The organism is Olleya sp. Ti.3.14 (assembly GCF_038154885.1).
Classification (GTDB): domain Bacteria; phylum Bacteroidota; class Bacteroidia; order Flavobacteriales; family Flavobacteriaceae; genus Olleya.
Genome location: NZ_JBAKAO010000004.1, coordinates 57,672 through 115,342, shown reverse-complemented (window position 1 = coordinate 115,342; position 57,671 = coordinate 57,672). Strand labels below are relative to the sequence as shown.

At 32.4% G+C, this 57,671-nt stretch carries 52 protein-coding genes (2 of these 52 cut by a window edge); 27 read left to right on the top strand and 25 right to left on the bottom strand.

What is annotated here, in order from left to right:
- The 10 genes from atpH to V6251_RS07815 all read left to right on the top strand — a co-directional run.
- Positions 1-391: the 3' portion of an ATP synthase F1 subunit delta gene (gene atpH, locus V6251_RS07860; RefSeq protein WP_341587737.1), read on the top strand. The gene continues 146 nt to the left of window position 1, outside the view; 391 of the gene's 537 nt are visible here — the last part of the coding sequence; its start codon lies beyond the left edge, outside the window; it ends in the stop codon at positions 389-391.
- 42 nt (positions 392-433) lie between these two features.
- Positions 434-2,014, top strand: coding sequence for a F0F1 ATP synthase subunit alpha (gene atpA / locus V6251_RS07855; protein ID WP_145004797.1), 1,581 nt, complete (start codon positions 434-436; stop codon positions 2,012-2,014).
- A gap of 104 nt (positions 2,015-2,118) precedes the next feature.
- Entirely contained in the window at positions 2,119-2,979 is an 861-nt protein-coding gene (atpG, locus tag V6251_RS07850) for an ATP synthase F1 subunit gamma (RefSeq protein WP_341587735.1), read from the top strand.
- A 116-nt stretch (positions 2,980-3,095) separates the two neighbouring features.
- Positions 3,096-3,569, top strand: coding sequence for a hypothetical protein (locus V6251_RS07845; RefSeq protein WP_341587734.1), 474 nt, complete (start codon positions 3,096-3,098; stop codon positions 3,567-3,569).
- 64 nt (positions 3,570-3,633) lie between these two features.
- Positions 3,634-5,061 carry an oligosaccharide flippase family protein gene (locus V6251_RS07840; protein WP_341587732.1) on the top strand — a complete coding sequence of 476 codons (1,428 nt, stop codon included), beginning with the start codon at positions 3,634-3,636 and terminating at the stop codon, positions 5,059-5,061.
- A 41-nt stretch (positions 5,062-5,102) separates the two neighbouring features.
- The gene (dut, locus tag V6251_RS07835) at positions 5,103-5,537 is read left to right on the top strand and encodes a dUTP diphosphatase (RefSeq protein ID WP_145004786.1); all 435 of its coding nucleotides are present in this window, start codon (positions 5,103-5,105) and stop codon (positions 5,535-5,537) included.
- Positions 5,538-5,622: 85 nt separating this feature from the next.
- On the top strand, positions 5,623-6,642 hold the full coding sequence (locus V6251_RS07830; protein ID WP_292948724.1) for a sugar phosphate nucleotidyltransferase: 1,020 nt from the start codon (positions 5,623-5,625) through the stop codon (positions 6,640-6,642).
- Positions 6,643-6,671: 29 nt separating this feature from the next.
- On the top strand, positions 6,672-8,036 hold the full coding sequence (locus tag V6251_RS07825) for a tetratricopeptide repeat protein (RefSeq protein ID WP_341587730.1): 1,365 nt from the start codon (positions 6,672-6,674) through the stop codon (positions 8,034-8,036).
- Entirely contained in the window at positions 8,036-8,809 is a 774-nt protein-coding gene (locus tag V6251_RS07820; RefSeq protein WP_341587729.1) for a DUF4292 domain-containing protein, read from the top strand. Before V6251_RS07825 ends, V6251_RS07820 begins: the two co-directional genes overlap by 1 nt.
- Positions 8,810-8,812: 3 nt before the next feature.
- Positions 8,813-10,045: a murein hydrolase activator EnvC family protein gene (locus tag V6251_RS07815; RefSeq protein ID WP_341587728.1), complete on the top strand. Its 1,233-nt coding sequence runs from the start codon at positions 8,813-8,815 to the stop codon at positions 10,043-10,045.
- A 40-nt stretch (positions 10,046-10,085) separates the two neighbouring features.
- On the opposite strand, the gene V6251_RS07810 is transcribed toward V6251_RS07815, so the two are convergent.
- The gene (locus V6251_RS07810) at positions 10,086-10,595 is read right to left on the bottom strand and encodes an acyl-CoA thioesterase (protein WP_028282450.1); all 510 of its coding nucleotides are present in this window, start codon (positions 10,593-10,595) and stop codon (positions 10,086-10,088) included.
- A gap of 134 nt (positions 10,596-10,729) precedes the next feature.
- Entirely contained in the window at positions 10,730-11,665 is a 936-nt protein-coding gene (locus V6251_RS07805; protein WP_341587726.1) for an HU domain-containing protein, read from the bottom strand.
- A gap of 106 nt (positions 11,666-11,771) precedes the next feature.
- Here V6251_RS07805 and dprA point away from each other — a divergent pair, with 106 nt between their 5' ends.
- On the top strand, positions 11,772-12,875 hold the full coding sequence (gene dprA, locus V6251_RS07800; protein ID WP_341587725.1) for a DNA-processing protein DprA: 1,104 nt from the start codon (positions 11,772-11,774) through the stop codon (positions 12,873-12,875).
- Positions 12,876-12,883: 8 nt separating this feature from the next.
- Here dprA and trpS read toward each other — a convergent pair whose 3' ends face one another.
- Complete coding sequence (gene trpS / locus V6251_RS07795; RefSeq protein ID WP_341587724.1) at positions 12,884-13,852, bottom strand: tryptophan--tRNA ligase; 969 nt, start codon at positions 13,850-13,852, stop codon at positions 12,884-12,886.
- A 79-nt stretch (positions 13,853-13,931) separates the two neighbouring features.
- Here trpS and V6251_RS07790 point away from each other — a divergent pair, with 79 nt between their 5' ends.
- Positions 13,932-14,669: a lysophospholipid acyltransferase family protein gene (locus V6251_RS07790; RefSeq protein ID WP_341587723.1), complete on the top strand. Its 738-nt coding sequence runs from the start codon at positions 13,932-13,934 to the stop codon at positions 14,667-14,669.
- An 80-nt stretch (positions 14,670-14,749) separates the two neighbouring features.
- Here the strand turns inward: V6251_RS07790 and V6251_RS07785 are convergent, their stop codons facing one another.
- The 4 genes from V6251_RS07785 to recA all read right to left on the bottom strand — a co-directional run bounded on the left by V6251_RS07785 (position 14,750) and on the right by recA (position 18,375).
- Complete coding sequence (locus V6251_RS07785; protein WP_341587721.1) at positions 14,750-16,294, bottom strand: hypothetical protein; 1,545 nt, start codon at positions 16,292-16,294, stop codon at positions 14,750-14,752.
- Positions 16,294-16,836 carry an RNA polymerase sigma factor gene (locus V6251_RS07780; protein ID WP_292948741.1) on the bottom strand — a complete coding sequence of 181 codons (543 nt, stop codon included), beginning with the start codon at positions 16,834-16,836 and terminating at the stop codon, positions 16,294-16,296. Before V6251_RS07780 ends, V6251_RS07785 begins: the two co-directional genes overlap by 1 nt.
- Positions 16,837-16,865: 29 nt before the next feature.
- Entirely contained in the window at positions 16,866-17,270 is a 405-nt protein-coding gene (locus tag V6251_RS07775) for a hypothetical protein (RefSeq protein ID WP_292948743.1), read from the bottom strand.
- A gap of 100 nt (positions 17,271-17,370) precedes the next feature.
- Complete coding sequence (recA, locus tag V6251_RS07770) at positions 17,371-18,375, bottom strand: recombinase RecA (RefSeq protein WP_145004751.1); 1,005 nt, start codon at positions 18,373-18,375, stop codon at positions 17,371-17,373.
- A 431-nt stretch (positions 18,376-18,806) separates the two neighbouring features.
- Between recA and trhO the strand changes: the two genes are divergently transcribed.
- The 7 genes from trhO (at position 18,807) to V6251_RS07735 (ending at position 26,357) form a co-directional block, all read left to right on the top strand.
- Entirely contained in the window at positions 18,807-19,871 is a 1,065-nt protein-coding gene (gene trhO, locus V6251_RS07765) for an oxygen-dependent tRNA uridine(34) hydroxylase TrhO (protein ID WP_341587719.1), read from the top strand.
- 189 nt (positions 19,872-20,060) lie between these two features.
- Entirely contained in the window at positions 20,061-21,428 is a 1,368-nt protein-coding gene (locus tag V6251_RS07760) for a PSP1 domain-containing protein (RefSeq protein WP_341587718.1), read from the top strand.
- Positions 21,415-21,897, top strand: a complete 483-nt coding sequence (locus tag V6251_RS07755; RefSeq protein WP_292948748.1) for a gliding motility lipoprotein GldH — start codon at positions 21,415-21,417, stop codon at positions 21,895-21,897. The genes V6251_RS07760 and V6251_RS07755 overlap by 14 nt, the downstream gene beginning before the upstream one ends.
- 15 nt (positions 21,898-21,912) lie before the next feature.
- Positions 21,913-24,273, top strand: coding sequence for a penicillin-binding protein 1A (locus V6251_RS07750; protein WP_341587715.1), 2,361 nt, complete (start codon positions 21,913-21,915; stop codon positions 24,271-24,273).
- Between the two features lie 88 nt (positions 24,274-24,361).
- Positions 24,362-25,063: a CoA transferase subunit A gene (locus tag V6251_RS07745; RefSeq protein ID WP_341587714.1), complete on the top strand. Its 702-nt coding sequence runs from the start codon at positions 24,362-24,364 to the stop codon at positions 25,061-25,063.
- Between the two features lie 11 nt (positions 25,064-25,074).
- On the top strand, positions 25,075-25,728 hold the full coding sequence (locus V6251_RS07740; protein ID WP_341587712.1) for a CoA transferase subunit B: 654 nt from the start codon (positions 25,075-25,077) through the stop codon (positions 25,726-25,728).
- Positions 25,729-25,730: 2 nt separating this feature from the next.
- The gene (locus tag V6251_RS07735; protein ID WP_341587710.1) at positions 25,731-26,357 is read left to right on the top strand and encodes a hypothetical protein; all 627 of its coding nucleotides are present in this window, start codon (positions 25,731-25,733) and stop codon (positions 26,355-26,357) included.
- Between the two features lie 283 nt (positions 26,358-26,640).
- Here the strand turns inward: V6251_RS07735 and V6251_RS07730 are convergent, their stop codons facing one another.
- The gene (locus V6251_RS07730) at positions 26,641-28,329 is read right to left on the bottom strand and encodes an ABC transporter ATP-binding protein (protein ID WP_341587709.1); all 1,689 of its coding nucleotides are present in this window, start codon (positions 28,327-28,329) and stop codon (positions 26,641-26,643) included.
- A 182-nt stretch (positions 28,330-28,511) separates the two neighbouring features.
- On the opposite strand from V6251_RS07730, the gene V6251_RS07725 reads away from it, so the two are divergent.
- Entirely contained in the window at positions 28,512-31,166 is a 2,655-nt protein-coding gene (locus V6251_RS07725; RefSeq protein WP_341587708.1) for a GEVED domain-containing protein, read from the top strand.
- Positions 31,167-31,258: 92 nt separating this feature from the next.
- Here V6251_RS07725 and V6251_RS07720 read toward each other — a convergent pair whose 3' ends face one another.
- The 15 genes from V6251_RS07720 to hemA form a co-directional block, all read right to left on the bottom strand.
- Complete coding sequence (locus V6251_RS07720) at positions 31,259-31,972, bottom strand: 3'-5' exonuclease (RefSeq protein ID WP_341587706.1); 714 nt, start codon at positions 31,970-31,972, stop codon at positions 31,259-31,261.
- Between the two features lie 6 nt (positions 31,973-31,978).
- Positions 31,979-34,189, bottom strand: coding sequence for a S41 family peptidase (locus tag V6251_RS07715; protein WP_341587705.1), 2,211 nt, complete (start codon positions 34,187-34,189; stop codon positions 31,979-31,981).
- A 73-nt stretch (positions 34,190-34,262) separates the two neighbouring features.
- Positions 34,263-35,420: a serine hydrolase domain-containing protein gene (locus V6251_RS07710; protein WP_341587704.1), complete on the bottom strand. Its 1,158-nt coding sequence runs from the start codon at positions 35,418-35,420 to the stop codon at positions 34,263-34,265.
- Positions 35,421-35,472: 52 nt separating this feature from the next.
- Complete coding sequence (locus tag V6251_RS07705; protein WP_341587703.1) at positions 35,473-35,991, bottom strand: DUF4442 domain-containing protein; 519 nt, start codon at positions 35,989-35,991, stop codon at positions 35,473-35,475.
- Positions 35,991-36,464 (bottom strand): methylated-DNA--[protein]-cysteine S-methyltransferase, encoded by a 474-nt coding sequence (locus tag V6251_RS07700; protein ID WP_341587701.1) that lies wholly within the window; start codon positions 36,462-36,464, stop codon positions 35,991-35,993. Before V6251_RS07700 ends, V6251_RS07705 begins: the two co-directional genes overlap by 1 nt.
- Before the next feature lie 2 nt (positions 36,465-36,466).
- Complete coding sequence (locus V6251_RS07695; RefSeq protein ID WP_341587700.1) at positions 36,467-37,540, bottom strand: hemolysin family protein; 1,074 nt, start codon at positions 37,538-37,540, stop codon at positions 36,467-36,469.
- Positions 37,541-37,570: 30 nt separating this feature from the next.
- Positions 37,571-38,560, bottom strand: a complete 990-nt coding sequence (gene hemB, locus V6251_RS07690) for a porphobilinogen synthase (RefSeq protein WP_341587699.1) — start codon at positions 38,558-38,560, stop codon at positions 37,571-37,573.
- Positions 38,561-38,567: 7 nt separating this feature from the next.
- Positions 38,568-38,957: a YchJ family protein gene (locus tag V6251_RS07685; protein WP_341587698.1), complete on the bottom strand. Its 390-nt coding sequence runs from the start codon at positions 38,955-38,957 to the stop codon at positions 38,568-38,570.
- Position 38,958: 1 nt separating this feature from the next.
- Positions 38,959-39,861 carry an oxygen-dependent coproporphyrinogen oxidase gene (gene hemF, locus V6251_RS07680; protein WP_341587696.1) on the bottom strand — a complete coding sequence of 301 codons (903 nt, stop codon included), beginning with the start codon at positions 39,859-39,861 and terminating at the stop codon, positions 38,959-38,961.
- Positions 39,851-40,390 (bottom strand): GNAT family N-acetyltransferase, encoded by a 540-nt coding sequence (locus tag V6251_RS07675; protein ID WP_341587695.1) that lies wholly within the window; start codon positions 40,388-40,390, stop codon positions 39,851-39,853. The genes hemF and V6251_RS07675 overlap by 11 nt, the downstream gene beginning before the upstream one ends.
- The gene (locus tag V6251_RS07670) at positions 40,390-41,142 is read right to left on the bottom strand and encodes an EI24 domain-containing protein (RefSeq protein ID WP_341587693.1); all 753 of its coding nucleotides are present in this window, start codon (positions 41,140-41,142) and stop codon (positions 40,390-40,392) included. The genes V6251_RS07675 and V6251_RS07670 overlap by 1 nt, the downstream gene beginning before the upstream one ends.
- Positions 41,143-41,144: 2 nt before the next feature.
- Positions 41,145-42,497, bottom strand: coding sequence for a TrkH family potassium uptake protein (locus V6251_RS07665; protein ID WP_341587691.1), 1,353 nt, complete (start codon positions 42,495-42,497; stop codon positions 41,145-41,147).
- 2 nt (positions 42,498-42,499) lie between these two features.
- Complete coding sequence (hemE, locus tag V6251_RS07660) at positions 42,500-43,528, bottom strand: uroporphyrinogen decarboxylase (RefSeq protein WP_339807587.1); 1,029 nt, start codon at positions 43,526-43,528, stop codon at positions 42,500-42,502.
- 79 nt (positions 43,529-43,607) lie between these two features.
- Complete coding sequence (gene hemC / locus V6251_RS07655; protein ID WP_341587689.1) at positions 43,608-45,185, bottom strand: hydroxymethylbilane synthase; 1,578 nt, start codon at positions 45,183-45,185, stop codon at positions 43,608-43,610.
- The gene (gene hemA, locus V6251_RS07650; protein WP_145004678.1) at positions 45,178-46,440 is read right to left on the bottom strand and encodes a glutamyl-tRNA reductase; all 1,263 of its coding nucleotides are present in this window, start codon (positions 46,438-46,440) and stop codon (positions 45,178-45,180) included. Before hemA ends, hemC begins: the two co-directional genes overlap by 8 nt.
- Positions 46,441-46,635: 195 nt before the next feature.
- Between hemA and V6251_RS07645 the strand changes: the two genes are divergently transcribed.
- Entirely contained in the window at positions 46,636-47,529 is an 894-nt protein-coding gene (locus V6251_RS07645; protein ID WP_145004675.1) for a helix-turn-helix transcriptional regulator, read from the top strand.
- A gap of 36 nt (positions 47,530-47,565) precedes the next feature.
- Here the strand turns inward: V6251_RS07645 and V6251_RS07640 are convergent, their stop codons facing one another.
- On the bottom strand, positions 47,566-51,048 hold the full coding sequence (locus tag V6251_RS07640; RefSeq protein WP_341587688.1) for a TraB/GumN family protein: 3,483 nt from the start codon (positions 51,046-51,048) through the stop codon (positions 47,566-47,568).
- Between the two features lie 152 nt (positions 51,049-51,200).
- Here V6251_RS07640 and hemH point away from each other — a divergent pair, with 152 nt between their 5' ends.
- From hemH to V6251_RS07615, 5 genes are read left to right on the top strand one after another with little or no spacing between them, the layout of a single operon-like run.
- Positions 51,201-52,232: a ferrochelatase gene (gene hemH, locus V6251_RS07635; protein ID WP_341587687.1), complete on the top strand. Its 1,032-nt coding sequence runs from the start codon at positions 51,201-51,203 to the stop codon at positions 52,230-52,232.
- The gene (locus V6251_RS07630) at positions 52,232-53,572 is read left to right on the top strand and encodes an MATE family efflux transporter (protein WP_341587685.1); all 1,341 of its coding nucleotides are present in this window, start codon (positions 52,232-52,234) and stop codon (positions 53,570-53,572) included. The genes hemH and V6251_RS07630 overlap by 1 nt, the downstream gene beginning before the upstream one ends.
- Before the next feature lie 38 nt (positions 53,573-53,610).
- Entirely contained in the window at positions 53,611-54,159 is a 549-nt protein-coding gene (locus V6251_RS07625) for a CopD family protein (RefSeq protein ID WP_099568519.1), read from the top strand.
- Between the two features lie 54 nt (positions 54,160-54,213).
- Entirely contained in the window at positions 54,214-55,668 is a 1,455-nt protein-coding gene (locus tag V6251_RS07620) for a sensor histidine kinase (protein ID WP_341587684.1), read from the top strand.
- Between the two features lie 11 nt (positions 55,669-55,679).
- The gene (locus tag V6251_RS07615) at positions 55,680-56,462 is read left to right on the top strand and encodes an enoyl-CoA hydratase/isomerase family protein (RefSeq protein WP_292948798.1); all 783 of its coding nucleotides are present in this window, start codon (positions 55,680-55,682) and stop codon (positions 56,460-56,462) included.
- Between the two features lie 73 nt (positions 56,463-56,535).
- Here the strand turns inward: V6251_RS07615 and V6251_RS07610 are convergent, their stop codons facing one another.
- Entirely contained in the window at positions 56,536-57,120 is a 585-nt protein-coding gene (locus tag V6251_RS07610; RefSeq protein WP_341587683.1) for a hypothetical protein, read from the bottom strand.
- Positions 57,121-57,334: 214 nt separating this feature from the next.
- Between V6251_RS07610 and V6251_RS07605 the strand changes: the two genes are divergently transcribed.
- A protein-coding gene (locus tag V6251_RS07605; protein WP_339807596.1) for an AraC family transcriptional regulator crosses the window boundary here: on the top strand, positions 57,335-57,671 show its 5' end (the start). It continues 536 nt past the right edge of the window; only the first 337 of its 873 coding nucleotides appear in the window; it begins with the start codon at positions 57,335-57,337; its stop codon lies beyond the right edge, outside the window.

Below are 57,671 nucleotides of genomic sequence, written 5' to 3'. Positions count from 1 at the left end.
CAGTCCTGTAATTAGTTCTAGCATTAAAAAATCTGCATTATTAGAAATTTTTAAAGGTATTAATCCAGCAACGGTAAACCTTATAGATACTCTAATTACAAACAAACGTACAGATTTATTACCAGAAGTAGCTTCAAAGTTTATAACTTTATTCGAGCAGCAAAAAGGTAGTCAAATTGCTACAGTTACAACAGCAGTTCCTTTAACAGAAGCTTTAGAAGCTAAAGTTTTAGCTAAAGTTAAAGAACTTACAGGTAAAGATGCAGCAATAAAAAATATAGTAGATGAAAGCATTTTAGGTGGTTTCATTTTACGTGTTGGAGATACGCAGTATAATGCTAGTATCGCTAACCAATTGAGCAAGTTAAAAAGAGAATTTACAATAAACTAAGACTTACCCTGAGTTTGTCGAAGGGTCTAAATATCAATAAAGATGGCAGAAGTAAAACCAGCTGAAGTATCAGCAATCTTAAAACAACAACTTTCAGGCTTTGAAGCTAGCGCTTCATTAGACGAAGTTGGAACAGTATTAACAGTAGGTGATGGTATTGTACGTGCTTACGGATTAGCTAACGCACAATATGGTGAGTTAGTAGAATTCGATGGTGGTTTAGAAGGTATCGTACTTAACCTTGAAGAAGATAATGTAGGTATTGTACTTTTAGGAACTTCAGTAGGAGTTAGAGAAGGATCTACAGTAAAACGTACTAACCGTATTGCTTCTATTAAAGTAGGAGAAGGTATTGTTGGACGTGTCGTAGATACACTTGGTAATCCAATTGATGGTAAAGGACCAATCACTGGAACAACTTATGAGATGCCTTTGGAGCGTAAAGCACCAGGAGTTATCTACAGAGAGCCAGTAACTGAGCCATTACAAACAGGTATTAAAGCAATTGATGCTATGATCCCAGTTGGTAGAGGTCAACGTGAGTTAGTAATTGGTGACAGACAAACAGGTAAAACTGCAGTTTGTATTGATGCTATCTTAAATCAAAAAGAATTTTTTGATGCAGGTGAGCCTGTATATTGTATATATGTTGCAGTAGGACAAAAAGCTTCAACAGTAGCACTTATTGCTAAAACTTTAGAAGAAAAAGGAGCTTTAGCTTATACTACAATAGTAGCTGCAAATGCATCAGATCCTGCTGCAATGCAAGTTTATGCACCTTTTACAGGAGCTTCTATTGGAGAATATTTTAGAGATACTGGTAGACCAGCTTTAATTGTATTTGATGATTTATCAAAACAAGCTGTTGCTTACCGTGAGGTATCTTTATTATTACGTCGTCCACCAGGACGTGAGGCGTATCCTGGAGATGTATTTTACTTACACTCAAGATTATTAGAGCGTTCTGCAAAAGTTATTAATAATGACGCGATTGCTAAAGAGATGAATGATTTACCAGAATCATTAAAACCAATCGTAAAAGGTGGTGGATCTTTAACTGCATTACCAATTATTGAAACACAAGCAGGTGACGTATCAGCATATATCCCAACTAACGTAATTTCTATTACAGATGGACAAATCTTCTTAGATGGAGATTTATTTAACTCTGGTGTACGTCCAGCAATTAACGTAGGTATTTCTGTATCTCGTGTTGGTGGTAACGCACAAATAAAATCAATGAAAAAAGTATCTGGAACATTAAAACTAGATCAAGCTCAGTATCGTGAATTAGAAGCGTTTGCTAAGTTTGGTTCAGATTTAGATGCAGTAACTTTAAACGTAATTGAAAAAGGTAAACGTAACGTAGAGATCTTAAAGCAAGGTCAAAACGATCCATTTACTGTTGAGGATCAAGTAGCAATTATTTATGCTGGATCTAAAAACTTATTAAAAGACGTCCCTGTAAATAAAATTAAAGAATTTGAAAGAGATTATCTTGAATTCTTAAATGCTAAACACAGAGGTGTTTTAGATACTTTAAAAGCAGGTAAATTAACTGACGAGGTTACAGATACACTTATCGCTGTATGTAAAGACCTTTCAGCTAAATATAGAGCATAACAATTATAAATTTATAGTTATAGATTAGTCGTCTATAACTATAAATTTGAATTATTAAATTAATGTCACTCGGAGCATGTCGAAGAGTCTTTATAATATAAAGAATGGCTAATCTAAAAGAAATACGTAATAGAATATCTTCAGTATCTTCAACGATGCAGATTACTAGTGCCATGAAAATGGTATCTGCTGCTAAGTTAAAGAAGGCTCAAGATGCTATTACTGCTATGCGTCCTTATTCTGATAAGTTAACTGAACTTTTACAAAGTTTAAGTGCAACTTTAGATGAAGATGCTGGAAGTAAATTTGCAGAACAACGCGAGATTAACAACGTTTTAATTGTATCTATAACTTCTAATAGAGGTTTATGTGGTGCTTTTAATTCTAACATAATCAAGCAAACACAACACTTGATTTCTAATGTCTATGCAGGTAAAAAAGTATCTGTCTTAGCTATCGGAAAAAAGGCTAATGATGCATTTGCTAAAAAAGGAATTGTAATTGGTAACCAAAGTGCCATTTATGACGACTTAACCTTTAACAGTGTTGCAGATATTGCAGAAATGTTAATGGGTAAATTTACTAAAGGCGAATTTGATAAAATCGAAATCGTTTATAATAAATTTAAAAATGCAGCAACACAAGAAGTAATGACGGAACAGTTTTTACCAATTGTACCAATAGAAGGTGAAGCAGATAATAATTCTGATTATATCTTTGAACCATCTAAACTAGAAATAGTTGAAGAGCTTATACCTAAGTCTTTAAAAACACAGTTATATAAAGGGATTAGAGATAGTTTTGCTTCAGAGCATGGTGCACGTATGACTGCAATGCATAAAGCAACTGACAATGCAACAGAGTTAAGAGATCAACTTAAATTGACTTATAACAAAGCACGTCAAGCTGCAATTACTAACGAAATTTTAGAGATTGTTGGTGGTGCAGAAGCATTAAATAACTAATACAATTTTTCTACTGTAGTAGAATGTTTTATACATTAAAACCTTATTCAAAATGGATAAGGTTTTTTTTATGGAATACCTTTTGATTAATTACCTTTATACAAATTCCTTTAATTATGAAATTTATACAATATTTAAGTGTTTCAATTTTAACTAGTTTTCTATTTATGCAATGCTCTAGCGCACAAAAACTTCAAAAGGAAGCAGCTTTCCAAACTGATAAAGCTTATTATCAAAAATGGGTAGCAGGTCTTAAGGATGGTGGTTCTGGTATAAATGTGTTTATTCCTATAGACTCTAATCCTAAAAATTTAAAATTAGATAGTTTATATTTTAGAGGATATATAGTAACCTTACAAACTAAACCAAATTTTCCTGACCTATACATTGGTCGTATAACAACTAATGCTAATCAGCCAAAAGATTATGGTGTAGATACATCAGATATTCCTTTTGACTTAAAGGATAACGAAGCAGTAGTTAGTTATACAGAAAATGGTAAAACTAAGTACTTAAAGATTGAGAATTTAGTCGAAAAACAAATGGAGCAATACCCAAGTGCACCACCAAGAAATCTGAATAAACAATAATAAAGCTTTAACCTTATTTTTGTTAACTTCACACGGACTCTTATAATTCAAATTGTAATTTACCTTGAGCGTACTAAAAAAGTTTTTTAAAGACACTATAATTTATGGTTTAGCAACTGTATTACCTCGTCTTATGAATTTTGTTTTAGTGCCTCTTCACACAGGTAACTTAAAAACCACAAGCTTTTCTGATAACACAACCTTTTATATTTATGCTTCTTTTTTTAATGTGTTGCTTACCTATGGAATGGAAACAGCTTTTTTTAGGTTTTTTACAAAATCTAAAGAAAAAGACAAGATATTTTCTACTACGTTTATCAGTTTAGTAGTTACTACTTTTTTGTTTTTAATAGCGATGCTACTTTATAGTCAACAACTATCTAGTATGTTTAGCATTTCTCAAAAGTATTTTAATTTATTAATTGGTGTCATTGTGTTAGATACATTGGTAGTGGCTCCTTTTGCATATTTACGTGCTACAGGACGACCAATTAAATTTGCAGCCATAAAAATTAGTAACATATTAATTTATGTTTTGCTTAATTATTTTTTCCTTTGGTGTATTCCAAAATTTAACCTGTCTTTTTCTTGGTATGACACTTCAGACTTAGTCCAATATATATTTATCTCAAATTTGGCAGCAAGTGCAGTAACATTATTATTGTTGTTACCTTACTTTTTTAAAACCAAGTTATACTTTAGTAAGACCATTTTTAAACAATTAATTAATTACGGTTGGCCAATTATGGTTGCTGGTTTAGCTTATGTTATTAATGAGAATTTTGATAAATGGATTATACCTAATTTATTAGACAAAGACATTAATGGTGCTTACAGTGGCTGTTACAAAATAGCAATGTTCATGACTATTTTTATACAAGCCTTTAGGTTAGGTGCAGAGCCTTTTTTCTTTTCTCACGCAAAAGAAAAAAACGCAAAACAGACCTACGCTTTAATCATGAAGTATTTTGTAATAGCAGGTAGCTTAATGTTTGTATTTATAATTGCTTATTTAGATATTTTTAAAGCCTTGTTAGTTACAGATTCTAGCTATTGGCAAGCCATACAAATCGTACCAATAGTATTATTAGCTAATTTATGTTTAGGTATTTATTTTAACTTAGCTATTTGGTACAAACTTACAGACAAAACCAGATACGGTATGTACTTATCTATTGTAGGTGCAATTGTTACAATTGGTTTAAATATTACTTTAATACCCAAATTTGGTTTTATAGCAGCAGCTTGGACAACTTTGGTAGCTTACGGGATTATGATGATATTGTCTTATTTGTTGGGACAAAAACATTATCCAGTACCTTATAATTTAAAACAAATTTTAGGCTACTTATTTATGGCTGTAGCGCTATCTATTGTAGCATTAAATACAAAAGCCAACTATTACATTAATACTATTATAGTTTTAGTATTTTTGGGATTAATAGTTCTTTTTGAAAAGAAAGAAATAAAACGTTTATTAAAAAGAAATTAAATTAACCTGAAACTCAGGTTAAACAGAAGCAAATAAACAATATGCAAATTAAAATAATTAATAAATCCAATCATGCATTACCACACTATGAAACCATAGCGTCTGCAGGAATGGATTTGAGAGCCAATATTACTGAAGCAATACAATTGCAGCCTTTACAACGTACTATCGTTAAAACAGGCTTGTTTATAGAATTGCCTATAGGATTAGAAGCTCAAGTTAGACCTAGAAGTGGTCTTGCAGCAAAAAATGGAGTAACTGTATTAAATGCACCAGGAACAATAGATGCTGATTACAGAGGAGAAATTGGTGTTATTTTAGTAAACCTTTCCAACGAAGATTTTATAATCCAGAATGGCGAGCGAATAGCACAATTAGTAATTGCAAAACATGAACGTGCAGAATGGGTAGAAGTACAAACACTTTCTGAAACCGATAGAGGTGAAGGTGGATTTGGTAGTACAGGCACAAAATAAAAGCATTGTAAGCCAAAAATTTAATTTAAAATAAAATATTAGTTTAACTATAACAAGATTCCTGCTTAGGTAGGCATTTAATAACATGAAAATAATAGTTCCTATGGCAGGACGAGGTTCTCGTCTAAGACCACACAGTTTAACAGTACCAAAACCTTTAATTCCAGTAGCAGGACAACCAATAGTCCATAGATTGGTTAAGGATATTGCTAAAGTTTTAAATCAGCCCATTACAGAGATTGCTTTCGTTTTAGGCGATCCAGCTTGGTTTGGTGACGACGTGGTATCTAGCCTAAAGGATTTAGCAAAAAGCTTAGGTGCTAAAGCATCTATTTACAGACAAGACCAACCTTTAGGGACAGGTCACGCCATAATGTGTGCAAAGGACTCATTATCTGGTCCTGCAGTAATTGCATATGCAGACACGTTAATTAGGGCAGATTTTAATTTGGATCCAGAAGCGGACGCTGTAATTTGGGCTAAGCAAGTTGATCAACCGGAAGCTTATGGTGTTGTTAAGCTAAACGATAATAACGAAATTATTGAGCTTGTTGAAAAACCAGAACAGTTTGTTAGCGATTTAGCTGTTATTGGTATTTATTATTTTAAAGAAGTAAGCCAACTTAAAAAGCAACTACAAACTGTTTTAGATAACAATATTATACATGGTGGAGAATACCAAATTAATGATGGTATTAAAGGGATGATGTCTGAAGGTAAAGTATTTAAAACAGGTGTTGTTAGTGAGTGGATGGACTGCGGAAATAAAGCCATTACCTTAGAAACTAATCAACGTATGTTAGGTTTTTTAAAAGCAGATGGAGAAGAGCAATTAGTATCAGACACAGTTAAAACCGAAAATGCAACCATTATTGAACCGTGTTACATTGGCAAGAATGTAGTGCTTAAAAACACAACAATTGGACCATACGTTTCGGTTGGAAACAACTGTGTTATTGAAGACTCAACCGTTAAAAATAGTCTAATACAAAACCATACGTCTATTAAAAATGCTAATTTAGACGAAGCTATGATTGGTAACCATGTTAAGTTTGATGGAAAATTCACCAAAATTAGTATAGGAGATTATTCTGTATTAGAATAAAATTTAAAGCAAAGCGAAGCGTCAAATTAATGAAAAAACAAGGTTACATACTACTTATCATATTAGGGATATTTCTATTTCCGCAGGTTAATACTGCGCAAATTGATTTTGACAAAAAACCTGATGATGATTTAGGAGATGTTTCAGACGCTTACCAAGAATACTTTTTTGAAGCCCTAAAACAAAAAGGAATAGAGAACTACCAACGTGCTATAGATAACTTATTAAAGTGCATAGAAATTGATGATTCTGAGGCTATTTTATATTTTGAATTAGGTAAAAACTATAATCAACTTAAAAATTTTGGTGCAGCAGAGGATGCGCTAAAAACAGCTGTCAACAAAATTCCTGATAACGAGTGGTTTTTAGATGAATTGTATAGTACTTATATTCATCAAAAAGAATATAAAAAAGCCATAAAAACAGTTAGGCAATTAGTCAAGTATCATCCAGATTATAAAGAAGATTTGGCTAATATATATATGCAAACTGGAGATTTTAAAGAGGCACTTAAAATTTTAGATGAATTAGATGAAGAGCTTGGTATTAATAAGGATCGTGACTTGTTACGTAACAGGATTTATAACGCAACAGGTCGTAAGAAAGATCAAATTGAAAACCTAGAAGAACGAGTAGATAAAAACCCAGACTCTGAAGACACCTATTTAAGATTAATTTATCGTTACAGCGAAAGTGGAGATACCAAAAAAGCATTTGAAACCGCAAAAAAATTATTGGAAGTTAACCCTAAATCAGAGCTAGTACATTTAGCTTTGTATAAGTTTTATTTAGAAGCAGGAGAAAATGAAAAGGCTATCCAATCCATGAAAGTCACATTGCAAAGCTCACAAATTAACCCAGAATCTAAAATCAAGGTATTAGCAGATTTTGTAAAATTTGTCAGCATAAATCAGCAATACGAGCAAGATTTGGTAGAGGTCACGTCCATGCTTACTAAAATAGAATCCAGCGGAAAAACTTTAGTAGAGCTGGCACAGTATTATTTAGTAAAAGGCGAAAAGCAAAAAGCATTAAATTTTTACGAGCAAGCGTTACAGAAAGAAGAAGAAAACTTTGGTATTTTACGAAACATTATTTTACTTCACATAGACTTATCACAGTTTGATCAAGCACATCAAAAAAGTGAAGAAGGTTTAGAGGTTTTTCCTTCGCAACCCGTTTTATATTTAGCAAATGGTGTCGCTTTAAATTATTTAAACCGTCCTAAAGACGCAATAAATAGCTTGGAAATAGGTGTGGATTATATAATTGAAGACCCAAAAATGGAGATTGATTTTTACAAGCAGTTAGCCAAAGCTTACACTGCTACTAACAATTTTTCTAAAGCAAAAACGTTTACAGATAAAGCAAAAAAACTAGAAGGTTTAAACTAATGGCATTTAAAACACGCATATCTTTTGTAATACTATTAATCACTATGGTAGTATCTGGCTGTAAAGGGGCAAAAACTTTAGTGACTAATGGAACGATAGACACTAAACTATCAGTCAAACAACTTATTAAAAATAGTACAAAAGCTAATTTAGATTTTACGTCTTTAACAGGAAAGCTAAAAGTAGATTATACAAAAAATCAAAAATCAAAAGGTGTGTCTTTAAGCTTCAGAATGGAAAAAGATAAAACCATTTGGATGAGTTATTTAGGGATTGCTAAAGTACTTATTACGCCAGCAAGAGTTGCCTTTTATAACAAATGGGATAATACTTATTTTGATGGCGATTTTGCTTATTTAAGTAACCTATTAGGTACAGATTTAGATTTTAGTAAAGTGCAAAATATGCTATTAGGTCAATCGCTTTTTGACTTAAACGATGATAAATATAACCTGTCAGCTAATGACAAATCCTATATTTTACAACCTAAAAAACAACGTGATTTATTTGAGTTGTTTTTATTTGTAAATCCGTCACATTTTAAAATGGACGCTCAAGAAATCTCTCAACCAAGTGATAAGCGCATATTACATATTGATTATTTAGCTTATCAAAAAATAGACGACAAAACCTTACCTGAACTAACCAAAATACTAGCAATCGAAGATGAAGAGCAATTAGAGATTAATCTAGAGCTTAAGTCTGTAAAGTTAAATGAAGACGTACGTTTTCCTTTTACTATTCCTTCTGGCTATAAAAAAATAGAGTTGTAATTTATGAAGTATCGTCAATTACTATTACTAGTTTCTGTTTTTGCAATATTAGGCACAACTTCCGCTTTAGCGCAAAAAAATAAAATCGATCAATTAGAGGCTAAACGTATTGAAATTAAAAACCAAATAAAGCAAATCAATGCTTTACTGTTTCAAAACCAGTCCAAGCAAAAAAGCCAAACGACACTTATTGAAGACTTAAATTACAAATTAAGCGTAAGACGTAACTTGATTAAGGTTACCAACCAACAAGCTAATTTGATTAACCGAGAAATTGCTGTAAACCAAAAAAAAATATCTGGATTACGTGATGAGTTGGTTATTTTAAAGGACAATTACGCTAAAACAATTTTGAATACATATAAAAATAAAAGCAGCCAAAGTCGTGTTATGTTTTTATTGTCCTCCAACAATTTTAGACAAGCTTACAAGCGTTTACAGTACATGAATCAGTACTCTAAATATCAAAAGCAACAAGGAGAAAACATTAAAGAAAAAGCATTAAAACTTCAAAATTTAAACCTTGAGCTTGGTAAGCAAAAAGCAGCTAAAGACAAGTTGATTGCAGAGAATAGAGAGGTGCAAAAAGCTTTGGAGGAAGACATGAAGCAGCATGAAACCATCATGGCTTCTATTAAAAAAGATTTAAATAAGTATACTGCTCAGATTAAAGAAAAGCAACAAGAAGCAAGAGAGGTTGATCGCGAAATTGATCGCATTATTAAAGAGGCTATTGCAAATTCTAACAAAAAATCTGGTACAAAAACCACAACAACTAAAGCGTCTAGTACGTTTGCATTAACTCCTGAGGCAAAACTATTAGCAGCAGATTTTTTAAGTAATAAGGGTAAATTAGTTTGGCCTGTAGAAAAAGGTTTGGTTAAAGTTAAGTATGGTGTGCAACGTCATCCAACAGATGCTTCATTAACTATAAACAGTAGTGGTGTACGTATTGCTACAGAGCAAAATGCTATTGTTAGATCTGTTTTTAAAGGAGAGGTTTTAAAAATTATAATTCAAAAAAGAGGTAATCCTACAGTTTTAATAAAGCATGGTAACTACATATCTGCTTACCATAATTTAAAGAAAATATCCGTTAAAACAGGAGATAAAATAGTCACTAAACAAGAAATAGGAGAGGTATTTACTAATAGTGAAGGCGAAACACTTTTATGGTTTAGTTTGTATAAAAATGATGCTTCAGTTGATCCAGCAGAATGGATTTATAAGATGTAATAATAAACCCAATGCAAAGCATTGGGTTTATTATTTAATGTTATTCAAACAAAGCTTTAAGCTCTGTAGCATCGTTTGGTTTAATTTTTCCTGCTAGTAGTAAACTTAATTGTTTACGTCTTAAGGCAGCAGCAAAACGTTCTTTTTCTAAGTCAGTTTCTGGGATTAATTCTGGTATTGCAACTGGTGTTCCAGTTTCGTCCACTGCAACAAAAGTATAAATAGCTTCGTTTGCTTTAGATCGATTTCCAGACTCTCTGTCTTCTACCCAAACATCAATAAATATTTCCATTGAGGTTTTAAAGGCTCTAGATACTTTAGCTTCAACTGTAACTACACTTCCTAAAGGGACTGCTTTGTTAAAGGCTACGTGATTTACAGATGCTGTAACAACAATACGTCTAGAGTGTCGTCTTGCGCTTATACTTGCTGCACGATCCATTCTAGCTAGTAATTCGCCACCAAAAAGGTTATTTAAAGGATTAGTTTCACTTGGTAAAACTAAATCTGTCATTACGGTTCTAGAGTGTTCAGCTGTTCTTGCGTTCATCATAATTTTTTCTTTTCAGGCGCAAAGGTAAACTGATTTTAAGATTTAGTTAGTGCATTTTAGAATAAATTAAGAATTAAAAAACCTCGTAAATTTACACTTACGAGGTTTTTAATATACTTAATGGCTTAGTTTTAGTCCAAAGACTTAATTAATAACCAAGCGTCTTTGTTCTGTTCTGTTCTTATACTGTTTAAAGCGTTATTAGCCTCTTCTCTGGACGTATAACTTGCATAAGCTACTTGATGTAGACCATATTGGTTTACACCAACTTTACGCGCTTTAAAACCTTGTTCTTGCAATTCTGCAACTTTTTTATCAGAGTTTTCTTCGACTCTAAAAGCACCAGCAACAATATGATAATTTCCTGTTTGCTTATTTACATTTAAAGTTATAGCAGGTAATGGGTTACTAATTACAAAAGTAGCTTCTTGTATTTGGCTATCTAATTGTGTGTTTGCCTCTTCTTGTGCAATTTGGTTGTGTTGCGCTACTGTATTAACGTAGTTATTAAAACCAAAACCAGCTAAGCCTAAAGCAACAACTGCAATAGCAGCATACTTAAGGTATGATTTGCTTTGACGTTTTTCTGGTGTTACCGCAATTGGGATGACACGCTCAATGGTTTCGGCTTCTTCTTTGTAAACAACTCTAGTTACTGCAGGAGATACATACTGAGACAAACCAAAAGCATCCGTTAAATAATTTAAATGGTAAGATGGATTAAATTCTATTTTACCTTCATTATTTAAAATTAACTCACCAATGTTTTCAAAACTTAACGTTTCACCTTCAACTAAATAAGACTTTAAAGACTTAACACGTTTAGATAGGTTTTGTGCAGCAGTTTCAAAAGGTATTTTTTCAACATCTGCTATATAACGTACCAGTAAACCGTCGTTATTTTGTATTTGCTCGTTAAAAGACAATTGCTTTTTAGGAGGATAAAAGGCATTGGTACTATCGTGTACTTGCGCAGATTTACGTTGTGTTAAAAACGATCCAAATTCTGGAACCGTAACACAATCATATCTGTATAATAAATCGCTTATGTAATGTTCTAATTGCATAGTAACAAAGTTAGAAAATTTTAAAAACCAATAAAATTTAGTGCGTATTAGTTATTAACAGACTTAAATTTCTTTTCTTGTAGTTTCAAAATCAGTGCAATAAAAAATGAATGACGACCAATTACGCTATATTTTAGCCTTACAACACGTCTCTAAAATAGGAGATACTACCGCAAAAAAGCTAATTAACCATTGCGGAAGTGCAGAAGCTGTGTTTAAAGAAAAGAAACAAAACCTTTTAAAAATTGATGGTATAGGCGAAATTATTTTAAGTGAATTATATCAATCTAGTCATTTTGAAGAAGCAGATAAAGAACTAAAATTTATTAATGACGAAAACATAAAACATCACGTTTTTACTGACCCAACGTATCCATCAAACCTAAAACATTGCATTGATAGTCCTATAGTTTTGTTTGAAAGCGGAAACATTAACCTTAATAATAAACATATTATTAGTATTGTTGGAGCTAGAAAAATCACCACATCAGGTATTGCATTTTGTGAAAAATTAATTGAAGAGTTAGCCATATATAAGCCAATTATAATTTCGGGATTTGCTTATGGTACAGATATTACAGCACATAAAGCTGCCATTAAAAATAAATTACAAACTATAGGTTGTTTAGCACATGGCTTAAACCAAATTTATCCAAAAGTGCATAAAAAGTACGTTGCAGAAGTTGAAAATAATGGAGGCTTTTTTACTGATTTTTGGAGTAGTGATACTTTTGATCGTAACAATTTTTTAAAAAGAAACCGAATTATTGCAGGCATTAGTCAAGCAACCATAGTAATTGAATCTGCAGAAAAAGGCGGAAGTCTAGTTACAGCAGATATTGCAAACTCATATAACAGAGATGTGTTTGCAGTCCCTGGACGTGTCACAGATAGTCAAAGTATTGGTTGTAATAATCTAATTAAACAACAAAAAGCGCATTTGCTATCTACGCCTTTAGATGTGCCTTATATTTTAAACTGGCAATTAGATAACTTACAAAAACCTCCTGTACAAAAGCAGTTGTTTATTGAGTTAGATCCTGACGAAAAGATTGTGTATAATTACCTGAAAGAAAATAATAAGGCGTTGTTAGATAGTATTGCTATTAAATGTAATATGCCAACTTATAAGTTAGCTGGCATATTACTTAATATGGAATTAAAAGGTGTGGTAAGACCACTTCCTGGAAAATTATTTGAGGTTATTTAGATATTATATTAATACCCAACTTTTGCTCTAACTCTTGCCAATACATCATTAGCAATTTTTCTAGCTTTTTCAGCTCCTTTTTCTAAAGCAGCATCTACTTCATGTAAGTTAGCCATATAATGGTTGTAACGTTCACGTTCCGTTTTAAAGGTCGTTAACATTAACTCATATAATGCTTGTTTAGCATGACCATAACCATAATTACCGTTTTCGTAATTAGCTTTCATGGTTTCAATTTCGCTCTCTGAGGCTAATAATTTATATAAAGCAAAACAGTTGCAAGTTGACCAATCTTTAGGGTCTTCTAATGCTGTACTATCGGTTTCGATAGTCATAATTTGCTTGCGTAATTTTTTTTCTGGTAAAAATATATTAATAGTGTTTCCCTTACTCTTGCTCATTTTTGCACCATCAGTACCAGGAATTAACATGTTGCTTTCTTGGATTTTCCCTTCAGGTATAACAAATGTTTCGCCTAATTTAGCATGAAATCTAGAAGCTACATCTCGTGTCATTTCTATATGTTGTAATTGATCTTTTCCTACAGGAATAATATCTGCATCATACAATAAAATATCTGCTGCCATTAACATTGGATAGGTAAATAATCCAACGTTTACATCCTCTAAACGGTCTGCTTTGTCTTTAAAACTATGTGCTAAAGTCAAACGTTGAAACGGAAAAAAGCAACTTAAATACCAAGACAACTCAGTAGTTTGTGGGATATCACTTTGTTTGTAAAACACTGTTTTTTCAATGTCTAATCCTAAAGCCATCCATGTAGCAGCTGTAGAGTAAGTGTTGTTTCTAAGTGTCTCAGCATCTTTAATTTGTGTTAAAGAGTGCATGTCTGCAATAAATAAAAACGACTCGTTTTTTGCATCATTAGCTAATGCAATTGCAGGACGCAATGCTCCCATTATATTACCAAAATGTGGTGTTCCTGTACTTTGTATTCCTGTAAGTATTCTTGACATAATTATTAAACTATTCTATTAAGCAAAGGTACTTTTTTTAGTAGAATACCTCAATTAATTTAATTAGTTTTGACAGCAAATGATAGTATTTAAGTATATTTTTTGGGTATTATATCGTATTTGGTTCTACATATTAGTAGCAATACCAATTATAATCCTATTTCCGTTATTGATTGTTTCTATTTTAAAAGAATCTTGGTATCCTTATTTTTTCAAATTAGCTCGTATTTGGGCTAGATTTATTTTAATAGGTATGGGATTGCCAACTAAAACAGAGTATTTGCAAAAACCGGAACGTAACAAGAGCTATATGTTTATAGGTAATCACACCTCTATGCTAGATATTATGTTAATGTTGGTTACTGTTAAAAATCCTTTTGTTTTTGTTGGAAAAGCTGAGTTGGCTAAAATACCATTGTTTGGATTTTTCTATAAAAGAACATGCATATTAGTGGATAGAAATAGCGTTAAGAGTAGGCAAGCAGTTTTTTTAAGAGCGCAAAGACGACTTAAACAAGGATTAAGCATTTGTATTTTTCCTGAAGGCTTAGTCCCAGAAGAACATATAATATTAGACCAGTTTAAAGATGGCGCTTTCCGTTTAGCCATAAACCATAAAACGCCTATTGTGCCAATAACTTTTGCAGATAATAAAAAACGTTTTTCTTATACTTTTTTTAGTGGTGGACCAGGAGTATTAAGAGCTAAAGTACATCATTTTATACCCACAAATGATTTGACTGTACAAGATACTAAGGCTTTAAATAAAAAGTCTAGAGACATTATTTTAAAGCAATTAGAGATTTATAACGCATAAAAAAAGCTGCTCTTGGCACAGAGCAGCTCTTACAGTATTAATTCCCTACTTAAAGGGACACTTAAAAACTAAATCAATACTTAAAATCTATAACTAAACCCTGTGTAAACTCCTATAATATAAGGATTGAAGTTTCCAGAGGTATTGGAAAATGCATTTAATTGATATTTAAAGGTTGGTTCAAAATTAAAAATTACAGATTCTGAAAATTTATAATTTAAACCCACACCAAAATTGGCACTAAAACTTAAGTTGTTAATATTATTAGCGCTACCAATCTCCATTTTAAAACCATCAAATTCTGAAACCAGTTTATTATCATCTAAAACAAAAGTACTTAGACCTCCAATTAGGTTCAAGCTAAATTGATTATTAACGACAGCATATTCAATTTCTAAAGGGACTTCGTAATAAGATATTCTTTGACTAAGCCCAACATTTTTGATTAAACTGGAGTTGTTGTTACCCAATAGCAAGCTATTACTACTTATAATATTGATTGATTGGTTGTTTTCTGGATTAAAATCTATGTTTCTAATTTCTTTAGGACTTGGGTTGGTACTAACGTTTTGATATACAATAACATCATCTGTGTCGTAGCTTAAATTTAACTTGTTAATACCAGATCTAATAGTTAATTTATCATTTAAAGTATAGCCTACTTTTACACCATAACTTGTATTAACCTCACCAGATTTGTTGTTCTTATTAAACTGCTCGTCAATATGAGATCCTTCTCCAAATGCATTGTAATAAACAGGCGCAATGTTAGCATAAACATTCCACCTGTTATTAGCCTCTTCTTCTTTTTCAATAAGGTCTTCAGTAGCTTTGTTATTAGCAATAGCATCTTCAATAGAAGGTTTTTGCTGTTGTATAGTATCCTTTACAATAGTGTTTGTTGCTATGTTTTCTTGTTTTATAGCTTTAGTTATATTGTCTTTGTTTGTAATATTAGTAGTTTGTTTTATAGGATTCACATGGTTTTTAACTACAGATTCTTGTAATTGTTTAGTTTGATTATCTGTTGTTTTTTTGTTTGAAGAAACTGAGAATTTGTTTTTTTGAATAGTATAATTACCGTTTGTTACCTTATTGTTATTCTGAATAGTGTTAGTAGCAATAGAAGACTTGGTATAGTTTGAGGCTGATTGCTGTTGGATTAAATTAGCCTTGTTGTCTTTTTTGCTATTACCTTTAATTTTCGTGTTTTTAGGGTCTTGGTTATTAATAACTATAGTGCTGTTGTCTTTGTTTATAGTTTCTGAAGCATCAGTAGTTGCTTCATTAATATTGGATTTATTTTGTTCCAGCTTTTGCTTTTCATTTAAAGTTGAGCTGTTTTTTATGGTGTTGTTATTTGGACTTGGATTATCTACTGTTGTTTGTGTATTTACAGCAGAAGGACTACTAAAAAAGGTGTTTCCTAAAACTAACAGTAAGATAAATGAGGCTGCAATACCACTTAATTTTAACCATAACGGAAGGATAGCAATAGGTTTGTTATCTTCCTCTTCTTCTTTTAATTTTGAATGTATATTCTGCCAAACCTTTGGGTCGGGTTTAGCTTCAAAATCCTTGAATTTTTCCTGAAATAGGCGATCTATATTCTTTTTACTACTCATTATAACAATTGGGATTTTTGTCCCGTTTTATAGGCTACTATTTTTTCTTTTAATAATTGTCTAGCTCTAGCTAAATTTGATTTTGTTGTTCCTGTTGTTATTGCAAGCATTTCTGCAATTTCTTTATGCGAATAACCGTCTAAAACATATAAATTAAAAACCAAGCGATACCTATCTGGTAACTCTTGTATACATTGCAACAAAAAATCTATCCCAACATCCTCGTCATCTATGTCAATGCTTTCGTCAATTATAGCTTCTTCATTAATTATTTCAAAGACTTTTTGACTTCTGTAGCGCTGCATGATGGTATTAATGGTTATTCTTTTTAACCAACCTTCAAAACTACCTTTGTTTTTATATTGTTTTATTTTTGCAAAAATGGTTATAAATGCGTCTTGTAAATTATCTTCAGCTTGCGCATAAGAGCTTGAATACTTTAAGCTAACAGAGAATAATTTGCTTGAAAAAAGCTGGTATAATTCGCTTTGCGCTTTAGTATCATTAGATTTACATTTATGTATGAGTTGTTCTAAACTCAAATTTAAACAAGGTGTTAGTTAATAATTATTTACTCAACAGTAACTTCCATTAATAGGTACATATCTTGTCCATCTTCATCTTCGCCTTGCCAGAATTTAAAGATATGTAATCCAGTAGTATTTGCTTCAAAGTTAAAAGACGTTTGGGCTTCTAGATTTGTTGTTTCGCAATTTCCGTTATCTACTACTGTATTTAAAATAGCAACATGACTTGTGTTTCCTTCTAGGTCATAATAAATATCATTAAAATAATGACAATTGGTAGGAGCTAAGTAAGTTATTTCTATTTGATAAGTTTCGCCATATTCAAAGTATTGAGGCATAGAGACGCTTGCAATAGGCAAAACTGCTATGTAGCTATTTGTATTATCTTCTTCTTCAATACTACAAGAAAAAGCAAAAAGAGCTATTAAACAAATAAAAAATGGCTTCATTGTTTTGTGTAAACTAACGTTGTTTAAAGTGTAGATGCTTAATAAGTTAAAAGGTTGCGTCTTAAAATAAAAAAATCCCGATAAATCGGGATTTTTTGTTTTAAAGACTGTCTTTAATAGCTTGTTTAATTTTCTGTTCTAACTCTTCAAATAATTCTGGATTATCTTTAATTATTAGTTTAACAGCATCTCGACCTTGACCAAGTTTAGTGTCTTCATAGCTAAACCACGAACCACTTTTCTTGACAATTTCTTTTTCGACTGCTACATCTAATATTTCTCCAACTTTACTTACGCCTTCACCATACATAATGTCAAATTCAGCCATTCTAAAAGGTGGAGCTACTTTGTTTTTAACCACTTTAACTCTTGTTTTATTACCAAGTACTTCTCCATTACTATCTTTTATTTGTGTAGATCGTCTAATATCCAACCTAACAGAAGCGTAAAACTTTAAAGCATTACCACCAGTTGTTGTTTCTGGGTTACCAAACATAACACCAATTTTTTCACGTAATTGGTTAATAAAAATAACAGTACAATTAGTTTTACTAATAGATGCAGTTAATTTTCTTAGTGCTTGAGACATTAATCTTGCATGAAGTCCCATTTTAGAGTCTCCCATTTCACCTTCAATTTCGCTTTTAGGTGTTAAAGCTGCAACCGAGTCAATTACTACTATATCAATTGCTCCAGATCTAATTAAATTGTCAGCAATCTCTAAAGCTTGCTCACCATTATCAGGCTGAGATATAATTAAGTTGTCAATATCTACGCCTAATTTTTGTGCATAAAATCTATCAAAAGCATGTTCTGCATCAATAAAAGCAGCAATACCACCAGCTTTTTGCGCTTCTGCTATAGCGTGTAATGTTAAAGTAGTTTTACCAGAAGATTCTGGTCCATATATTTCAATGACTCTTCCTCTAGGGTAGCCACCAACACCTAAAGCAATATCTAAACCTAAAGATCCTGTAGGGATAGCTTCCACATCCACTACTGCAGCATCACTCATTTTCATTACTGTTCCTTTACCGTAAGCTTTATCTAACTTGTCTAAAGTTAGTTGTAGTGCTTTTAGTTTTGCTTCGTTTTCTTTACTCATCGTCAATAGTTTATTAAAAATTCTATGCTAAAATACTACTTTTTTTAACGAATTTTAATTTTATGACGCAACCTTTTTAAAGTTTTTGCATCTACTTATTGAAGTGGAAAAAATATGCTATGAAAAAGAAAATTTAATCCGCTTTTAAAATGTTAATCCTTTAATAATTAGAGGTATGAGATATTTAAAAAGACTAGTATTTACAAAAACATTAGGCGTTTCAGTTGCTGTTTTACTTAATAGTAACTGTAAAGCCGATGGAGGTTAACTCGTAATATTTTTTAATTAATATTAAAAAATTATTAACGAGTTAGTCTATTAAAAGTCCTTTGCAAAGCGCAAGGGACTTTTTTTTGGATGTAAATTGGCTAATTCATTTTAAATAATACCTTTGCAAAAACTTTTTATTAACACTTAAAACTAAGTATAGCATGCAACTGTACAACAAATTAAGCGCTATTGAAAGAGCAGAACTTATAGAAAAAGCTGGAAAAGACCGTCTAACGTTATCTTTTTATCAGTATGCTCAAATTAGCAATCCACAACAATTAAGAGACCAATTATTTATTAAATGGGATAGTTTAGACGTCCTAGGTCGTATTTATGTCGCTACCGAAGGGATTAATGCGCAACTATCATTACCAGCAGATCAATTTGACGCCTTTAAAAACCATTTAGATAGCATCGATTTTTTAAAAGATGTTAGATTAAATATAGCTGTAGAACAAGACAACATGTCTTTTTTAAAGCTAAAAGTTAAAGTAAGAGATAAGATAGTAGCAGATGGATTAAACGACGATACCTTTGATGTCACCAATAAAGGTGTGCACTTATCGGCTAAAGAGTTTAACGACATGCTAGCAAATCCAAACACAGTATGTGTAGATATGCGTAACCATTATGAAAGTGAAATTGGACATTTTGATGGTGCAGTAACTCCAGATGTAGATACTTTTAGAGAATCTTTAGATATAATCGAAGCAGATTTACGCGAGCATAAAGAAGAAAAAAACCTACTAATGTATTGCACAGGAGGTATCCGATGCGAAAAAGCAAGTGCTTACTACAAACATAAAGGATTTAAAAATGTCTATCAACTAGAAGGAGGTATTATTGAATACACCAGACAAGTTAATGAAGAAGGTATAGATAATAAATTTATAGGAAAAAACTTTGTATTTGACGAGCGTCGATCAGAAAAAATTAGTGATGACGTTATCGCAAAATGCCACCAATGTGGTACCTCATGTGATACACATGTAAATTGTGCTAATGATGCCTGTCACTTACTTTTTATACAATGCGAAGATTGTAAGACCGAAATGGATAATTGCTGTTCTACAGCTTGTAAAGAAATACATGCGTTACCATTTGAAGAGCAAAAAGCACTAAGAAAAGGACAGGGTAATAGTAACGATATCTTTAAAAAAGGTCGTGCAGATCATTTACCATATAAAAAAGATTTACGTAATATATTTGAAACTTTTAAAAAGTAAAAAACACTATTTTAATATTGCAAAAAGCGTGGTAAATTTTACTACGCTTTTTTTATATTTTAAAGTCACCTAAATAATCTTATCTTTACACATTAACAAGAGTTGGTATGCGCTTTCGCGGAAACAACTAATTATTAATCTTCATCTTTGGGTTAACACCTTAAGATTCAATATATACATATAAATAGTATGGCTTGTCAAAGTTGCGCTACAGGAAAAGACGGACAACCAAAAGGTTGCAAAAATAACGGAACATGTGGTACAGATAGTTGCAATAAATTAACCGTGTTTGATTGGTTAGCAAATATGTCTGTCCCAAATGGAGAAAAACCGTTTGATTGGGTAGAAGTTAGATTTAAAAACGGACGTAAACATTATTATCATAATTCAGAAAATTTAACACTAAGTATTGGAGACATTGTTGCTACTCAAGCACAATCTGGTCATGATATTGGTATGGTTACCCTTACGGGAGAATTAGTTCGCGTTCAAATCAAACGTAAAAAAATAGATACTAAAAACGATATTCTTAAAATATACCGTAAAGCCTCTCAAAAAGATATAGATATCTGGAGCGAAGCACGTGATAAAGAAGAACCTATGAAGGTTAAAGCACGTCAATTTGCTATCGATTTAAAACTATCCATGAAAATCTCTGATATCGAGTTTCAAGGTGATAGTAGTAAAGCCACATTTTATTACACAGCTGAAGAGCGCGTGGATTTTAGAGAGCTTATTAAAATATATGCCAGAGAGTTTAGAATACGTATCGAAATGAAACAAGTCGGTTTCCGTCAGGAAGCCTCTAGACTTGGTGGTATAGGGTCTTGTGGTCGCGAGTTATGTTGTTCTACTTGGTTAACAGATTTTAGGTCTGTAAGCACAAGTGCTGCACGTTACCAACAATTATCACTAAATCCTCAAAAATTAGCAGGTCAATGCGGTAAGCTTAAGTGTTGTTTAAATTACGAGTTGGATTCGTACTTAGACGCCTTAAAAGCATTTCCAAAACCAGATACTAAATTATACACAGAAAAAGGAACTGCTGTGTGCCAAAAAACAGACATTTTTAAAGGACATATGTGGTATGCCTATGAAGGAGAGTGGATGAATTGGCACTTAATTACTACAGATCAAGCTAGAGAAATTATTGCAATAAATAAAAAAAGAGAAAAGGTGGCAAGCCTTGAAGAGTATGCTGTAGATCTAGTTGTAGATACTAAAACAGAGTTTGAAAACGTTGTAGGTCAAGATAGCCTAACACGTTTTGATAGTCCAAAAGGCAATAAAAAACGTAAAAACAATAGAAGTAGAAACAAAAAGCCTGTTCATAACAAAGCTGAGGTTAAAACTACCGATAACAAAAAAGCTAAACCTAACAAAAGGGTTAACACAAATAATAAAAATCAGGCTAATAGCAAAACGCAACCAAATAAAAACCAACCAAATAAAAGTCAGGCAAATAGTGCTAAGCCAAAACCTAAACCTAGGCCAAAACGTAAGCCAAATAAAAAAAGACCTGAAAACAATAACAATCAAACTAATGAAAATAAGTAAAATTGTAGTTGTCTTATTGCTAGTTTTGCTATCGTCATGCGATGATAAAGCGGTGTTTGATCAGTATAAAAGTGTTTCAACATCTTGGAACAAAAAAGATGTAGTTAATTTTAAAATAAACGCGCCAGACTCTATCAATCCTTATAATTTATTTGTTAATGTTAGAAACACAAATGATTATAAATTTAGTAATTTGTATTTAATCGTCGAAATGAATTTTCCTCACGGAAAAACTTTAACAGATACTTTAGAGTACGATATGACTAAAAAAAATGGTGAGTGGTTAGGTGAAGGGTTATCGTCCGTAAAAGAAAATAAATTGTGGTACAAAAAAGGCGTTATTTTTAACGAAAGTGGCACGTATAATGTTAATGTGCAACAAGCTATGAGAGGTAGTGGTCAAGTTAATGGTATCGTTAATCTAGAAGGTATTACAGACGTAGGATTTAGAATAGAAAAAACAGAATAATCAAGTCAGATAGATATGGCAAAAACAAAAAAAGCAGAAGCAACAAACTTTGATAAGTATATTAGATGGTTTTGGATGCTGTTTTTAGGAGGTTTATTATCAGTAGTGTTATTGTTTCTACTAGCATCTTGGGGAGTGTTAGGCGAAATGCCAGATCACACACAATTAGAAAATCCAAAAACAAACTTAGCTACAGAAATCATTTCATCTGACGGAAAAACATTAGGTAATTTTTATTTTCGTGATAATAGAACACCAGTTAGTTTTGACGAGTTACCAGAGCATTTAGTACAAGCATTAATTGCAACAGAAGATGTAAGGTATATGGAGCATTCTGGTATTGATGGACGTGGTACTTTACGTGCAGTTTTAAAGCCTGGAAGTGGAGGAGCAAGTACAATTACGCAACAATTGGCTAAGCAACTATTTACAAAAAGAGCCTCTAGCAATAAAGTAAAAAGAGTCCTTCAAAAATTTAAAGAATGGATTATAGCTATAAGATTAGAGCGTCAATATACCAAAGAAGAAATTGTAGCGCAATACCTTAACATTGTGGATTTTGACAATAATGCAGATGGGATTCGCTCAGCTTCAAGGATTTATTTTGGAGGTAAAGAGCCTAAAGAGTTAACACTTAAAGAGTCTGCAATGATTGTTGGGATGCTTAAAAACCCATCACTTTTTAATCCACTTAAAGATAAGGGACAACGTGCAATTAGGACCAAACAACGTAGAAATACGGTATTTGATCAAATGGCTAAATATGGTTATATTACAGATGTTGAAAAAGATTCGCTTCAAAAAACAGATTTAGGTATAAATTATACACCTGATAGTCATAGTTCAGGATCTGCAACTTATTTTAGAGGTTATCTAACAGAATTTATGAAAGAATGGATTGCAGATCCAAAAAACAGAAAAGCAGATGGCTCTAAATATAGTTTGTATAATGATGGTTTAAAAATCTATACAACCATAGACTCACGTATGCAAAAATATGCTGAGTTAGCTGTTGCTAGACATATGCCAAGACTTCAGGCAGAGTTTTTTAATCAAAATACACCAGAGCGAAATAAAACTGCTCCTTTTTTAGATTTATCTTCAGATGAAGTTGATAAGTTATTAAATACAGCAATGAAACGTGGTGAGCGTTGGAGAATCTTAAAAAATGCTGGTAAAAATGAAAAAGAAATTAGAGCGTCTTTTTATAAGCCAGCTCAAATGACACTTTTTAAATGGGAAAAAGATGGTAGTCCAGGAGAATTTGATACTATAATGAAGCCTATTGACTCTATGCGTTATTACAAGTCTTTCCTACACCCAGGAATGATGAGCATGGATCCACAAACTGGACATGTTAAAGCATGGGTTGGTGGTATGAATTATAGACATTTTCAATACGATCACGTAAAACAAGGTAAACGTCAGGTAGGTTCTACTTTTAAACCTTTTGTTTATGCTACAGCAATTAATCAATTGCATATGTCGCCTTGCGATAAGCTACCATTGGCTCCTTTAACTATTGAGGCTAATAAATATGGGAACCCAGAGCCTTGGGCACCTACAAATGATGGCGGAAATTATAATGGTGAGTTAACATTAAAAGAAGCATTAGCAAACTCTGTAAACACAATTACTGCTAGATTAATGGATAAGGTTGGACCACAACCAGTAGCCGAATTAGCTAAAAATTTAGGAATAACATCAGACATACCATTAGTGCCTTCTATTGCATTAGGTACACCAGATATAAGTGTATATGAAATGGTAGGCGCATATTCCGCTTTTGCTAACCAAGGGGTTTATACAAAACCGGTTATGGTAACCACAATTGTAGATAAAAATGATACGGTATTATACCAATTTGTACCAGAAACAAAAGATGTTTTAAGTGAAGAAACAGCATATGTAACCGTTAAGTTAATGGAAGGTGTTACACAATCGGGATCAGGATCAAGACTACGCAGAACATGGATGCCAAAAACAGGAGTGTATCCAGAAATTATAACAGGTTACCCTTATGAGTTTAAAAACCCTATAGCAGGTAAAACAGGTACCACGCAAAACCAGTCAGATGGTTGGTTTATGGGAATGGTACCAAATTTGGTAACAGGTGTCTGGGTTGGAGCAGAAGATAGAGCTGTTCATTTTAAAAGTATTACTTACGGTCAAGGAGCAGCTATGGCATTACCAATTTGGGGAATGTACATGAAAAGTTGTTACGAAGATGAAACACTAGACGTTTCTGAAGCAAATTTTGAGCGTCCTTCGGACTTATCAATTGCTGTAGACTGCGAAGGGTATGTTCCAGATGGAGGAAATTCGCAAGGGTTGGACTTATTAGATGACGAAGTCCCAGATGAGTTAGAAATGTAACTCAAAATATAACTTAAAAATTAAAAGCCATTCTCTTCAGAATGGCTTTTTTATTTATTAAATTTAAACCACAAAAAATTAGAAAATAATGATTCTAAAAGCAGTTAATTCAGTTTCAGATGCCTTAGATGGTGTGCAAGATAATATGACCTTTATGTTAGGTGGTTTTGGTCTTAGCGGTATTCCGGAAAATGCTATTGCAGAGCTGGTAAAGCGTAATGTTAAAGGTGTAACTTGTATTTCAAATAATGCAGGTGTTGACGACTTTGGTTTAGGTTTACTACTTCAAAAAAAGCAAATAAAAAAAATGATTTCTTCTTACGTTGGAGAAAATGACGAGTTTGAAAGACAAATGTTGTCTGGCGAATTAGATGTAGAGCTAATTCCGCAAGGGACATTGGCTGAGCGTTGTCGTGCTGCTCAAGCAGGTTTTCCAGCTATTTTTACACCAGCAGGTTTTGGTACAGAAGTAGCCATAGGTAAAGAAACCAGAGAGTTTGATGGTAAAATGTATGTGCTAGAACATGCTTTTAAAGCAGACTTTGCTTTTGTAAAAGCTTGGAAAGGTGATGCAGCCGGAAATCTAATCTTTAAAGGTACAGCTAGAAACTTTAACCCTTGTATGGCTGGAGCAGCTAAAATTACCGTTGCTGAGGTTGAAGAGTTGGTTCCAGTTGGTGAGTTAGATCCTAATCAAATACACATTCCAGGTATATTTGTACAACGTATTTTTCAAGGTGAAAAATATGAGAAAAGAATTGAGCAAAGAACAATTAGACAAAGAAGTTAAAGACATACATTATGTTAGATAAAACAGGAATAGCAAAGCGAATAGCTAAAGAAGTACAAGATGGCTACTATGTTAATTTAGGAATTGGTATTCCAACGTTAGTTGCCAATTATGTGCGTGATGATATAGAAGTAGAATTTCAATCTGAAAATGGTGTTTTAGGTATGGGACCTTTTCCTTTTGATGGAGAAGAAGATGCAGACATTATTAATGCAGGAAAACAAACCATTACGACCTTACCAGGAGCTAGCTTTTTTGATTCAGCTATGAGCTTCTCTATGATTAGAGGACAACATGTTGATTTAACTATTTTAGGTGCTATGGAAGTGTCGGAGGATGGTGATATTGCCAATTGGAAAATACCTGGTAAAATGGTTAAAGGTATGGGAGGAGCTATGGATCTTGTAGCTAGTGCAGAAAATATTATTGTGGCAATGATGCATACCAATAGAGCAGGAGAGTCTAAACTGCTTAAAAAGTGCAGTCTTCCTTTGACAGGAGTTGGTTGTGTTAAAAAAATCGTTACCAATTTAGCTGTTATTGAAGTTACAGATAGCGGTTTTAAATTATTAGAACGTGCACCAGGAGTTACTGTAGATCAAATTCAAAAAGCTACAGAAGGTCATTTAATTATTGAAGGTGACATCCCAGAAATGGATATATAATAATGCAAATTAAGACCTTAAGTAATCAGTTTATAGACTATCATTATGTATTAGATAGAAATTATGATCTAATTGAAGATCGGTTTTTAAAAAACGTAACCATTGCTTTAGATTTTTTGGTAAAAAGTAGTGCGCTTACCATTACTTTTATAGAGGATAATCAAACGCATAGTATTGATGTCATTGATGTTTTAGTGGCAGATACAGATAATAATATTACTATAATTCCTGCGGATAAAAATGCTTATAGTCCAGCGCATAATACTATTTTGTTTTATGATACTCATGGAGTAGTGTTTAGAAAAAATCATAAAAAAAGATGGTTCAAACGTAATAAAGGATACAATTCTCCTGTATCCTTATTATCCCATGAGTTAATCCATTGTTATAATGAGTTATATGACACAGAAGATTATTTAGCTAGAAAGAGAAATCATACGTCTAAAGGTCAAAAAATAGATGCAGATGGACGCGATTTGTCGTTTCCAAATGCTGAGGAGGTGTTTGTAATTAAAATGACTAACCAAGTGGCAGCTAGATTAGGCGAGGATAGACGTTCTAATTACGGTAGAAGTTACTATCCTACTAGAGGTGTTTTGACTACTAAGCCAGCTAAAAAAACAAAGTAAAAAGGTCTAGTAAACATACTAAATGTTAAAATTAAGTGTATTTCATCGAATAATTATGCTTTTTGTCTGATTATTATGAAAAGAGGTTGTATGTTTACAATCCCAAACCTAACCATTAGAAATAACCCAAGTCTACCATGACTTAATCTATTTTTAATACTTTTTTGTTTCAAATTTATCAAAAACTTGACCTACTATGTTTTTTAAGAATTTAAGAAAAGGATTTAAAAATGCTGTTAATTTTATTAGCAGCGTTTTCTATTTAACCAAAAAAGTATTTATGCTATAGTCCCTTTGGGATGGCAGCAATTAGCTTTTTTGTATAGGCTTTTTGAGGTGTGTTGTATATTATATCAGCATCAGCTAATTCTTCTATTTTACCCTTATTCATTACTAAAAGTTGATCACTCATGTATTTTACTACTGCTAAATCGTGAGAAATAAAAATGTAGGTAAAACCAAACTTTTCTTTTAGTTCATTTAATAAATTTAAAACTTGTGCTTGGACAGATATGTCTAAAGCAGACACAGACTCGTCGCAAACAATTAATTTAGGCTGTAATGCAATAGTACGCGCTATTCCTATACGTTGTCTTTGTCCTCCAGAAAACTCATGTGGATATCTATTATAGGCAGTGTCATCTAGTCCAACACGATTTAATATCTCTAAAGTTTTTGCTTTTCTTTCAGTATCATTAGCATATAAATTATGCACTTTCATAGGTTCCATGATAGCATTACCAATAGTTAGCCTTGGGTTTAGTGAGGCATAAGGATCTTGAAAAATGATTTGAATATCTTTCCTAATAGCTATTGTTTCAGCTTTAGTTAAATTGGTAATGTCTTTGCCTTTATATAAAATTTGACCTTTAGTGGCTTTATCTAGTAGTAGGATGGCGTTTCCTAAGGTAGATTTACCACAGCCGGATTCGCCTACTAGTCCTAAAGTTTCACCTTCGTACAAATTAAAACTAACGTTATTAACTGCTTTAAATGTTTCTGCTTTAGCAAAAAAACCTGATTTAGAAATATATTCTTTTTCAAGATTTTTAACTTCTAATAATGGTGATTTAGCATATATTTTTTTATGTTGAATTTGACGCATAGCGCTAGTCACGACTACTTCCGAAACTTCATTTTTTAATACATCAGCTATTGTTGGTAGTGTTTTGAGTCTAACATCTAATGATGGTCTAGATTTAATAAGCGCTTTAGTATAATTGTCTTTTGGCTTATTAAAAATTGTGTTAGCAGTATTTTGCTCTACAATTTGACCTTTATACATAACAAGCACTCGGTCTGCAATTTCTGATATTAAACTTAAATCGTGAGTTATAAAAATAATACTCATTTTAGTTTCGGTTTGTAGCTCTTTTAATAGACTAATTATTTCTTTTTGAACCGTCACATCTAAAGCAGTGGTTGGCTCATCAGCAATAAGTAGTTGAGGTTTACATGCAATTGCCATAGCAATCATGACGCGTTGTTTTTGTCCACCAGAAATTTCGTGAGGATAAGCTTGATAAACGCGTTCAGGATTTGGAAGTTTTACTTTTTCGAGTAATACTAGTGTTTCTGCCTTAATTTGTTTTTTAGTTAAAGAAGTGTGTTGATGTAAGACCTCTTCAACTTGCTTACCACATGTCATAGATGGATTTAAAGAGCTCATTGGTTCCTGAAAAATCATTCCAATTTTGGCGCCTCTTATGGTCGGCAGATTTTTATTACTTAAAGTTGTTAAGTCTTTATTTTCAAAAATTATACTTCCTGAAGTTATTTTAAAAATAGCCTTAGATAACAACCCTAAAATAGCTAAAGACGATACGGATTTACCAGAACCAGATTCTCCTACTACACCAACAATTTCGTTAGTATTAATATGGTATGAAATGTTATTAATAATGGTCTTGTAGTCAGATCCATTTTTTACGTCAATTGTTAGACCTTCTGTTTTAAGTAAAATCTCGCTCATATAGGGTAAAAGTAATTAATTTCTTTCAAATGATTGTGGGTTAAACCACACTTAAAAGCGAATGTTTTTTAATACGTTGTTTTTAATCGAAAAACAAATAGTTAAAAATGATTTATTGTTAAAGTTTTAATAATTTACGTATCAAATCAGTAATAATTATAATAATCTATTAAATAATTAATATGAAAAAAACAATTACTTTATCATTATTAAGTTTTCTGTTAACGCTTTCTGTTTTTGCTCAGCAAGATAGAAATTGTTCAACAATGGAGAACTTAGAATACAGAAAACAATTAGATCCAACCTTAGAGCAAAGGATGAATCAGATCGAAGCCTTTACGCAACAACGTGTTGCACAATCCCAAAATGCGAGAATTGATGGAAGCATTATTACCATACCAGTCGTAGTACATGTTTTGTATAGAAACAGTACCGAAAACATTAGTGTAGCTCAAATCCAGTCACAATTGGATGTATTAAACGAAGATTTTAGACGTACTAATCCTGATGCAGATAATACGTGGTCACAGGCAGCAGATTCTGAAATTCAGTTTTGTTTAACAACCATTGATCCAAACGGAAATACAACAACAGGTATTACTAGAAAACAAGTGACTCGTCAAGATTGGGGAACGTCTGATGATATGAAGAGAACGTCAACTGGAGGTGTTAACCCATGGAATACTAGTGAGTATTTAAACATGTGGATTGTACCACAAATGACAAGTGGAGGAAATACTATTTTAGGTTATGCTCAATTTCCTGGTGGTAGTGCAGCAACAGATGGTGTTGTAATGGGCTACAATTACTTTGGTAGAGTTGGTAATGTTAGTGCACCTTTTGATGGTGGAAGAACAACGACACACGAAGTAGGTCACTTTTTAAATTTACGTCATATTTGGGGAGATGCTAATTGTGGTAATGATTTTGTAAGTGATACACCTACACATCAAACATCAAATGGTGGATGTCCAGTAGGACAAGTCTCTTGTGGGTCTACAGATATGGTGCAAAACTATATGGATTACACCAATGACTCTTGTATGAATTTATTTACACAAGGACAAAAAGCGCGTATGCGAGCAACGTTACTTAGTGGTGGACCTCGTGCAGCTTTAGGATTATCTGATAAGTGTGGTGGAGGTGGAGCTACACCAACTTGTACAGATGGTGTTCAAAATGGAGACGAAACAGGAGTTGATTGTGGTGGTTCTGCATGTACACCTTGTACAACAGGTACACAATATTGTGCTTCGCAAGGGAATAGTGTTAGTGACGAGTATATTAGTCGTGTTCAGGTAGGATCTATTAACAATGCCTCAGGAGCGCAATTATATTCAGATTTTACTAGCATAACGACTAATTTAACTAAAGGATCTTCTAATACTATTACTATTACGCCAACTTGGACAGGAACCACTTATGCTGAGGGTTATGCAGCTTGGATTGACTATAATAACGATGGTGATTTTACAGATTCAGGAGAACAAATTTTCTCTAAAGCTGCATCAACAGCAACTCCAGCTAGTGGAAGCTTTACGATACCAAGTAGTGCTGTTACAGGTAGTACAAGGTTAAGAGTATCTATGAAATATAACGCAGTGCCTACATCTTGTGAAACTTTTTCTTATGGAGAAGTGGAAGATTATACTATTAATTTAACGGTTGGAGCTGCAGATACTGTTAAACCAGTTATTAGTTTAATTGGAGGATCTACAATTAACTTAACCGTTGGTGATGCATATACAGAACAAGGTGCTACAGCAACGGATAATGTTGATGGAAATCTTACTTCTAGTATTGTAATTTCAGGAACAGTTAATACTAATACAGCAGGAACGTATACAAGAAACTATAATGTTAGTGATGCAGCAGGTAATGCAGCAAACCAAGTCTCTAGAAGTATTGTAGTAAGTCCAGCAAGTACTACTGGTTGTTCTGGAGCAATTTCTTCTTTTCCTTATAATGAAGGTTTTGAATCAGGTTTTGGCGCTTGGACACAAGGTAGTGGTGACGACTTTAATTGGACTAGAAGAAGTGGGTCTACTCCGTCAAGCAACACTGGACCATCTAGCGCAAGTGAAGGATCACAATATGTATTCATGGAATCTTCAGCACCAAATTATTCTACTAAACGTGCCTTATTAGTATCGCCTTGTTTTAATTTATCTGGAATTAATAACGGAAACTTTAGCTTTAAATATCATATGTATGGTACATCTGCAATGGGAAGTTTAAGTTTAGCTATTAGCACTAACAATGGATCAACTTGGTCAACAATTTGGACACGATCTGGTAATCAAGGTAATTCTTGGTTAGATGCAAATGTAGATTTGTCTTCTTACTCAGGAAATTCAGTAAGATTAAGATTTGATGGGACAACAGGTACAACTTGGCAAGGTGATATGGCAGTAGACGCTATAAGTTTAACCAATGGATCTGCAGATAAGTGTGCAGGAGTTGCAGAATATAATGGTAGCCAATCTTACTCAGTTGGAGATCAAGTAACCTATTTAGGTAATTTATATGAAAGAACAGCAAGTGGATGGACTAATCTAGGTGCTTGCGGAACAGCAAGAACATCTAACGAAGGGTTTGTACAACATCTAGGCGTTGAAATTGCTGTATATCCAAACCCAGTAAAAGGTGATGCCTTATTTGTTAAAACTAATATAGAGGATTTACCATTTACGGTAATTAACATGATAGGACAACAAGTAGTTAAAGGTGTTACAACATCAAACGGTATTAATGTAAGTAAGCTTGAAGCTGGATTATATCTAATACATTTTGAAGTAAATGATACTATTGAAACAAGAAAATTTATAAAGCAGTAATAATTAGTCTTAATTAATCAATCAATTTTTTATTGCTAAAAGCCTCAACGAAAGTTGAGGTTTTTTTATTTATATAATACCCTTATGTTTATTTAAATATGAATGATTTCATCATCAGTAAGAATGGAGTCGCCACGTAAACGTAAAAATATTTGTGCTACTGCAATGGTGTCTTTTTCGCAATAAATAATAATACGATCAATGTCATTGTCTTCATAGTAAGTTTTATAAACTTCGCTACCATCAATATCATCTTTTGGACTTGGTATACCTAAAACGTTAGTCATTAACTTTAATGATGTATACGTTTTGTAGTCACCAAACTTCCATAATTCCATGGTGTCTAAGTGCGGAATTTCCCAAGGTTTTTTACCAAAAAGATTTAATTTATAAGGTAATTCTATGTTATGGATAATCATACGTCTAGCGATGTATGGAAAGTCAAACTCCTTACCATTATGCGCACAAAGCAGGTGTTTGGCTTGACTAAAATGAGAAATTAAAAGGTTTTTAAATTCGACTAAAAGTTTACGTTCTTCACCATAAAAAGAGGTTGTCCTAAATAGACGCGTATCACCTTGGATGGTGAAATAGCCAACCGAAATACATACTATTTTTCCAAACTCAGCCCAAATACCAGCACGATCGTAAAACTCTTCAGCTGTAAACTCCTCTTTGCGTTGGTAACGTGATTTAGCGTCCCAAAGATCTTGTTTAGTTTTGTCTAAATCAGAAAAATATTGTGTTTCCGGAACGGTTTCTATATCTAGAAATAAGATGTTTTCAAGGTTGAGTTTGGTTATCATTACTGGTCAATCTTTAGCGTTTATTGGTGTAATTTTAGCGTCATCAATGATTTCGATTGCTTTTTCAATCAATTCATCACGTCCTTCTATTAGTCCTTTAATCGTTGGTTTTACCTCAATATCTGGTACGATTCCAACACGTTGGGTTGGAGTGCCATCAGGATAATATACTCCAATTCCAGAAATCATAGTTCTTAATCCTCCTGGAAGATAAATTGTAGATACATTACCATCTGCTCCAGCTGTTGTGCTACCTATTATAGATACATTATCTCCTGCTCTAAATGCCATAGCTGTATATTCAGCTGCGCTCTGAGATATTTCGTTTACTAATACTATTACTTTACCTTGATATGTTTTCCCTTTTGAAGGAATGTATAAATTGTCACCAAGCGTGAATTCTCCTGGATAATCTATATTACCTGTCGTAAATTTTACAAAAGGTGTTTTAGATGAGGTAAAAAAGCTACCAAGTGTAAAAGGTGTAAAGGCTGATGGGTAGTTTCTAATGTCTACAATAATCCCTTTGGTGTCTTTAAATTCTTTTTTTATTTTGTCCACGTCTTTGTTTTTAATGTTTTTAAGAGAAACGTAACCAATATTGTTTTTAAGTAGCTTAAAACTACTAATATTTTCATCTTTAGTATACCATTTGTAAAAACCAGCTATGTCTTTTTTGTTATAGACAGGTATTGCTTTAATTAATTTGTTTCCGTTGTTTTCTATTTCAATACCTATACTGTCACTTGTTGTGCGTAATAAATTAAAACTGAAATCTCTTAAGCGTGTTGGTTGATTTGAAGCTGGATAAAAATCGTGATTATCTCTAACAATGTCTTCAACTTTTTTTCCGTTAATACGCGTAATAATATCTCCTATTTTCAAACCATTTTTAGCATTGTCTTCATTATAAAAGTTGTCTATAACCAGCTTGTTTTCAATAAATGAAACATGGAAATTTGGATAGTTGTCACCAAGTATTTCGTTAATTTTATCTTTTCCTCCCCAAAGATTAGCATGAGAGTCTTTAATGTCTGCAATCATCTTTAAAGCTGCTAATTCATATTCTAATTCGTTTTTAGCATTGATAAATGGTGGAATATTTTCTTTTAAACTTTCATTCCAGTCTTTATCCATTATATGTTTATAAGGAAAAAAATAATTAATCATATTCCAGTATTTATAAACTGATAATAATCTAAAACCATCATCTGGATATGGCATGTTAGCATAGGGATTTTCATTTTTAAACTCTGGATTTCCAACACCGCGAACCATATCAATATAATAATGGTTTCCTTGGTGTCTGTTTTGGATAATAAACTTTAGTTTGTCACTTAAATCTTTAGATAAATTACCATCTGTAATCCAACCTAAATTAGGTTTTAAAATAGCATTTTCGTCTAATGGTTTACATTTTTTACAGATTTTTACAGTTCCTAAACTATCTATCCAATTACTAAGGATTTTATCTCGATCTGTATTAGATTTAGCTTTTTGATAATCTGGTAATATTCTAAATAATTCGTAATCCCAATTAAAATTTCCTTTTCCAACTTCTGGATGGTAGTATTTTAAGAAACCCCAAATGCGTCCTAGAAGCGTTAAGTTTTCTATTTGGTTTTTTTGAGATAAATCTATTGTGATTTTAGAACCTTTATCAAATTCTTTGTCCAATTCTTTCTCAGGAGCTTGATCCAGTGGTTTACCATCGACTGTTATATTAAAATTATCTACCCATATTTTTCCTGTTCCAACTATTAAACCACCAAAGGAAATAGATGTTGCATTGTTATTAGTCTCTAATTCTACTTCGTATTTTTTCCAATCTGTGGTACCTTGGACCTTTCTTGATTCCATGTTATCAATACTTATATCTGGATCAATACGCATCCATAAACCAGCCCAACCATTAACTATGTTTTCAGTTTTTAAATAGCCAGTTAGCTTTATTTTTTTTCCTCCAAAATCTGCAGGAATAGTATATGTTAAAACTCGAAACTCATCTGTATTACCATTACCCTCTATAGACGCAGATGTTACTCCGTTTTGAGAAATTGCTGTGTCATAAACAATATTATATTCTTTGTTTCCAAAGGAAGACCATCCAACAGCCTCTTTCTCTTTCAGGATTTCAAAGTCAAAATTTAATGAGTCTTGTGCATACATACTGTTACACAGTAAGAGTATATAAAATGTAAAAATTAGTTTTTTCATGGTTGATTAGTTTACTCAAAAAAATGAATAAATTAAAAGCGTATTAACTAACACTATGTTAAATAACAAAACATTAAGGTTTCATATTTAGCATTTTATAAGCTTCATCAATGTATAAAGCAATATCATTAGTAAATACACCAACACCAGCATCTGGAGATTTTTGATGTCCTAAACGTACAATTATAACATTGTCTTCTGGTTGTACAATTACATATTGTCCTAAATGTCCACGCATCATGAAAAAGTCTTTACCAATCTGGTTTTTTAACCACCAACCATAGCCATATTCTGGACTAGCTGGAAAACGAGGTTTTAGGGATTTTGCTACAAAAGCCGAATCTAATACTTGTTTTCCATTCCATTTTCCGTGGTCTTTGTATAACTTACCAAATCTTGCAAAATCTTTAGCATTACTAGCAATACAGCAGTAGGCTTTTACTAAATCGTGTGTTTCACTATCGACTTGCCATAAGGTTTCGTTTTCACTACCTAATGGTTTCCAAAAGCTTTCGGTTAAATAGTCGTACATTTTTTTACCTGTTGCTTTTTCAATAACCATAGCTAACATTTGTGTGTCTCCACTAGCATATTTAAAAGCTTGACCAGGTTGGTCTACAACTTTTAAACCATTCATAACTTTAGCTAAGTCATCGTCAAAATAAGCGCGTGTAGTAATAGATAAAGGCGAGTAGTATGCTTCATCCCAATTGGTACCAGAGGACATGCTAGACAAATCTCCAACAGTCATTTTTGCTGCTTCGCCATCACAAAATGCTGGTAAAAAGTCACAAACTGGCTGATCTAAACTTTTAATGTAACCTTCCATTATCGCTTTTCCCATAAGCCCAGAGACATAACTTTTAGCCATAGAAAATGAGTTAGATTTAGAGTCTTTGTTGTAACCATCATAGTAGTTTTCAAACCAGATACTATCGTTTTTTATAATAACGTATGCTATTGTTCCCCAATCTTTATTGGCTTTTTGCAGTGTTTCGGTTTCTGTTACTGTATTGTAGTTAATATGATTAGGCCAAGGTTGAGGTATTCCATTTTTTACCTCTTGGTTATCAAATTTTTTGTAGTCATCTAAAAAGGCGGTTGTATAACCACGCATGTAAATGGTGCGTACAGCTTTAATCAAGTAGTCTGTGTCTGTTATGTAAAGGGTTGCGATTAGTAAACCAAAAAGAACTACAAGTACTTTAAGAAGCTTTTTTAAGAATTTCATTTATTTTATTAGTTTAGATTTTAAATATAATAAAATTATGAATCAAAATTTATTATTTGCTAAGTCTTAGCGCAAGCTTTTTCTTATAGTATGTTTTTTGCGCGATGTATAGCGTTTTGGAAAATTCTGCAATAACTTCAGCTTTGGTATTTACCAATTGCATTGTTTTGATAATATCAACTTGTTGTTCTGTTTTTAATTGATTTTTTAACGCTTCGATTTCTTCATTAGTAAAAACAAATTCACCATAAATAGTGCTTTTACCAGGACGTTTATATTTAGCAGTAACTGCTTTATCCCAAACGACATAATCGTCACCTAAAATTTGAATAAGTTGTATCATGTAAATAGGGTCTGTTGCGGATAGCATGCTACCACCAAACATAGATCCAGCGTAATTACGATTTTTATAATTAAGTTTTAAGCGTATTTTGACGTAGTGTAAATCGTCGCTAACTTCTGTAAGTCTAGCGGTTGTGCGTCTATACATTGGTGACCAGTTAAAACCATATTTATATATGGTTGCTGGTTTAACAAACCGTGTTAAAAATTGAGAGACTACTTTATACATTAAAATAAAGATTGCTGTTTATACGGACTTTCATGGTCTAACAACCATTGTTTGCGGTGTAAACCTCCTGCGTATCCTGTTAAGCTTCCGTCTGTGCCAATAACCCTATGACATGGTATTATAATCCATAATGGATTTTTACCATTAGCGTTAGCAACAGCTCTGATTGCTTTTACATCGCCTAATTGTTTTGAAAGCTGAAGATAAGATGTGGTTTTGCCAAACGGAATGGTTAGTAAGGCGTCCCAAACCTTGTTTTGAAAAGCGGTACCTTTTGGGTTTAGCTTTAAGCTGAATTGTTCTCGTGAACCTTCAAAATATTGGTTAAGTTGAAGGACGCAGTCCTTTAAAACCTTAGGTATTTTTACCGTAACTTGTTGTTCTGAATTTAAAACGATTACTGATGCAATACCATTTACATCACCTGTTATTTTAGTAAAACCTAAAGCTGATTTGATAATGCATGTTTCCATTGTTACTCAGGATTATTTTCGTCTAATATGCCTAGTTTTTTTGCACGCGCTTCCCAACTTTTTCTAGCTAAGTTTTGTAGGTCACTTACATTATCACTTTCGTCCATAATCTCCATGCCTAAAAGCGTTTCTATAACATCTTCCATAGTTACAATTCCACTAACCGATCCATACTCATCTACCACTAAAGCCATATGATTTCTAGTTTCTACAAGTTGTTCAAAAAGTGTTGGGATAGGTAAGTTACGATCTACGATAATAATGTCTCGCTTTAATTCGACTAACTTTTTAGATCCATTTCCTAAAGCCATTTCTTTAAAAATTTCGTCTTTTAAAACTAATCCTTTGATATTATCTTCTGTTTTAGAATACACAGGAATTCTTGAAAAACGAAGGTTCATGTTTCTATTAAAAAAGTCTTCCACAGTTGTGGTTTCATTTTCAGATTGCATTACAGTACGAGGTGTCATTACGTTTTTAGCAAAAACCTCTTTAAATGTTAACAGGTTTTTAATAATCCTGCTTTCGTTACCCTCAAAAACACCTTCTTCATGAGCCATATCTGCCATAACCAAAAACCCTTCGCGACTAAGTACGCTACCATGACCTTTACCACCAATTAACTTTGTTGTAAGTTGCATTAACCACAATAATCCAGTCCATTTTAATGGGAAAATTAAAATATTAAGTGCTGTTGTTGTAAAACCAGCTAAACTTTTCCAATAGGTTGCACCAATGGTTTTTGGAATAATCTCTGAAGCGACTAATATTAAAATAGTCATAACTGCAGATACTATAAAAACTCCGTATCCATCACCATTTCCGTAAAGTCCTTCTGCCTCTTTACCGACTAAAATTGCACCAACAGTGTGTGCAATTGTATTTAGTGTTAAAATAGCAATTAAAGGTCGATCTACATCTTTTTTAAGATTTTCTAAATTTGTTGCAAACGCTTTACCTTCTTGCTTTTTTAGGTTAATAAATGTTGGAGTAACACTTAGTAAAACAGCTTCTAGAATAGAGCATAAAAACGAAAAAAATATTGATATAACTCCGTAAAATAGTAATAATCCCATGGATTGATTTTTAATTAATGTACTGCGAATTTACGATATTAATTTTACAATATCTTTAGCAAAATAACTAGCAATTACATCTGCACCAGCACGTTTGATAGCTGTAACTTGTTCCATCATAACAGCATCGTGGTCTAGCCAACCTTTTTCGGCAGCAGCCTTAAGCATTGCATATTCTCCAGAGACTTGATATACAGCAACAGGTACGTCAACTTCGTTTTTAATTTCTCGGACAATATCTAGGTAGCATAATCCTGGTTTTACCATTACAATATCTGCACCTTCATCTATATCCATTTCGGTTTCGCGTAGCGCTTCAAAACGATTAGCATAATCCATTTGGTAGGTTTTTTTATCCTTAGGAATATCTTGTGCATCCACAGGAGCTGAGTCTAAAGCATCACGGAAAGGACCATAAAAAGCTGAGGCATATTTAGCTGAATAGCTCATAATCCCTGTATCAGTAAATCCTTCGTCTTCCAAAGCTTCGCGAATGGCTAGTATGCGACCATCCATCATGTCACTTGGTGCAACAAAATTTGCTCCAGCTTGAGCGTGTGATACACTCATGTCTGCTAAAACGTCTACAGTGTCATCATTGACAACTATTCCGTTTTCAATAATTCCGTCGTGTCCATAAACTGAATAAGGATCCAATGCTACATCTGTCATCACTAACATGTCAGGACAAGCATTTTTAACTGTTTTGATAGCGCGTTGCATTAATCCATCAGGATTAATAGCTTCTGTCCCTTTATTGTCTTTTAAATTGTCCGGAACTTTTACAAATAGTAATACCGATTTTAAACCTAGTTTCCAAAGCTCTTTAACTTCGGCTTGTAATAAATCTAAGCTGTAACGATAGTAATTTGGCATAGATGCAATTTCTTCTTTAATACCTTTTCCTTCGACAATAAAAAGTGGTACTAAAAAATCGTTTGGAGAGATTATAGTTTCTCGTACTAAGCTTCTAATTGCTTCGTTTGTTCTTAATCGTCTATTTCTTTTAATTGGATACATAATTATATTAGTTTTTGGCATTACCTAAGTAATACCATTTGTTGTTTTGTTTTATAAAGGCAGAGTTTTCATGTATTACATCAACGTTTCCGTTGTCATAAAAATAGGCATTAAACATTACTGTACCATCTTCATTATTACTTAGACCTTCAGTTGTATTTAAAATCTCAAGTTTTATCCACTCTACAGATTTAGCCCATTTTACAATTGCTTTTTTTTCTGAAATTGGTCTAGTAGAAATATGGTGTGTTTGCATTAAATAATCGCCATTTGCTAATACAAATGCACTATATCTTGAGCGCATTAATTGCTCTGCTGTTTCGGTTTTTCCATTATTTAAATGAAACACTTCACAACAGGTTTTATAACTCTTAGTATTTCCGCAGTAGCAATTCATTTTAGACCCAATCTTTAGGGTTTTGTAATACTTTAATTAACCTTTCCTCTTCGCTACTAGCTTCTGGATGATGGTCATAAACCCATTGCACATGTGGCGGAAGACTCATTAAAATACTCTCTATTCTACCATTGGTTTTTAAACCAAAAAGGGTTCCTTTATCATGCACTAAGTTGAACTCCACATATCGACCACGTCTTATTTCTTGCCAATCACGTTGTGCTTTGGTGTAGTCTAAATCTTTTCTTTTTGCTACAATAGGTACATAGGCTTCTAGAAAACTATCACCAACTTCTGTTACAAAATCGTACCAGTTTTGCATAGTCAAGTCTTCTGAAGCTTTACAGTAATCAAAAAACAAGCCTCCAATACCACGACCTTCATTACGATGTGTATTATAGAAATACTCGTCACAACGTGCTTTATATTTTGGATAAAATTCTGCATTGTGTTTATCGCAAGCTGTTTTACATGTTTGATGGAAGTGTGTTGCATCCTCATCAAATAAGTAATAAGGTGTTAGGTCTTGTCCTCCTCCAAACCATTGGTCTACAATATTTCCGTCTATGTCATACATTTCAAAATAACGCCAATTTGCGTGTACAGTAGGCACCATTGGATTTTTTGGATGTAAAACTAGACTTAATCCACAAGCAAAAAAATCGGCATCTTCAACACCAAAATATTTTTGCATGCTGTCTGGTAATTTACCGTGTACACCAGAAATATTAACACCACCTTTTTCAAAAACATTTCCGTTTTCTATAACTCGTGTGCGTCCTCCACCACCTTCTGGTCGTTTCCAAATGTCTTCTTGGAAAGTTGCTTTGCCATCTATTTTTTCTAATCCAGCAGTTATGCTGTCTTGTAATTGATGTATGTATTCAAAAAATTTATCTTTCATTGTATAATTCATATAACTCCATATCAAGAGGGTTTTCGCCAATTGGAGTAAATTCGTTTTTTAAGGTTTTAATCCATTTAAAACTATTGTTATTTGCCACTTTAACACTGCTAATATTGTCTTTAAAAACGATGATTTGTAGTGTGTTTAAATCTAGATTTTTAAAGGCGTAAGATGATAATGCAGCAACAGACTTTGTTATTAGTCCTTTGCCTTGAAAGTTGTAATCTATGCAATAAGCAAACTCACCTTGTTTGATGTGATGGTCTACTTCTTTTATATAAATTAGTCCTACTAAATCTTTAGTCTCAGCATTTTTTAAAGTGAATAAAAACTCTTCTTTATTATTAAATTGTTTTACTTTTTTATCTACAAATAGTTGTGATAAAGTCGGTGTTAGATTTTGTTCTAATGTTTTAGGAAAATAACGTTTTAACCTATCTTGATTAGTAACCATGAAGTCACAAATTTTCCATGCATCTCCATTGTGGATGGGATTGATTTCAAAATCATCAAAAGTTGCAATCATTAGATTAGGTTTTGATTTTCCGGTTTAAGACGTTTTGCAGTAGTAATTGTTGCTGCAGTTACACTTAAGGGTAGTACTAAAATTACACCAATAATTGGGATAAATAAAAACAGGATAAAAACCAGTCCGTTACCTATAGCTAGTCCACGATTATCTCTAACAAACTTTACACTGTCTTTGTAATTAAAATGACGCTCCAAGGTGTAATCCATATTACCAAAACCAGCATAATAGGATTGTACCATTATTAATAATGCTGTTGAAAAGATATTAATTACAGGAATAAATTTAAGAAGTAAAATTGGAATGGTAATTAGTAGCTCGCGACCTAAATTTCTGATGTTAATTCTAATCCCTCGCCAAAGTTGCTCTTGAAACGATGTTTTTCTGTGATTATGTTTTACTATACCAGTTAAATGCGTTTCAATTTTTTCTGACACAGGACTCATAAATGGAGCCGATAGTGCCATAATGATGTGTTTGTAAAGGATTATGCCTAATGCTATAATAATTATAACTCCAAGGACTGTAGATATGGCTGTAAAGGTTTGTTTACCCCATTCCCAAAACCAAATTTTTGCGATAAACTGTCCAATATTGTCGGAGAGTCCATAAGCAGTCAAACCAATGATAGTTGCAGTTAGAATACTAATAACAATAGGAATAAAAAAATACTTCCAAAGTTTAAGTTTTGAAATTAGTGCAAATGCACCAGAGTATCCGTTTATTCCTTTTATTATGTTTTGTATCATTTTTATACTGCGATATCTTCTTTTATAACATTTGGTTTTACTTGTTGTCTTTGTCTGGACCAGATGGCTAATCCAAAAGTTAAAACACCTAAACGACCAATAAACATTAAAGCTATAATTACCAATTTACCACCTATATTTAAATCTCCTGTAATACCTGTACTTAAACCTACAGTACCAAGTGCAGAAGAAACTTCAAACAGAATTTCTTCAAATTTAAAATCGTTAGTTAAAGTTATTAAAAAAGTTCCGATAAGTATTATGATTGTGTAAAAGATAAAAGCAGAGGTGGCAATGTATAATCTTTCAAAAGGAATTTGTCTCCCTAAAAAAGTTACAGTTTTACTTCCAGTTAGTCTACTTTTCATTACTGCAAAAACAGCAGTTAGTGTTGTGATTTTAATTCCTCCAGCTGTTCCAGATGGTGAGGCTCCAATGTACATTAAAAAGATGCAAATTAACATCATTGCCTGAGTAAAATATCCAAAATCTACAGTGTTAAATCCTACTGTAGTCATGGCTGACATGCATTGAAAAAAGGCGGCTAGAAATCTTGAGTCAGAATGGTAATTGACTATGGATGGTTCAAAATAAAAAAATGTTGTACCAAAAGTAAGTAGCATTAAAAATCCGTAGATAATTATTTTTGTTGTAAAACTAACTTTGTGTGATTTGTTTTTAATTTTTAATCCAAAATCTGTAATAACAATAAAACCTAATGATCCACAAATGGCTAACATTGAGATTATAAAATTGACAAAATTATTGTCAACATAGTCCATAAAACTATTGTTAAATAAACTAAAGCCTGCTGTGCAAAAGGAGCTAATGCTATGAAAAACAGATGACCAAATAGCCTCAAAGGTTGGCATACCTTGTGCTTTAAAAGCTATAAAAAACAGAATAGCACCTATTGATTCCATTATTAGTGTAAATAACACGACAGATTTTAAAAAGTCTGTAATTTTAATTGTGTTAGGTAGTGTGAATTCTGTGGATAATATTTTTTTATGCCATAGGGTTATTTTTCTGGTAGTAGATAAAATCATATAGGTGGTAAAGGATAAATATCCAATACCACCTAATTGAACGAGGACCATTATTATAAATTGTCCAAAAATATTATAGGTGTCAAAAATTGAGACTGTAACCAATCCTGTAGTTGATACAGCAGAAGTAGCAATAAACAAATGGTCTAAAATAGAAGCACTTTGTTTTTGAAATATTGGCAAACAGAGTAATATGAAACCTAGAGCAATATAAGTTAGAAAACCGTAAAATAAATTTTGTTGAGGTGTCCAACTTTTTTTAACTAAAGCATATTTTTTTGCTGTTTGGTTAAATGAAAGTTTCATTTTTAATCCGCTTTATACTCTTTTACAGCGTCTATAAATGCTTTAGCATTTTCTAATGGTATGTTTGGTAAAATACCATGCCCAAGGTTTACAATGTATTTATCTTTACCAAAATCGTTTATCATTTGGTGTACCATTTTTTTAATTTCTGCAGGAGGAGAGAATAATCTTGTTGGATCAAAATTTCCTTGAAGCGTGATGTTTCCTCCAGTTAAATATCGTGCATTTTTAGCAGAACATGTCCAGTCTACACCTAAAGCAGATGCTCCAGATTTAGACATTTCTTCTAATGCAAACCAACAACCTTTACCAAATGCAATAACAGGTGTTTCGTCCTTTAATGCATCTATTATTTGTTGAATGTATTGCCAAGAAAACTCTTGGTAATCTACAGGAGATAACATGCCACCCCAAGAATCAAATACTTGTACAGCATTAACACCTGCTTTTACTTTTTCTTTTAAGTAAGCAATCGTTGTATCTGTTATTTTTTGTAACAATTGGTGTGCAGCGATAGGATTTGTAAAACAAAACTCTTTAGCTTTATCAAAGTTTTTAGAGCCTTGACCTTGCACGCAATAGCATAAGATAGTCCAAGGCGAACCTGCAAAACCTATTAATGGCACTTCGTTGTTAAGTTTTTCTTTAGTTGCTTTTATGGCTTCGTAAACATAGTTTAAAGCTTCCTTTACATCAGGTACTATAACGTTATCTACGTCCTTTTGTGTACGAATTGGATTAGGTAAATAAGGACCAAAATTAGGTTTCATTTGCACCTCAATATTCATAGCTTGAGGAATTACTAAAATATCACTAAATAAAATAGCAGCATCCATACCGTAACGACGGATTGGTTGTACAGTAATTTCGCTAGCTAATTCTGGCGTTTGACAACGTGTAAAAAAATCGTACTTAGCCTTTATTTCCATAAATTCTGGAAGGTAACGACCTGCTTGACGCATCATCCAAACTGGTGGACGCTCTACTGTTTCTCCTTTTAATGCTCTTAAAAATAAATCGTTTTTCAACATATCCTTGTGTCCTTTCCGCGAAGACGGAAAATCTTTTAAATTATTATTACTTGATACTTTAAGTTGTCCTTTTGGTGGACTATGACATGTAATGTTGGTTTACTAACTCTATTACACTTTCTACCGTTGGTACTTTTGCTATACGTACATCTTTAAAATGTTTGCTTGCTTCTTTAGCGGTAGTTTCGCCAATACAAAAAGCAATACCATTGACATCATTTTCTTTTTTATAACTCTGTACTGTTGATGGGCTGTAAAACATAACACCTTCAATACTTTCTGGAAGACTAATGCTATCTAGCTTTGTTTGATAAGCTTCAATCTCGTTAACTGTGATATTGTTTTCTTTTAAGATAGATGGTAAATCATCTAGTCTTAAGTCGCTGCAAAAGTATGTTACTTCTGTACCTTCCATAAAATCTACTAAATATTGCGCTAGTTTTTTTGCGTTTTTTTCAGTGTGAGTGACTTTACCAATTCGCTTTTCAATCATTTTTTTGGTACGACGTCCTACACAGTATATGTTTTTAAATTGAAGCTCTATGGCAGAATAATTATTTAATAATGCTTCAACAGCATTTTGGCTAGTTATAACTACGTTTTTTATTTCGTTTTTAACAAATCTTGGGTGTATTCTATTTAAACTAATCTTTACAAAATCAGAGCTTTCTGCTTTTACTTTTTCGTTAAATAAAAAGCGTTGATCTTCAGTTAATGATTTGGTAGAATAGATGTTTGTTGGTATATGAGACTCTTTAAGCTCGTCCATTAAACGATTACCACCACGATCTAAAATGTAATTGGCACACCATTCTGCAATATCATGATGTTCTCCTACTGCTTTAACGCGTTTAACCTGTATTTTTTTAGTTCCGTCTTTGCTTAAAAGTATCCCTTCAAAAGTTAGCTCTTCATCTTTAATAAAGGCTAAAGCACCAATTGGAGCAGTGCAACCACCTTCAAGTTTGTTTAAAAAAGCACGTTCTATTGTGGTGCAAATTTCAGTTTCTTGATGATTTATTTCTGATAAGATTGCTAAGGTTTCTTCATCGTCAGCCAAAGCAGCAATCATAATTGCACCTTGTGCAGGCGCAGGAATCATCCAATCTAAATTAACAGCGTCTTCTGGTCTTAAGTCTAAACGCCCAATACCTGCAGCTGCAAAAATAGCTCCATTCCAATCGCTATCTTCTAGTTTTTGTAATCTAGTGTTTACATTTCCTCTTAAATCTACTAAGGTGTGTGTTGGAAAACGGTTTAACCATTGTGCACGTCTACGTAAACTTCCGGTTGCTATGGTTGCCTCTCTTGACCCTAAAAACTCTTCGTTGTTTTTAAAGACTAAAGTGTCCCTAACATTACCACGTTTTAATACTGCAGCTTGTACAATACCATTTGGCAGTAGTGTTGGTACATCTTTTAGGGAATGTACTGCAATATCAATATCTCCATTTAGCATGGCAATATCTAAAGTGCGTGTAAAAATTCCTGTAATTCCTAACTCGTAAAGTGGTTTGTCAAGTACGATGTCTCCTGTAGATTTTATAGGGACTAATAAGGTTTGATGGCCTAATGCTTGTAATTGACTTTGTACTGCTTTTGCTTGATATAAAGCTAACTCGCTATCACGAGTTCCGATTCTAATTATTTTAGACATGCTTTGCGGTGTTTTCTAATTGAAACACTTTTTTTATTAATTCCAAACTTTCGTCTGTTGAGAAAGCATCATCTTTTAAATGATGAGCGAAATGATTGGTTATTTTTTGAATAATTTTATTACTTATAATTTCGGCTTGTTCTTCGTTAAAGTTAGCCATTTTTTTGCGTTGCGTATCTAACTCGGCATTTTTAAAACCTTGTAGTTTATGTTTTAATGCCTTGATTGTTGGAGCAAACTTTCTAGTTTCTAACCATCCAATAAAGTCTGCTTTTATATCTTCAATAATACTTTCTGCTAAAGGTATTTGTAGTTTTCTGCGCTCTAAAGTCTCATCGGTAATTTGCGATAAATCGTCTAAATGTATGCGTTTTACGTTAGGTAAATCTGTTACGTTTTCGTCTACGTTTTTAGGAATAGATAAATCTAAAATTAATAAGTCTTTTTTAGATTGAATTAGTTGTTTATCAACCGTCGGGTTTTGCGCTCCAGTAGCTACAATTAAAATGTCAGCCTCATTTATTTCTTCTTGTAGGTTGGCATAATCCTTAACTACCAAATTAAATTTACCAGCAACAGCTTCTGCTTTTCCTTTGGTACGGTTTATTAATGTGATTTGCTCGTTTTTAGTATGTTTTACTAAATTTTCGCAGGTATTACGTCCAATTTTACCAGTACCAAATAATAGTATGTTTTTGTTGGTTACGTCTTCAATAGTATTTAAAATGTATTGAACAGAAGCAAAAGATACGCTTGTTGCACCAGAAGAAATTTCGGTTTCGGTTTTAATGCGTTTGCTTGCTTGAATTACAGAGTTTACTAAACGCTCAATAAAAGGGTTTAGTAAGCCATGTTTTTTAGACTCGATAGTACTTTTTTTAAGTTGTCCAATTATTTCAAAATCTCCTAAAATTTGGCTGTCTAATCCAGAACCAACTCTGAATAAATGTGAAATAGCTTCTTTGCCTTTATAGATATATGCAAATTTTTGAAACTCTTCAACAGTTCCTTTTGTGTTATCGCACAATAGTTGAATTAATTGATATGGATGTTCTGCAAAACCGTAAATTTCTGTACGGTTGCAAGTTGACGTTACGATTAGGCTTTCTACTCCGTTTGATCTAGCTTGGTTTAAAAGGGCTTCTTTAGAAGATTCATCTAAACTAAAATGACCTCTAATTTCTGCATCTGCCTTTTTATAGCTTAAACCTAACGCGTAAAAATATGTGCCTGTTGACATGTGATAGTGCTCCATTTACCTGACTGGGACTTTATTGTTAGCAAATTTATGTTGTATATTATTTAAAAAGTAACGCTAAAAGAACTTTTAATAACGATTGTGGTTTTTTAATCGTTATTTTAACGTAACAATGATATTTATCATATTTTTGTAGCGAAATCAATGGTTTTAAAGCTTGTTGTTTAGAATCAATCTAAATAAAATAATTTTATGGCACTTATTAAAGATCTTAAAAATGTCGCTGAAGGTTCGTTTAACGAAACACAGGTTGATCAGGATGTTTTTGTTTTAACTTATCAAAATGAAACGTCTAATAATCAGATTGTTGAGCGCTTTATTGATAGTGGTTTTATTCAATTTCATTTTTGTTTAAAGGGTAATAGTGACTTTATATTTAACAATGGTAACTACGTTTTAAATATTGCTGAAGAAACCTCATTGCTGCTTTATAATCCGCAAAAGGACTTGCCTATTAATCTACATGTAAAGCCTGATTGTTGGTTGGTTTCTGTTTTAATATCTATAAAAAAGTTTCATGGTTTGTTTTCTCAAGAAGCCGATTATATCACGTTTTTAAGTAGTGATAATAAGGATAAAAAATATTATAAGGATGGAAAGATATCGCCATCTATGGCTATTGCATTAAATCAAATTATTAATTATAACTTAAACTCATCTATTAAAACTTTGTATTTTAAAGGGAAAGCATATGAGTTACTTAGCTTGTATTTTAATAGAGGAGAGGATGCAAACATTGATCAGTGTCCCTTTTTAGTAGATGAATCTAATGTTGCTAAAATTAAACAAGCCAAAGATATTGTAATTGCTAGAATGGCAGAGCCACCAACTTTACAAGAACTGTCTGAAGAAATAAATTTATCGCTTAAAAAATTAAAAGAAGGATTTAAACAGATTTATGGAGACTCTGTTTTTAGTTTTTTGTTTGATTATAAAATGGAGGTTGCAAGAAAGCTTTTAGAGACAGGTTCGCACAATGTCAACGAGGTTGGTTTGCGTGTTGGATATAGTACAGCTAGCCATTTTATTGCTGCTTTTAAAAAAAAGTACGGGATTACTCCTAAAAAGTACATACAGTCCATATAAAAAAAGCGCTTAATTTATTAAGCGCTTTTTGTTTGTTTAGTAACCATTATCGTCCAGTCGTCTGCGGTTTTTATGGATAACTAGGTCTAAAACATCTTTCATTAATTTATCTTCTTCCTCGTTTTGATCGATATAATTACCACTGTAACCAGAGTCGTAATAGACTTCGGTCTGGAGTCTGTCTTTTGTTTTAGATTTTAAAAATCCTGCATAATATAAACGTTTGGTTTCATCCTTATCCTCTTTTTGTACTAACAGATAAAAATACATGTCTCCTTCTTGATCGTCGTCTGTTTTAAAGGTTTTTTTGCCTAAAAAATGAATAGAATCTCTTTCTTTTTCGATGGTCGTGTTTCCAAACAAACTAGATTTAGCATACATTTCTTGACTAATTTTTTCTGTTAGATACGGTTTGTATAGCTTTTTGCGATACATTTTGTCTACTAGGTTGGCCTGGTTTTTATAGTCGTCTATTGTTTTTTCTTTTAATTTTTCTGGTATTGCTTCTCCAGCTTCTTCTAGTAATACATAATATGTTGTAAGCGCAGTGACATTGTCGCTATCTAATAGTTTGTTAAAAAAGTTTTTAGCTTCGGCTTCTTTTCTAAACGGAAAAATTAATTTTACAAAAGCATATAATGAGCTACTATAAGATCTGTAATTATAACTTGCTTTAGATTTTAGGCTTCGTTTAACTTCTATTTTACCATCTTTTATTAATTGCTTTCTGTATTTTTTATATGCTTTTGTTTTAATAACACTACTGTCTTTTAGTTTTGCTAACAGCTCGTAAATAGGCTCTTTATATTCCTCAATTGATGTATACTCCAATAGGTCAGGAAAAAGTGTTTTTTTTAGCGCTAACGAGTCGTTATAATTATAAAACATTGAGCTAATAGATCCACTTAAGGGTAGGTCTTTGTTAAGTAGGTCTAAAAAAGTAGCATAAGATTTTTTTGTTGATTTATTTAAAAGTGACCTTAAAATAGTGTTTTGAATATCAGGTTTAGAGTAAGACTCTTCGTATAAATTATTTAAAAAAGCATCTGTTCTAGGGTCTTCAAGTTTTGCTAATTCTGAAATTAAAAAAGTTTTAAAATCTTCTTTATTATCCGGAAAATCAAAGTTTTTAATCAAATCTATCATAGTGCTTGCGTTAGATTTATTAAACTTTACTTTATTTTTTGCTTTAAATACTATGCTGTCATTATCACGTAGTGCTTTAAAAAAACGTTCAGTTTTGTCACTAAAAACAGATTCTCCTAACAACGTGTCTAAGGGTTGAAATGTATTATAAAAATTAGCGATAAAAGGTGTTGGTTTAGAAAGCGTATCTGTTAGGCTTTTAATTTCAAAAAGAGCACCTTTATTAAGTATGTTTTTTACTAAGATTGCTTTTGCACTTAACGAGTCTTTTAAGGTGTACTCATAAACATACTGATTATCTTTTTTGTACTTTTTCTTGTCAGAAATGTTATATTTTTTGAATCCGTCAATTTTTTCAACAGCTTTTAATTCTGCATCAATTTCATTCCATAGGCTATCTACATTTTTGTACATCTGCAAATCATGAAATTTTAGTTTGCTTACGTATACTTGCTCATTTGATTTTGAATAGTAAGTGGTGCGCTTAGTTTTTTCTTCGTAATCTTTAGGTGTACTATAGCTGTAATAGTCGTATGGAGGTGTTGATTTTGTGTTAGTGACTACAGAAAAATGTAACGATGTGTCAATTATTTTTGTAAACCCTTCCTGATTAATAGATGTAAATTTAAAGGATTTAAAAAAGTTATCTGCTAAGTCTTTATCAGTACCAATGTAGCCTAATAAAAAGTAGCTTCCGTCTTTTACTATGCTTTTTAAGTGGATGTTTTCTAAAGACGTTGAGTCCTTTTTTGCTACACCTTCATAACTGTAATATTTGTTGTTTTTGTACTCTCCAGTAGAATCTTCAATTTCAAAATCTTTGAAAAAGTTGGTAACAATATATTTAGCTTCAAATTTATCTTCTTCAATATAGTAAACATCGTTAAAAGCGACTTCTTTTACAAAATAATAATCGTCTTTTATTTTACCTTGGATTAATTTTTGTCCTGCATTTTGCACGTTATCTGTGGTATGGTATTCTGGAAAATTAACCTTGTATTTGTTGTAAGCAGAGGTAAAGGTTGTTAATGTATTTGTTGGTGTTTTAAATTTTATAGATTTAAATATTGGTGCTTCATTTTTTAAAACATACTCTTTTTGACCAGCAAATTTTATCACGACTACTTCTAAAGGTGTTTTGTATATATGATATTTTTGATAGTCACCTTTTTTAGTTTTGTTTAAAATACTAATACCTGGATACGGATTGGATAGTATTTCTTTTTTGATAATATCTCCAGGAATATCCTCAAATAAAAAATTATCTAATCTATCTAAAGAAATTTCTTTGTCGTTTGGTAAATAATCAAAAGTATTAAACCTACTAATAGTTAAATACGCACCATTGGTCATGTCTGGTGATATGTAATATTTTTGACCACCATAATAAAACTCATAAAGTTCTGTAAAAGCCTTTAGGGTTAAAAAACCGTCAGGTGTACTTTGTTTTGTAATGCTAGTTGGTGCAATAAATGTTTCAATTTGTTCTTTTTTAGTTTGTGCGACGTTCGTTTGTTTAGATAGCAAAGGTTTTACTGTGTAACCTTTGTTTTTAAGCATTTTAAGCATCCCTTTATTTCCTGGTAAATGTGCAGCACCAACACCTGCAAATACGGATTGTGATTGCATTAATGAGTCTAAAACATGTACCATGTTGGCATTGCGTATGTACAACATGTTTTCTCTAAAATACTCAGTGTTAGAAGCAACTCCAATAGAGTCTAATAAGGCTAAATTGCGATCTCTATAGGTGTTTTCTTGAACTAAGTAAGGGTTTTCTTTTTCGTATAATTTAGTTAACCATGGGTCAATTTTGTTTTTTCTAGCATTGCGTTGCGCTTTAGAGACTAAATAACGAGACTCTTCAATATCTTCTAAGCTATAAATGGCTTTATTTTTCTTTTTACCAGCTTGATAAATAAACATATCCAAGTAGGTTTCTTCTTCAAAATTATCGGCATAACCATCTTTACGATACAGATAACCATTAATCATTCTGTTATCAGATCTTATACTGCCTCTAATAGCAACTTCCTCTGGATGTTCTATTCCAAAAAGTGTTGAGTAAAAATTTTTGTCATAACTCTGAGAGTAATTTTGAGGAGTTAAAGTCGTTGTCTGGTAATTAAAAGCTAACCAAGTGGAAGGGTCAGACTCTAAAGCAATGCTCTCACTATTTTCTAAAGCCTTAAAAAAAACATCATCTAGTCTAAAAGCAACTTTTGCACTAACGTGCATTGTGCCATAAATATATGACGATTTAGTTAAATTGTTTCCAGAGATTTCCCAAAGCAAACTTTGTTGGTTATTTTGATTTTGTGAAAGTGAGGTAAATGAAATTGCACAGAAAAGTGCAAATATGTAATTTTTCATATATTATTAATATCTACTCGTAAATATATCAAACTTAATTTTAACTGAAAGATTTTGATTATATTATAATAAGCTATAAGTATAATCAACGTCTTAAGTTTATTATATATTTTAAATTAGAGTTGTATTTTTGCATCTGAAAAAGATAACAGATGAAAAAAGGAATACTACTTGTAAATTTAGGGTCACCAGAAAGTCCGACTCCAAAAGATGTTAAAACTTATTTGGGAGAATTTTTAATGGACGAGCGTGTTATAGATGTTCCGCTTTGGGCTAGGACGCTTTTAGTTAAAGGAATAATTTTAAACACTAGACCTAAACAAAGTGCAAAAGCTTACCAGAAAATTTGGTGGGATAATGGGTCACCATTAATTGTGCTTTCAGAGCAGTTACAAGAAAAGGTTCAGGAAAAAGTAGACTTTCCGGTAGCTCTAGCTATGCGTTACGGAAGTATGACTATTAAAAAAGGGCTTCAAGAATTGGTTGATAAAGGTGTGGAAGACGTCTTTTTAATTCCGTTATACCCTCAATTTGCTATGGCAACTACCGAAACCATTTTGGTGTTAGCAGAGGAGGTTAGACAAGCCAATTTTCCTAATTTAAAAATTGATAGTTTACCGGCTTTTTATAATAAGACAGATTATATTAAAGTGTTAGCCGAGTCTATTAAAGGACATTTACAAGGTAAAAATTACGAGCATTTATTATTCTCGTATCATGGTGTTCCAGAGCGTCATATTAGAAAAAGCGATATTACTAATGGACATTGTAAAATTGATGGTAGTTGTTGCGAAACCGCAAGTAAAGCACATGAGTTTTGTTATAGACATCAATGTAAAGAGGTTACTAGATTAGTTGGACAATATTTAGGTTTGGAAGACAATACGTATTCTACCTCGTTTCAATCTAGATTAGGTTTTGATCCATGGTTACAACCTTATACAGATCGTACTATAGAACGTTTAGGTAAACAAGGCATAAAAAACATGGCGATTGTTACACCTGCTTTTGTTAGCGATTGTTTAGAGACTTTAGAAGAAATAGCAATGGAAGGAGAAGAAATTTTTCATGAAGTTGGAGGAGAAGGCTTTACAACAATACCTTGTTTAAATACAGATCAAAATTGGGTAAACTTATTAGCAGATTGGATTAACGATTGGTCTAAAACTGCTGTTAAGGGATAATGCAGACAAACAAATCTTCAAACTTAGGGACAGAAGCCATAAGCAAACTCTTGATAAAACAAGCAGTGCCTGCATCTATTGGTATTTTGGTAATGTCACTAAATATTTTAGTGGATACTATTTTTGTTGGTCAATGGATTGGGTCTACAGCAATTGCAGCTATAAATGTTGTGCTACCAGTCTCTTTTTTTATTGCTGCCTTAGGTATGAGTATTGGTATTGGAGGCTCTTCAATTATTTCTCGAGCTTTAGGTGCAGACAATAAAGAAAAAGCTTTAAAAACCTTTGGTAATCAAGTCTCTTTAACATTATTATTTACTGTAAGTTTTTCTGCTTTTGGGCTTTATTTTGTAGACCAATTAATTCCTGCTTTTGGAGGTAAAGGTGCTATTTTTGATCCAGCAAAAGTGTATTATGAGATTATCCTGTATGGAGTTCCTGTGTTGGGATTTGTAATGATGGGTAATAGTGTTATACGTGCAGAAGGCAAACCTAAATTTGCAATGTATGCTATGCTAATTCCTTCTGTTGGAAATTTAGTATTGGATTATATTTTTATTGGAGTATTAGATATGGGAATGTCTGGTGCTGCTTGGGCTACAACAGGTTCATATATCGTGTCATTTTTGTTTATTTTCTGGTATTTTTTATCAGATAATTCTGAATTAAAAATAAACGTTTCTCATTTTAAATTACATAAAAAAATAGTCACCGAAATCGGTTCGTTAGGTTTTGTAACCCTATCAAGACAAGCTGTAGTTAGTGTTACTTTTTTACTAGTTAATAATGCGTTGTTTGATTTTGGTGGCGAAACATCTGTAACAGCATATGCAATTGTAGGAAGGATGAGTATGTTTGCGTTATTTCCTGTGTTTGGAATTACGCAAGGGTTTATTCCTATTGCAGGATATAACTTCGGTTCAGAGCAGTACGATCGTGTTAAACAGGTAATTTATGTTGCTATTAAATACGCGACTATTTTAGCAACTATAGTTTTTGCTATTTTAATGTTGTTTCCAGAAGCTATTACTAAATTATTTACAACAGATATACAGGTTTTAAAAGTTACACCAAACAATATGCGTTGGGCTTTTGCTGCCATTCCTATATTAGCAATTCAGTTAATTGGAGCTGCTTATTTTCAGGCAGTAGGGAAGGCTTTACCTGCGTTATTCTTAACATTAACAAGACAGGCTATTTTCTTTATTCCTTTAATGTATATATTACCAATGTATTTTGGCGAATTTGGTATTTGGGTGTCCTTTCCAATTTCGGACATTTTATCTACAATCGTAACCGCTTTCTTTTTACGTAGGGAAGTAAAGCTTAAACTAAATTAGTAATTGCCTATATTTAACTAGTTATTTTAAAAAAAACTATGGAGTACTATAATTACATTAAATCGTTACATCTCATATTTGTAGTCACGTGGTTTGCTGGTTTATTTTATATACCAAGATTATTTGTTTATCAAATAGAAGCCTTTTATAAACCCTCTCCAGATAAAGAAATTTTAGGAGAGCAGTTAAAACTTATGGCTAAACGCTTATGGTTTATTATTACTTGGCCTAGTGCTATATTAGCTACAATTTTTGCAGTTTGGTTATTAATTTTACAACCGTTTTGGTTGCAGCAACCTTGGATGCATGTTAAGTTAACCTTTGTGGTATTGTTATTTTTATATCAATTTCAAACACATGTTTATTTTAAACAATTACAAAATGATGTGGTTAAAAAATCTTCAAATTTTATGCGTATGTATAATGAAGGTGCCACATTTATTCTTTTTGCAGTTGTCTTTTTAGTAATACTTAAAAGTGCCATAAATTGGATGTTTGGCGTTATAGGTATTTTTGTTTTAGGGGTTTTGCTTATGTTAGGCTTTAAGGTTTATAAGCGCATCAGGGAGAAAAATCCAAAAGCTTAATCTAAGCGTTGTTAAATCTTATGTTTTTGGTGTGATTATTGTTATATTTAAACAATGAAAATTACTAGACTTTCTTTACGACTTCGCATCTTTTTTGCGATGATTTTTTTGGTTCTTTTGGCATCCATTTTAATTGCGCTAGTTGCTGCTTACCAGTATAGCGAAGAAACTCAAGATTACCATAAGTTACGTTTAGAAAGAAAAGAAATTAGTATTAAACGTCACATTAACTTTATTATTAAAGAAACCTCTTTTGAGGTGGTTCCAGAAAAGTTACCCTTAATTTTTAAAGATGAAATCTATAAAATAGCTAACGTACATGGACTTCAGGTTAACTTGTACGATTTAGAAGGGTCCTTACTAATTTCTTCCAAAGCAGCATTGCCTTATGATATTGCAGAAAAATGCGTAAAAGCGGAAGCGCTTAATACATTATCTAATACTACTACTCATAGATTTGTCGAGTTAAGAGAAGAAAAAGGAGAAAGTTTTAGATCGTCTTATACCTACATTGTCGATGAGAAATTTAAACCATTAGCTATATTAAATTTACCTTATTTAGAAAATGATGACTTTTTATCTAAAGAGTTAAATGAATTTTTTGAGCGTTTGGGATATGCCTACCTTTTAATGTTAATTATAGCGATTGTTTTAGCTTATTTTTTGTCAAAATATATAACTAAAACATTAAAAACTATTAGTGATAAAATGAATCAAACACGTTTAGAAAAACGTAATGAAAAGATAGAAATTGAAAGCACAACAGAAGAAATCTCTACTTTAGTAAAGGCATATAATAGCATGATTGATCAGTTAGAAGAAAGTGCTGTTAAGCTTGCTAAAAGCGAGCGGGAACAAGCTTGGAGAGAAATGGCTAAACAGGTAGCTCATGAGATTAAAAATCCATTAACACCAATGCGTTTAACGGTTCAAAGTTTTCAGCGTAAGTTTAATCCAGAAGATCCAGATATAGTACAAAAATTGGATGAGTATAGTAAAACACTAATACAGCAAATTGATACTATGAGTGCAATTGCAGGTGCTTTTTCTAATTTTGCTAAAATGCCAGCACAACAAAACGAACTACTTGATGTGGTTAAAATTGTAGACTTAGCGTTGGATATTTTTAATGAAGATTATATCCAGTTTGCACCAGAAAAAGACGAAATTATTGCCAAATTTGATCGTACTCAATTAATTAGAGTGATTACTAATTTGGTTAAAAATGCCATACAAGCCATTCCAGATGATAGGATACCTCAAATTATTGTAAAAGTAATTGAGGATAATAATCGCGTTGTTTTAACTATTTCGGATAACGGAATAGGTATTTCTGATCAAAATAAAGACAAAGTGTTTGAGCCAAAATTTACAACAAAGTCTAGCGGAATGGGTCTTGGTTTGGCAATGGTAAAAAATATAGTAGAAACCTATCAAGGAACAATTACCTTTACATCTGTTAAAGATGTTGGAACAACCTTTACGGTTTCATTTCCAAAAGAATATTAAAACATTTACATATGAATTTCGAAAACATACTTACTAAAACAGCAAACGGAATAACAACTATTTCAATTAATAGACCTTCAAAATTAAATGCGTTAAATAAGGCTACTATTACTGAGCTTCATCATGCATTTGATAATGCAAATAAAGACGCAGACACTAAGGTGATTATTATAACCGGAAGTGGAGAAAAAGCATTTGTAGCAGGAGCAGATATTAGCGAGTTTGCAAATTTTACAGTAGAAAATGGTGGTAAATTAGCAGCGCTTGGTCAGGAAATGTTATTTGACTTTGTTCAAAATTTACAAACTCCTGTAATTGCAGCTGTCAATGGTTTTGCGCTTGGTGGAGGATTAGAGTTGGCGATGGCTGCACATTTTAGAATTGCCAGTGATAACGCAAAAATGGGATTGCCAGAAGTAAGCTTAGGTGTAATACCTGGTTATGGTGGTACGCAACGTTTACCACAATTAGTTGGTAAAGGTCGTGCAATGGAAATGGTTATGACTGCAGGAATGATTGATGCTGATACAGCATTAAATTATGGGTTAGTTAATCACGTTGTAGCTTTAGAAGAATTAATACCTCTTGCCGAAAAAATAGCAAGTAAAATTATGCGTAATTCTAGCGTAGCAATTGGTAAAGCTATTCAAGCAATAAATGCTAACTACACAGATGGTGTTAATGGATTTGATATAGAAATTAAGGAATTTGGTGCTTGTTTTGGTACAGCAGACTTTAAAGAAGGTACAACTGCCTTTTTAGAAAAACGTAAAGCAGATTTTCCTGGAAACTAAAAAATAGCTTTCTAAATATTAAACAAAAAAAAAGACGCATTATTGCGTCTTTTTTGTTTTTTGGATACTAATACTAAAAGTTGACAATTGATGTAAATGTGCGTCCTTCGTAAGTAATAACGACTTTATAATCTTCTTTTTTATCTTCTAATAATTTGAATTTTTTACCAAAATTGATAGCATCTTTAACGGTTTCGGTATGTATTTTTTCAAAATAGCTTCCGTTAGTGTTGTAAAAAATTTCAATTTTATAATCTGTAGGGTTTTGGTTGTATGATGTTACATACACCATATTGTTTTTAGCGCTAACCACAGGTTTATTAATTACCGTTAATTTAGCTTTATTAAAAGTAACTACAGATAAATCTACTTTAAATGGGTAAGTTCTAATTTGATGTTTTTTATCTAATTCAAAAATATAACTTCCATCAGGTAAAGATGTCAAATCAAATGACTTATTATATTGACCGCTTTTTTCGATAGCCTCTTTATATAAAATAATTCCAAAAGCATCTTTAACTAATAATTGATCACCTTGGCTAACGTTTTCAAACATTAATAACGTTTTTCCGTCCTCTTTGTTTGTAAAAGTTACGGCTTCTGTTGCGTTGCTGCTTAGCGTAGCAAATACGATTGCTAAAGCTAAAATGTGTTTCATAATTTTTTTCATAATCTAAATCTTTTTAAGGATTACAGGTGCAAAGTTAATATAGAAGAGTAGTTTTAATAACAAGTCATTTGGCAACTTTATATGCTATTTTAACTTAATTACGTATTACGAAAACGTTATAGGTTAAAATAACACATATTAAAGCTAAATTAGCATACAACCATACTATAAGTTGTTGTAATTTTGTCAAAAGTTTAATGCAGTGAATACTAAACCTACATTTAAAAAAATTACACCTAGTTTTGGAAGCTCTATAATTGCGGTTCAAAAAACTAAAAAACGTAAACGAAGTGATGCATTTTGGCATTTTCATCCAGAGGTAGAGATGGTGTATGTTAATAAAGGAAAAGGAAGACGACATATAGGTAATCACTTGTCTTATTTTAATAATAGTCAGTTAATATTAATTGGTTCCAATTTGCCACATAATGGATTTACAGACCGTTTAACTTCTAAAGGAAAAGAAACCTTAGTGCAATTTCATCCTCAATTTTTAGGTGATGCGCTTAATGCGTTACCAGAAATGAAAAATATTTTGC

Bases quoted from the DNA above. Each gene is read 5' to 3' on its own strand.
- atpA (WP_145004797.1), top strand. From the start codon at position 434: ATGGCAGAAGTAAAACCAGCTGAAGTATCAGCAATCTTAAAACAACAA.
- atpG (WP_341587735.1), top strand. From the start codon at position 2,119: ATGGCTAATCTAAAAGAAATACGTAATAGAATATCTTCAGTATCTTCA.
- V6251_RS07845 (WP_341587734.1), top strand. From the start codon at position 3,096: ATGAAATTTATACAATATTTAAGTGTTTCAATTTTAACTAGTTTTCTA.
- dut (WP_145004786.1), top strand. From the start codon at position 5,103: ATGCAAATTAAAATAATTAATAAATCCAATCATGCATTACCACACTAT.
- V6251_RS07830 (WP_292948724.1), top strand. From the start codon at position 5,623: ATGAAAATAATAGTTCCTATGGCAGGACGAGGTTCTCGTCTAAGACCA.
- V6251_RS07825 (WP_341587730.1), top strand. From the start codon at position 6,672: ATGAAAAAACAAGGTTACATACTACTTATCATATTAGGGATATTTCTA.
- V6251_RS07820 (WP_341587729.1), top strand. From the start codon at position 8,036: ATGGCATTTAAAACACGCATATCTTTTGTAATACTATTAATCACTATG.
- V6251_RS07815 (WP_341587728.1), top strand. From the start codon at position 8,813: ATGAAGTATCGTCAATTACTATTACTAGTTTCTGTTTTTGCAATATTA.
- V6251_RS07810 (WP_028282450.1), bottom strand. From the start codon at position 10,595: ATGAACGCAAGAACAGCTGAACACTCTAGAACCGTAATGACAGATTTA.
- V6251_RS07805 (WP_341587726.1), bottom strand. From the start codon at position 11,665: ATGCAATTAGAACATTACATAAGCGATTTATTATACAGATATGATTGT.
- dprA (WP_341587725.1), top strand. From the start codon at position 11,772: ATGAATGACGACCAATTACGCTATATTTTAGCCTTACAACACGTCTCT.
- trpS (WP_341587724.1), bottom strand. From the start codon at position 13,852: ATGTCAAGAATACTTACAGGAATACAAAGTACAGGAACACCACATTTT.
- V6251_RS07790 (WP_341587723.1), top strand. From the start codon at position 13,932: ATGATAGTATTTAAGTATATTTTTTGGGTATTATATCGTATTTGGTTC.
- V6251_RS07785 (WP_341587721.1), bottom strand. From the start codon at position 16,294: ATGAGTAGTAAAAAGAATATAGATCGCCTATTTCAGGAAAAATTCAAG.
- V6251_RS07775 (WP_292948743.1), bottom strand. From the start codon at position 17,270: ATGAAGCCATTTTTTATTTGTTTAATAGCTCTTTTTGCTTTTTCTTGT.
- recA (WP_145004751.1), bottom strand. From the start codon at position 18,375: ATGAGTAAAGAAAACGAAGCAAAACTAAAAGCACTACAACTAACTTTA.
- trhO (WP_341587719.1), top strand. From the start codon at position 18,807: ATGCAACTGTACAACAAATTAAGCGCTATTGAAAGAGCAGAACTTATA.
- V6251_RS07760 (WP_341587718.1), top strand. From the start codon at position 20,061: ATGGCTTGTCAAAGTTGCGCTACAGGAAAAGACGGACAACCAAAAGGT.
- V6251_RS07755 (WP_292948748.1), top strand. From the start codon at position 21,415: ATGAAAATAAGTAAAATTGTAGTTGTCTTATTGCTAGTTTTGCTATCG.
- V6251_RS07750 (WP_341587715.1), top strand. From the start codon at position 21,913: ATGGCAAAAACAAAAAAAGCAGAAGCAACAAACTTTGATAAGTATATT.
- V6251_RS07745 (WP_341587714.1), top strand. From the start codon at position 24,362: ATGATTCTAAAAGCAGTTAATTCAGTTTCAGATGCCTTAGATGGTGTG.
- V6251_RS07740 (WP_341587712.1), top strand. From the start codon at position 25,075: ATGTTAGATAAAACAGGAATAGCAAAGCGAATAGCTAAAGAAGTACAA.
- V6251_RS07735 (WP_341587710.1), top strand. From the start codon at position 25,731: ATGCAAATTAAGACCTTAAGTAATCAGTTTATAGACTATCATTATGTA.
- V6251_RS07730 (WP_341587709.1), bottom strand. From the start codon at position 28,329: ATGAGCGAGATTTTACTTAAAACAGAAGGTCTAACAATTGACGTAAAA.
- V6251_RS07725 (WP_341587708.1), top strand. From the start codon at position 28,512: ATGAAAAAAACAATTACTTTATCATTATTAAGTTTTCTGTTAACGCTT.
- V6251_RS07720 (WP_341587706.1), bottom strand. From the start codon at position 31,972: ATGATAACCAAACTCAACCTTGAAAACATCTTATTTCTAGATATAGAA.
- V6251_RS07715 (WP_341587705.1), bottom strand. From the start codon at position 34,189: ATGAAAAAACTAATTTTTACATTTTATATACTCTTACTGTGTAACAGT.
- V6251_RS07710 (WP_341587704.1), bottom strand. From the start codon at position 35,420: ATGAAATTCTTAAAAAAGCTTCTTAAAGTACTTGTAGTTCTTTTTGGT.
- V6251_RS07705 (WP_341587703.1), bottom strand. From the start codon at position 35,991: ATGTATAAAGTAGTCTCTCAATTTTTAACACGGTTTGTTAAACCAGCA.
- V6251_RS07700 (WP_341587701.1), bottom strand. From the start codon at position 36,464: ATGGAAACATGCATTATCAAATCAGCTTTAGGTTTTACTAAAATAACA.
- V6251_RS07695 (WP_341587700.1), bottom strand. From the start codon at position 37,540: ATGGGATTATTACTATTTTACGGAGTTATATCAATATTTTTTTCGTTT.
- hemB (WP_341587699.1), bottom strand. From the start codon at position 38,560: ATGTATCCAATTAAAAGAAATAGACGATTAAGAACAAACGAAGCAATT.
- V6251_RS07685 (WP_341587698.1), bottom strand. From the start codon at position 38,957: ATGAATTGCTACTGCGGAAATACTAAGAGTTATAAAACCTGTTGTGAA.
- hemF (WP_341587696.1), bottom strand. From the start codon at position 39,861: ATGAAAGATAAATTTTTTGAATACATACATCAATTACAAGACAGCATA.
- V6251_RS07675 (WP_341587695.1), bottom strand. From the start codon at position 40,390: ATGATTGCAACTTTTGATGATTTTGAAATCAATCCCATCCACAATGGA.
- V6251_RS07670 (WP_341587693.1), bottom strand. From the start codon at position 41,142: ATGATACAAAACATAATAAAAGGAATAAACGGATACTCTGGTGCATTT.
- V6251_RS07665 (WP_341587691.1), bottom strand. From the start codon at position 42,497: ATGAAACTTTCATTTAACCAAACAGCAAAAAAATATGCTTTAGTTAAA.
- hemE (WP_339807587.1), bottom strand. From the start codon at position 43,528: ATGTTGAAAAACGATTTATTTTTAAGAGCATTAAAAGGAGAAACAGTA.
- hemC (WP_341587689.1), bottom strand. From the start codon at position 45,185: ATGTCTAAAATAATTAGAATCGGAACTCGTGATAGCGAGTTAGCTTTA.
- hemA (WP_145004678.1), bottom strand. From the start codon at position 46,440: ATGGAGCACTATCACATGTCAACAGGCACATATTTTTACGCGTTAGGT.
- V6251_RS07645 (WP_145004675.1), top strand. From the start codon at position 46,636: ATGGCACTTATTAAAGATCTTAAAAATGTCGCTGAAGGTTCGTTTAAC.
- V6251_RS07640 (WP_341587688.1), bottom strand. From the start codon at position 51,048: ATGAAAAATTACATATTTGCACTTTTCTGTGCAATTTCATTTACCTCA.
- hemH (WP_341587687.1), top strand. From the start codon at position 51,201: ATGAAAAAAGGAATACTACTTGTAAATTTAGGGTCACCAGAAAGTCCG.
- V6251_RS07630 (WP_341587685.1), top strand. From the start codon at position 52,232: ATGCAGACAAACAAATCTTCAAACTTAGGGACAGAAGCCATAAGCAAA.
- V6251_RS07625 (WP_099568519.1), top strand. From the start codon at position 53,611: ATGGAGTACTATAATTACATTAAATCGTTACATCTCATATTTGTAGTC.
- V6251_RS07620 (WP_341587684.1), top strand. From the start codon at position 54,214: ATGAAAATTACTAGACTTTCTTTACGACTTCGCATCTTTTTTGCGATG.
- V6251_RS07615 (WP_292948798.1), top strand. From the start codon at position 55,680: ATGAATTTCGAAAACATACTTACTAAAACAGCAAACGGAATAACAACT.
- V6251_RS07610 (WP_341587683.1), bottom strand. From the start codon at position 57,120: ATGAAACACATTTTAGCTTTAGCAATCGTATTTGCTACGCTAAGCAGC.